The sequence below is a fragment of the Bradyrhizobium sp. Arg237L genome (assembly GCF_029990105.1).
Lineage (GTDB): Bacteria > Pseudomonadota > Alphaproteobacteria > Rhizobiales > Xanthobacteraceae > Bradyrhizobium.
This window is the reverse complement of the sequence record NZ_JAQMIL010000005.1, coordinates 1-57,313: the sequence shown is the minus strand read 5'-3', so window position 1 is coordinate 57,313 and position 57,313 is coordinate 1. Positions and strand designations below refer to the sequence as shown.

Sequence of the window (57,313 nt, the reverse complement as noted above, 5' to 3'; positions counted from 1 at the left end):
GGCGGGCATTATCTGATCATGTCGTTTGCGGCGCGATGGGTGGCGCAGGAACCCCACCTGAACGACGAGCATGACGATTTCAAATGGCTCGAGCCCGAGGCGATCGGCAATCTCAAGGTCACCGGCGGCCTGCAGGAGGTGCTTCAGGCCGCCCGGCGGCTGATTTAAAGCCGTATGGGGCGGCTTCCGGCGCCTTGCCTGCAGCACAATCCACGGGCATATGACGCTGCCATGTCGAAATATCTCCTGGCCGCCCTCGTCTTCGTCACGGCGTGCAATCTCTCGCCCGGCCGGGCGGAGGATGCCGCCGCTCCGTTTGACGGCGACCTGCAGCGGCTCGCCGAAATCCTCGGCACCCTGCACTATCTGCGCGGCATCTGCGGCAGCAACGAAGGCGCCAAATGGCGCAACGAGATGCAGGCGCTGATCGACGCCGAAACCCCCTCCGGCGACCGCCGCGCCCGCATGGTCGCGGGCTTCAACCGCGGGTATAACGGTTTCCAGCAGACCTACCGCACCTGCACGCCGGCGGCCGTCGTGGCGATCCGCCGCTACGTCGAGGAGGGCTCGAAGATCTCGCGCGACCTGACCGCGCGCTATGCTAACTGAGCATGATCCGGAAAAGTGGGCACCGGTTTTCCGAAGAGATCATGCTCCAATAGAAAGCGCGGCGAATAGACGATCGATTTACCTTAGGCGCCGCCATTAACCCTTCCTAAAGATGTGGCCTAGGCGTGCCCAATCTGCGTGCTACAGCTTTGTGCATGACGTGATTCGCCGTGAATCGCGCCGACATGCCTGTGAGTTTCATGCGCATTCCAGCGTTCTCGATTGCCCGCGATCCCCTGCCTGACCACGAGCAGAAGCAGGCCGCGCTCACCTATCTGAACGAGGCCTGGGCCGAAGCGCGCCATGACGGCATCGACGGCGACTGCCTCGCGCAGGCGAGCCTGTTCGCTGCGCTGGCTGAGCTGGTCGGCACCTATGGCGAGGAAGCGGTGGCGAAGTTCGTCGAAGGGCTGCCGGCGCGCGTGCGCAACGGTGAGTTCTCGCTGGCGCTGGCGCGGCAGTAATTGGCCGTCATCACCCGCCAACGGGTCGGCGCAACGCGCCGCCCCGTTGGCGGGTGACGACAGCGGCTACGCCCTCAACGTCTCCAGAAACCGCACCGGCTCGCCCAGCGACGGCGTCACCACTTCGCCCTGCCACATCACCCGCTTGCCGCGGATGAACGTGCCGACCGGCCAGCCGATGACGCGCATCCCGTCATAGGGCGTCCAGCCGGCGCGCGAGGCGATCCAGTCGTTGGTGATGGTCTCGCTTCGCTTGAGATCGACAATCGTGAAATCGGCGTCATAGCCGGCCGCGATACGGCCCTTGCAGGCGATGTTGAAGAGCCTCGCCGGGCCTGCGCTGGTGAGATCGACGAAGCGCGCCAACGATAGCCGGCCGGCGTTGACGTGATCGAGCATCAAGGGCACCAGCGTCTGCACGCCGGTCATGCCCGAGGGCGAGGCCGGATAGGTCTTCGCCTTCTCTTCCAGCGTGTGCGGGGCATGGTCGGAGCCGAGCACGTCGATGATGCCCTGCTCGATGCCGTACCAGATCCGCTCGCGATGATCGGCCGAGCGCACCGGCGGATTCATCTGCGCGTGGGTGCCGAGCCGCTCGTAGCATTCCGGCGCGGCCATGGTGAGGTGGTGCGGCGTCGCCTCGCAGGAAGCGACATCCTTGTGGTCACGCAGGAAATCGATCTCCTGCTTGGTCGAGATATGCAGCACGTGGATGCGCTTGCCCGTATCGCGCGCGAGCTTGACCAGCCGCTGCGTTGCCATCAGCGCGGCGACCTCGTCGCGCCAGACCGGATGCGAGCGCGGATCGCCCTCGACCCTGAGCGATTTGCGGTCATTGAGGCGATATTCGTCCTCGGCGTGGAAGGCGGCGCGGCGGCGGATCACCTTGAAGATGCGGCTCAGGCTCTCGTCGTCCTCGACCAGCAGCGTGCCGGTGGAGGAGCCGATGAACACCTTGACGCCGGCGCAGCCCGGCGCGCGTTCGAGTTCCGGCAGGTCCTGCACATTCTCCCGGGTACCGCCGATGAAGAAGGCGAAATCGCAATGCATGCGGTGATGGGCTCGCTTCACCTTGTCGGTGAAGGCCGCTTCCGTCACCGTCAGCGGATCGGTGTTCGGCATCTCGAACACGGCCGTGACGCCGCCCAGCACCGCGCTGCGCGATCCGGTCTCGAGGTCTTCCTTGTGGGTCGGGCCCGGCTCGCGGAAATGCACCTGGGTGTCCATCACCCCGGGCAGGACGTGCAGGCCCCTGCAGTCGATCACCTCGTCGGCCGAATCGCAGTTGAGGCCGCCGATCTCGGCGATGCGGCCACTCCTGATGCCGATGTCGCGGACGCCCTCGCCATCCTGATTGACCACGGTGCCGGATTTTAGAATGGTGTCAAAACGCTGATTCATCGCTCCTCGCGCCCGTGTTCAAGTCGCCGCCCGGGCCTTGTTCGGCGCAGTTTAGCGCCTTAACTTCGGAGGGGATATCCGCTAGCTCCGTTTCCCAAAGGAACCTTGGAAAAAGGCCGAACAAAGCCGCATGAAAGCAGCATTTCTACCCGATCGGGGCGTGGTCAAGGTGACGGGCGAGGACGCCCGCAACTTCCTCAACGGCCTCGTCACATCAGACCTGACCGACCTCAAGCCGGGTACGGGCCGGTTCGGCGCGCTGCTGACCCCGCAGGGCAAAATTATCGTCGATTTCCTGATCACGGAGGCGCCCGAAGGCCATGGCGGCGGTTTCCTGATCGACGTGCCGCGCGCGCTTGCGCAGGCGCTGACCGACAAGCTGCGTTTCTACAAGCTGCGCGCAAAGGTCGCGGTCGAGAACCTCTCCGACGGGGTCGGCGTGCTGGCGGCCTGGGACGGCGAGCCGGCGATGAAGCCCGAGCTCTGCTTCGCCGATCCCCGCAACGACGCGATGGGTTTCCGTCTCCTCGTGCCCGAGGATCTGAAAGCGAAGGTTGCTGATCTCATCGGCGCCGACCTCGTCGACAGCGCCGCCTATGAAGCGCACCGCATAGCGAGCGGCATCCCGCGCGGCGGGCTCGACTTCAGCTATGGCGATGCGTTCCCGCACGAGACCAACATGGACCGCCTCAACGGCGTCGATTTCGACAAGGGCTGCTACGTCGGGCAGGAAGTCGTGTCGCGGATGCAGCATCGCGGCACCGCGCGCACGCGCACCGTCAAGATCATCCTGGACGATCTCTCGCCCGAGCCGGGCGCCACGATCCTCGCCGGCGACAAGCAGGTTGGCACCATGGGCTCGGCCGCAGGCGAGATCGGCCTGGCGCTGGTCCGCACCGACCGCGTCGCTGATGCGCTCGATGCCGGGCTTTCGCTCTCCGCCGGCGGCCTCGGTCTGAGGCTGGCCGAGCCTGATGTCGTCCGCGCCGCACCGAAAAAGACCGTCGCATGAGCCGCACTGCACAACTGCATCCCGACGGCAAGACTCGCTGCCCGTGGCCGGGGGAAGACCCGTTTTACGTCGCCTATCACGACGAGGAATGGGGCGTGCCGGAATATGACGACCGCGCGCTTTACGAGAAGCTGATCCTCGACGGCTTCCAGGCCGGCCTCTCTTGGATCACGATCCTGCGCAAGCGCGAGAATTTCCGCAAAGCCTTCGACGACTTCCAGCCCGAGAAAATCGCGCGCTACAACGCCAAGAAAGTGCATGCGCTGATGAACGATGCCGGCATCGTGCGCAACCGCGCCAAGATCGAGGGCACGATCGAAAGCGCGAAGGGCTATCTGAAGATCATGGAAGAAGGCCCGGGCTTCTCGAAATTCCTGTGGAATTTTGTCGACGGCCGGCCCAAGGTCAACGAGTTCAAGACCACGGCGAGCGTGCCGGCCTCGACGCCGCTGTCGATCAAGGTCTCGAAGGAGCTGGCATCGCGCGGCTTCAAGTTCGTCGGCCCGACCATCGTCTACGCCTTCATGCAGGCGACCGGCATCGTCAACGACCATCTCGTCACCTGCTTCTGCCATGAGGCCTGCGGCGGCAAGCATCGCAGCCCGCGCTTCAAAGTGAAATGACCGGAAGATCACCGGCGCCGAAGCAGGACGCGCGGGCTTGGCAGCGCATGCTGTCCGGGCGGCGGCTCGACCTGCTCGACCCTTCGCCGCTTGACATCGAGATCGCCGACATCGCCCATGGGCTCGCCCGCGTCGCCCGCTGGAACGGCCAGACCAGCGGCGCGCATATCTTCTCGGTCGCGCAGCATACGCTCCTGGTCGAGGCGGTGATGCGCCAGCAGATGCCGCGCGCCGATGTCAGCGTGCGGCGCGCGGCGCTGCTGCACGATGCGCCGGAATATGTCATCGGCGACATGATCTCGCCGTTCAAGGCGGTGCTCGGCGGCGACTACAAGACGGTGGAGAAGCGCCTGCTCTCCGCGATCCACATCCGCTTCGGCCTGCCGCCGGTGCTGGCCGACGAGATCACCCAGCAGATCAAGGCCGCCGACCGCGGCGCCGCCTATCTCGAAGCAACCCGCCTTGCGGGATTCTCCGAAGCCGAAGCCAGACGCCTGTTCGGCCGCGATCCCGCACTGCCCGAGGCCACCGAGCGCGACTACCTGACGCCCTGGACCGCCGCCAAAGCCGAGAAACGGTTCCTCGAACGCTTCCAGGCGGTGGCGGCGTGATCTTGTAGGGTGGGCAAAGCGCAGCGTGCCGACCGTCGCGAGCGAGATCGTGGAGGTATGGTGGGCACGCTGCGCTTTGCCCACCCTACAGTAGCGGCTATAATTCGGGGCGAACTTGTACATCTAAGGACCATGATGCTTCACGTCTGCTCGCTCGCCCTGCTTCCCGAAACCGTAAGATTGACCGGCGCCAGCCACATCCTCACCGTCATGGCCAATGTCGCCCAGGTGCAGCGGCCGGCTTCCGTGCTCGAGGCCAACCATCTGCGCGTGCAGGTCGACGACATCACCGAAGTGATGGACGGTTTTATCGCACCCTCCGGACGGCACATCGAGCAAGTCCTGAACTTCGTGCGGAGTTGGGACCGCAGCGCGCCGATGGTGGTACACTGCTACGCCGGCATCAGCCGCTCGACCGCGAGCGCATTCGCCGCCGCCTGCGCGCTCAATCCGCATCGTGACGAAGCCGAGATCGCGCGCAAGATCCGCGCCGCCTCCCCGATCGCGTCGCCGAACCGGCTGATGGTGAGCCTCGCCGACAAGGCGCTCGGGCGGGAGGGCCGGATGATCCGCGCGCTCGACGAGATCGGGCCCGGCGCCATGAGCGTCGAAAACCAGCCGTTCCGGGTCGACCTCGAGTGAGTCGCGCGGAAATGCCGCTTTAGAGCATGATCCGGAAAAGTGGGAACCGGTTTTCCCCCGCGACAAACGCGAAGCGTTTGCGCGGAGATCATGCTCAAACAAAGAGATGAGATCATGATCCGATTCCATCTAATCGGATCATGATCTAGCGATTGAACTTTTTGCGGGGCAACCTCCACTCAATGGATTGCGACGACCGCGGACGTGATTGGCTACGCCCCTCGCGCGCCCGCCCGGAGGCCTGATGCTGGTGTTCATTGTTTTCGTCATTGCGGTCGTCGCATTTGCATTTGCGTTGAAGTCAATGAACGAGGTGGCCGCCCTGCGCACGCGGCTGGACGCCCTCGAAGGCGCGAATGCTGCGGCATTACGGCGGGTATCGCCACCACTCGCCCCCGAGCCTGAGCCGACGCGTGCGACCTCGCCGCCGGCTGCCGCCACGCCTCCGCCTTTACCGCCAGAGGCCATCCAGGCCGCACCTGCCATGGCCGAACAAGCGGCCGCGCCCGAGGCTCCGAGCGGCGCGCCGCCCGCGCCACCGCCGCTGCCGCCCCCCCAGCCCGGCTTCGAAGAAACCATCGGCACCCGCTGGGTGGTGTGGCTCGGCGGCCTGACGCTGGCGCTCGGCGGCTTCTTCATGGTGCGCTATTCGATCGAGGCCGGCCTGCTCGGACCCGGCGTGCGCACCATGCTCGGCGGCCTGTTCGCGCTGGCGCTGCTCGGTGCCGGCGAATGGACGCGGCGCAAGGAAAGCATTTCCACAATCGCGCCGCTGCCGATCGCCAATATCCCGGCGATCCTCACCGCCGCCGGAACGGCTGTGGCATTCGCGACGGTCTATGCGGCCTACGCGCTCTACGACTTCCTTGCGCCGGCGACCGCCTTCGTGCTGCTCGGACTGGTCGCGCTCGGCACGCTCGCCGCTGCGCTGCTGCACGGACCGGCGCTGGCCGGGCTCGGCGTCGTCGGCGCCTTCGCCACGCCGATCCTCGTCTCATCCGAAAAGCCGGATTTGTGGGCGCTCTACATCTATCTTGCGATCGTCACCGCGGCGTCGTTCGGCCTCGCCCGCATCCGGCTGTGGCGCTGGCTTGCCGTTACCACGGTCGTGTTCGCGCTGCTCTGGACCTTCCCCTGTCTGCAATGCGGGCCGTCGATGATCGGACCGCACGCCTTTCATGTCATCGCCGGATTCATCCTCGCGGTGCTATTGGTCGTCTGCGGCTTCATGTTCGGACCGGAAGCGGAGGGCGAAGAGGTCGAGCCGATCTCATCGGGCTCGCTGATCGCCTATCTGTTCGGCGCGCTGCTGATCGTGCTGAACAGCTTTCACGCCGATCCCGCGATGATCACCTTCGGCCTCCTGGTCGCCGGCAGCCTCCTCGTCGCCTGGCGGGCGCCGGCGGCCACTGCGGCGATTGGCGCCGCCGCGCTGTTCGTGTTCGTCGTCTTCGCCGAATGGGCGGTGCGCGGCAATCCGGACATGCTGGTGCTCCCAGGCGGTCCCCTGCCCGGCATCGGGCCGAGCGCCACAGATGGCTCGGTCTCGCTGCATCTGACCGCGGCGGCGATCTTCGCAGGCATGTTCGGCGTGACCGGCTTCCTCGCGCAACACCGCTTCACCTCGGCCGCGACCACCATGCAGTGGGCGGCGGCCGCCACCTTCACGCCGCTGGCGCTGCTGGTCGCGCTCTACGCCCGGATCGCGCAGCTCGACCGCTCGATTCCGTTCGCAATTCTCGCGGTATTGCTCGCCGCGGCCTTCGCCGCTGCAACCGAATACCTCAGCAGGCGCGAGGACCGGCCCGGGCACTCCGCCTCGATCGCGCTGTTTGCGACCGGCACGCTCGCCGCGCTGGCGCTCGCGCTCACATTCGCGCTGGAGAAGGGCTGGCTCACGATCGCGCTGGCGCTGGTGTCGCTCGGCACCGCCTGGATTTCGCTGCAGCGGCCGATCGCCTTCCTGCGCACGCTGGCCGCGATCCTCGCCGGCATCGTGGTGCTGCGCATCGGCTACGAGCCGCGGATCGTCGGCGATGCCGTCGGCACCACGCCGATCTTCAACTGGCTGTTGTGGGGCTACGGCATTCCCGCGGCCTCGTTCTGGGCAGCCAGCGTCTTCCTGCGCCGCAACGGCGACGATGCGCCGCTCCGCGCGGTGGAGTCGGCCGCGATCCTGTTCACGGTCCTGCTCGCCTTCATGGAGATCCGCCACGCCGTCAACGACGGCGACGTCTACCGCAACAGCGCCGGCCTCACCGAGGTCGCGCTGCAGGTCTGCACGGCGCTTGCAATGGCGATCGGGCTGGAGCGCCTGCGCATCCGCACGGCCAGCATCGTGCACAATATCGGCGCGGTGCTGCTGACGGTATTCGCGGGTCTTGCCGCCGTCTTCGGCCTGATGCTGCTGGAGACACCGATCCTGTGGCCGATCAATGTCGGCGGCAGCTTCATCAACCTGCTCCTGCTCGGCTATGCCCTGCCCGCGGTGCTGGCGCTGCTGTTGTCCTATGCGGTGGCGGGACGGCGCCCGGCCGCCTACGGCAACACGCTCGCGGCCGGCGCGCTGATCCTCGCGCTGACCTATGTCAGCTTTGAAATCCGCCGGCTCTACCACGGCCCGGTGCTGTCACATGGCCCGACCACGGGCGCGGAGCAATACACCTATTCGATCGCCTGGCTGGCGTTCGGCGTCGTGCTGCTCGGGATCGGCATCGTCGTTGGCTCGCAGCGCGCGCGGATGGCCTCGGCCGCCGTCATCGCGCTGACCATCGTGAAGGCGTTCGTGATCGACATGTCGCAGCTCACGGGCGTCTACCGCGCGCTGTCCTTCATGTGCCTCGGCGTGGTGCTGGTCGCGATCGGCTGGTTCTACCAGCGCATCCTGTTCCGGCGACAGGCGGCGCCGCCGCCGGTCGCTGGCGTAGGCTGAGCTTGGCGAAGCCTGCGCCAGCGCGTAGATAGGCGGCATGGCCAGACCGCGCAGTTTCGACCCCGACGAAGTGCTCGACCTCGCGCGCGACGTGTTCTGGCTGAAGGGTTTTCAGGGCACGTCGCTCGACGACATCACCGCAGCGACAGGCCTCACCAAGCCGAGCCTCTACGCCGCCTTCGGCGACAAGAACGCGCTGTTCCTGAAGGTGCTCGACCGCTACCACGCCTATATCGTCGGGAAAGCCGAGCGCATCATCAATGACGGCCCCTCCGCGCGCGAGGCCATCCGGCGCTGGCTGACCGGCTTCGTATCTCGTTGTTCCGGCGTGAAGGGCAGTCGCGGCTGCCTCTCCGTCAACACCTCCGTCGACGGCGTGACCGAGCAGGAGGTGCGGAAGAGTATCCAGGCCTTCAACCGCAAGCTCGAGCAGTTGCTGCGCGACCGCCTGCGCGCCGACCGCGCCCAGTTCGCCGACGACTTCGATCCCGATGCGGTCGCGCATACGATCATGGCGATCTATCAGGGGCTCATGGTGCTGGCAAAGGACGCTCCCGAAGCGGCGCGCGTCCGCGCCACGTTCGACCAGGCGATGAAGCTGCTTTCTTGACAGCGCCTCCTCGTTATATACTATACAGTATATAATTCGGAGGCAGTGCCATGAAGGCAATCCAGATCGAGGCGTTCGGCAACCCGGCCGAGGTCATGAAACTCGTCGACATTCCCGATGTCGGCGACCCCGGCGATGGTGAAGTCGTGATCGCGCTGGAGGCTTCGCCCATCAACATGAGCGACCTCCTGATGATCTCGGGCCGCTACGGCTACCAGCCGAAACTGCCGAGCATCGTGGGAACGGAGGGTGTCGGCCGCGTCGTGGCGGTCGGTCGTGGCGTCAGGCATATGAGGCAAGGCGACCGCACGCTCATCCCCTATCCCTCGCCGGCCTGGGCGGAGCGGGTCAAGGCGGATGCCAGCAAGTTGCGGGCGCTCCCCGACGGCGATCCGTTGCAATTGGCGATGCTCGGCATCAATCCCGCAACGGCTTACCTGCTGCTGACCGATTTCGTCACCTTGGCTCCCGGCGCCTGGGTGATCCAGAACGCGGCCAATTCCGGCGTCGGCCGTGCGGTGATCGGAATCGCGAAGTCGCTTGGATTGAAGACGGTCAATGTCGTCAGGCGCGAGGAAGTCGTGGCCGATCTCAAGGCGAGCGGTGGCGACGTTGTGCTGGTCGACGGACCCGATCTCAACAAGCGCGTAGCGGCCGAGACCGGCGGCGCGCCGATCGCGCTCGCCATCGATGGCGTCGCCGATACCGCCACGATGAACCTGATTACATGCCTGGCGCCGAAGGGCGTGCTGGTGTTCTACAGCGCGATCAGCGGCAAGCCCTTCGTCGGCCCGGCACAGCCCTTCATCTTCCGCGACATCGCGATGCGCGGCTTCTGGCTCGCCAACTGGTTCAACAGCGCCACCGCCGAGCACATCAGCGCGATGTATGAACACCTCGCGCCGCTGGTGGCCTCGGGGGTGATCAGCGCGCCGGTCGAAGGCACCTACCGTTTTTCGCAAATCCCGGAAGCGGTGGCGGTGGCGCAGAAGAATCGTGGCAAGGCGTTGTTCACGCCGGACTGAGCGACAGCCGGCCGGGACAAATCGGCAGGTTCTCATCACGCCCGGGCGCGCCTGCCCGCCTCGGGGCGCGCCTGACATCACGTCCCTGTGACGCGACCTTGGGCCCGACGAAGTATCGCGTCGGCTCACGCCATTGGCACTGGACCCGGGCAGACATTTTCTAGACATAGTGTGCGCTTCAAAGAGCTATATTGCGGCGACCAACTATTTTAACGAGGGGAGCGTTTTGCACCGAGACATTGCGGGAGTGCTCGCGCGGCTGGCGAGCTTGGTGATCATCTGCGCAACACTTGCGATCCAGCCTGCGGCAGCGCAGACGATGGCCGCGACATGTCCGTCGCAGGCGGGCGCGCGAGGAACGCAGATCCTGCTCTGCCGCGACGGCCTGATCATCGTCGCCGAGGACGGCGCGAGGTTCACGCTGCAAGGCCACGATGGCAGCGCCACGGCAGTCGATCTGCAGAGCAAGGCACTCCTGCTCGACGCACCCAAGCAGCCCGGCAAGAATCGTTTTCGCGTCAACACGCCACAAGCGATCGCCGCCGTGCGTGGGACCAAGTGGGCGGTCGATGTGCAGGAGGCGAGGACATCGGTGCTCGTGCTGCAGGGCCGGGTCGCGGTGCGCCGGCCACGCGGCGGAAACCAGGTGGTGCTTGGTCCGGGCGAAGGCGTCGACGTCGATCCGGGAAACGAGCCGCTGGCAGTCAAGCGCTGGGGTCAGGCGCGGGTCGATGCGCTGCTCGCGCGCCTCGGACAATGACCCTTGGTGAGCGGCCGGATCCCTCAAACACCAATCGCGCTTCTGCTCTCATTCGTCTGGGCGGCTGCGCTGGGAATAGGCTACTGGAACGGCGACGTTCAATTCCTCGATCGCGCCGAAGGCGCGCTGACCGACCTGCGCCTGCTGGCACGCGGTGAGCGCGCGGCACCCGATCTCGTCACGATCGTTGCCATCGACGATGACACGGTCGCCAAGCGCGGCGGCTATCCGCTGCCGCGCGCCGATCTTGCAGGGATCATCGAGAAGATTGCGAGTTACGAGCCGCGCGCGATCGCGGTCGACCTCTTGCTGCTCGACCAGGGCAAGGACGGCGCCGATGCCGCGCTCGCACAAGCGCTCGGAAAACGCCCCTCCGCCATTGCCGCTGCCGCCGTGTTTCCCGATGCGATCCAGATCCTGGAGGCGGACGACAAGAGCGCGCTCGCGCGCCTGCCGCGGGCGGAGAAATTCCTGCGCCCGCTTCCCATGTTCGCGGAACATGCTGTTGTCGGCGTGGTCAACCTGACCACCGACAAATCGGGCACGCCGCGCGGCATTCCTTTGCTGGTCCGCACCAGTGACAAAGTCGAGCTGGCGTTTCCGCTGCGCGTCGCGGCACTGGCCGCAGGCCAGGATCCGGTGATCGACGCGGACAGCGTCCGCCTTGCGGGCCGGAATATCCCGACCGACATCGATCATGTGCTCCCGCTCGCCTATTACGGCCCTCGCGGCACGGTACCGACGGTGAGTGCGGCATCGGTGCTCGACGGCGAGGTCGCGCGAGCGGCCATCCGCGACCGCATCGTCGTCATCGGTGTGACAGTGACGGGCGGCGGCGATGTGTTTCCGACGCCGTTCGATCCCGTGATGCCGGGTGTCGAGATCGTCGCGACCGCGATCGATCACCTGATGACCGGCGGCGGCATCCTGCGCGATCGTTCGACGCGCCTCGCTGACGCGATCCTTGCAGTGGCGCTGACGCTCGCAGTGGTCGGCCTGTTGGCGTGGCGGCGCAGCGCGGCCGGCCTGCTCTCGATCGCGGCGCTGATGGCGATCTGGGCTGTCGCCAATTACGTCGCATTCTCGCACGGCATCTGGCTCAGCGCGGCATTGCCGATTGCGGCCGCCGCACCGCCGGCGATCCTGTTCGGGTCGATCCAGCTCTGGCTCAATCGGCGGCAGGCGCAATATTTTGCGATGAAGAGCGACCTGTTGCAGCAATTCCAGGCGCCGGCGCTCAACAAATGGCTGACCGGCAATCCGGCGTTCCTGCTCAAGCCGCGGCACCAGGATGCGGCGATCATCTTCATCGACCTCTCGGGCTTCACGGCATTGAGCGAGACGCTCGATATCGACGCGGGGCTTGCGCTGCTGAAGGATTTTCACACCCTCGTCGATGACGAGGTCGAGGCGCACAGCGGGATCATCACGAGCTTCCTCGGCGACGGCGCCATGATCCTGTTCGGCCTGCCGGAAGCCACCGCAGACGATGCCCGCAAGGCCTCGCGCTGCGCAGTCACGCTCTGCAACCGCGTCGCGCAATGGATCAATTCGTTGCCGCCCCCGATCGCGACACGAACCGGCTTCAAGGTGGGCGCGCATTTCGGGCCGATCGTCGCCTCGCGGCTCGGCGGCAGCTATCAACACATCACCGCGACCGGCGACACCGTGAACGTGGCGAGCCGTCTGATGGAGGTTGCGGCCAAGCAACGCGCGGCGCTCGCGCTCAGCGATGACCTGCTGCAACGGGCCGGTCCAGCATCCGCCTTGTTCGAGAGCGGCACGCTCACCGGTCCCAGCGAGACACTCATCCGCGGACGCACCCGTCCGCTCACAGTCTGGCTATGGCGCAACGATTCGGGCGGCAGTTCTAATCCACCGACTCCGCGATCAAGCGGATTCTGAACACGGGCTTCTTGCTCTCGTCGATCAGCTCCATCTGCCATTCGGCGTCCTGCTTGAGGCTGCGTGCGATGCTGCCGAGAAGATTGCCGCTGACCTTGGTCATCTCGGCCCATGCGGCCTCACGGCTTTCGAATTCCGACCCCTGATCGGACGCGCCCGCGAAGCGACCATGGCTGATCCTGAAGAAATATTGCGGCATGTGGAACTCAGTTGTTGCGCCCACCCCCGGCCGTCCTGGTGGAGATTAAGAGATTAGACGCTACCAAGCCATGAATTCGCGAGCCCGTATCACTACGGGTCTTCGCCGCCACGTTGTCGCCTCGATCAAACGAAGTCGGTGGGACCTATGATTCCAGCTAATCGGTCGAACGGCGCAATTCCGCCGCGCCTTCCGGTTGCGCCGGTTCGGGCTTCACCGGCTCGAGCCTGGTGCGCTCGACAGGCGGCGTCTCGACGCGCGCGGACACTTCGGCGCGGGAGGCGTCGGCCGAGCGGGTCGTCTGGGAGGGGCGCAGCGAACGCGGCCGCGCCACCGCGCGCGCCAACAGCATCTGCTGCCCGCCCTGGTGGCGGAAGTCGCAATAGGCAAAGCCCATGCCCGACACTGAGCCGCGGAACGAGCGATCGTCGCGCTTGTCGAGGTTGAAGCAGGGCTCGAACGGAAGGCCTTTCAGCGAGGCACAGACGGCCTGACCGCGAACCTGCAGCGTATTGCCCGGCAACCTGACATGGCGAATCGGGCCGGAGCCGGAGAACTGGATCGAGCCGGCGGCGCCCATGTCGTCGAGGATGCGACCCGCGCCGCGGGTGCCGTCAAAGCAGGTGAAGGCGAATACCTTGCCGGCGACAAATCGCCTGGCCTCTTCGGCGCTCATCGATCCCGCCAACGCAGGCGCGGCCATCGCGCCGGCCACGACCGTCCCCAATACCAGACGCGCAAGCATGAGCCACTCCACTTACCCAGCGCGGGCACACCGCCTTTACCCGCTGCTTACCATACCAACCAAGGCAACATTGGAGCAGCTTGGTTGGTAAATTCTGAACGCCGTCAGACTATTTTTACCACGATCCGGCCGCGGACCTCGCCCGCAAGGATTTTCGGGCCGTACGAGATGGCCTCGTCCAGGCCGATTTCGTGAGTGATATCAGCTAGTTTTGCCTTATCCAAATCGCTGGCGAGGCGGCTCCAGGCCCGCTTGCGACGTTCGATCGGGCACATCACCGAATCGATGCCGATAAGGCACACTCCACGCAAAATGAACGGAGCGACCGAGGAAGGCAGGTCCATGCCGGCGGCAAGCCCGCACGCCGTGACGGCGCCGCCATACTTGGTCATCGAGAGCATGTTGGCGAGCGTGGTCGAGCCGACGCTGTCGACGCCGCCGGCCCAGCGCTCCTTCGCGAGCGGCTTGACCGGGCCGGTCAATTCGCTGCGGTCGATCACCTCGGCGGCGCCGAGGCCCTTGAGGTAGGCTGCCTCCGCTTGCCGCCCGGTGGAGGCGATTACGTGATAGCCGAGCTTGGACAGCACGGCTGTCGCGACCGAGCCGACCCCGCCAGCGGCCCCCGTCACCACGATCGGGCCGCTCTTGGGCGTCACCCCGTGGTCCTCCAGCGCCAGTACCGAGAGCATCGCGGTATAGCCGGCGGTACCGATCGCCATCGCATCGCGCGCCGAGATCCCGTCGGGCAGACGCACCAGCCAGTCGCCCTTGACGCGCGCCTTCTCGGCATAGGCGCCGAGATGGGTCTCGCCCATGCCCCAGCCGTTGCAGACGACCTTGTCGCCTGCCTTCCAGTCGGGATGCGAGGACTGCTCGACGGTGCCGGCGAAATCGATGCCGGCGATCATCGGGAAGCGCCGCACCACCGGCGCCTTGCCGGTCAGCGCCAGGCCGTCCTTGTAGTTCAGCGTCGACCATTCGACGCGGACGGTGACGTCGCCATCCATCAATTCCGCGTCGTCGAATTGCGTGAGCGCGGCGGTCGTACCCTTGTCCGCCTTGTCGATCCTGATCGCCTTGAACGTCGCCACGATGGATCCTCCCGTACTCGCGTTGATCTAGTCCCGCGTCATGGCCGGGCTTGACCCGGCCATCCACGTGCTTGGGTGTCGCTCGACTTTAAAGACGTGGATGCCCGGGACAAGCCCGGGCATGACGACGAATTTGTGCGGGATGCTGTTTATCGCATCAGGCCGGCTGCGCAACCGGGCGCGACACTGGGGCCTCCACGATCGGCAGGTTGATCAGCGCCGACAGCACGCCGAACAGGATCGAGAGCCACCAGATCGGCGTGTAGGAACCATACTGCTCGAACACGATGCCGCCGAGCCAGACGCCCAGGAACCCGCCGACCTGGTGGCTGACGAAGGCGAAGCCATAGAGCGTGGCGAACCAGCGCGTGCCGAACATCAGCGCCACCAGCGCCGAGGTCGGCGGCACCGTCGACAGCCAGGTCAAGCCAGAGACCGCGCCGAAGGCGACCGCGGAGAACGTCGTGATCGGGAACGAGATGAAGGCAACGGTCGCCAGCGCGCGGGTGAAGTAGATCACTGACAGGATGTAGCGCTTGGGGAAGAAGTTCTGCAGCCAGCCGACGCCGAGCGAGCCCATGATGTTGAAGAGGCCGATCGCCGCGATCACCCAGCCGCCGGTCGAGGTCGGAATGCCGCGATCAACGAGATAGGCCGGCAGGTGCACGGTGATGAAAGCGAGCTGGAAGCCGCAGGTGAAGAAGCCGAGCACCAGCAGCACATAGGAGCGATGGCCGAACGCTTCCGCCAGCGCCGTCTTGAACGACTGCTGGTCGGCGGCCGGCACGTTGGTCGTTTCCGCCCGCGGCGTCGCGATCGCAAGCGACAGCGGCACGATCAAGAGCATCAGCGCGGCGAACACGGTCAGCGCGGCCTGCCAGCCGAAATTATCGATCATCGCCACGCCGAAGGGCGCGAACAGGAACTGGCCGAACGAGCCCGCCGCGGTGCCGGCGCCGAGCGCGAGGCCGCGCTTTTCCGGCGGCAGCAATTTGCTGAAGGCCGACAGCACCAGATTGAACGAGGAGCCGGACAGGCCGAAACCGATCAGCACGCCGGCGCCGATGTCGAGCGACAGCGGCGTTGCCGAATAACGCATCATGTAAAGGCCGCCGGCATAGAGCAGCGCGCCCACGATCATTACGCGCACGATGCCGAAGCGGTCGGCGATCGCGCCGGCGATCGGCTGGCCCAGTCCCCACAATAGGTTCTGCAGCGCCAGCGCGAGACCGAAGACGTCGCGGCCCCAGGCGAATTCGCGGCTCATCGGCTGCACGAAGAAGCCGAGCGCCGAGCGTGGCCCAAAGCTGAGCAGCGCGATCGCGCAGCCGCAGATGATGATGATCAGCGGCGTGCGCCAGCTATCGAGACCGGAGGAAGGCCGAAGGTCGCCGGTGGTCACAGCCATCAATTCCCCCTGCATGCTACATCATGGGCGGTCCCACCCGCCGGACGAAAGGTTACAGGGAGTTAATGCATTTGCATGAAAACCCCAAGGGGGCCGGAGAGAAAAATTTCAACGCAGGGCAGCCCTGCAGAATGATGGGAACACTCTGCCGTCGTCCCGGCGAACGCCGGGACCCATAGCCACAGGGAGGTGTTGTGGCGCAAGCAAGTGGTTGCAGCGGAGCACACGGCCTGTGGTTATGGGTCCTCGCTTTCGCGAGGACGACGAGAGAGCTACCGCTTCGCGCTGGCCTGCTCGGCGGAGCTTTTTGCGGCCTCGGCGAGCTCCGCCGAGATCTCCGCGGTCTCGGCCGGGTTTCCCCAGCTCGGCGCGTCGCTGCCATTGCCCCAGGCGCGCGGGCGATAGAAGGTGTGGACGCCGAACTTGTACGTCTTCTTCATTTCGCTGACCCAGGACGGGCGCACCCAATAGGCGTGATAGTGCGTCGACTTGTCGACCTCGGGCAGCCAGAGCCGGCCATCCAGCATCGCCTTGGCGATCTTCCGCGCGCGGTCCCACATATCAGGCTCGCGGATCACGTCGCGGACGTTGTCGCAGGCGAAGGTGAACTGGCAGGCGAAGTGGCGATACTTGTTCTGGTAGACCACGCCACAGACGTTGGTCGGATATTTGCCGGAGAAAGCGCGGTTCAACACCACCTGCGCCACCGCGATCTGGCCACGCACCGCCTCGCCCCTCGCTTCGAAATAGACGGCTTCGGCAAGGCACTTTTCGGATTTGGCGCGCGACTTCTCGTCGAACAGGCCGAGCCGCTCGGCCGGCGTCTTGGCGTGCTGGTCGTCGGCATTGACCTCGCCCTTCGGCGCAATGCTCTCACCCATGTCGCCGGCGCGCACCGGGCCGTCGGCATCGACGGGCAGCGAGGCCATCGCCTTCATGTCCGGATCGGGCGAGGCATCGGGCGCGACGATCGTCGGCTCCTCGCCCGGCTGCCAGCGCTCCATGGTCTCGGGCGTTCCGAGCGACGAGCCGAAGAACAGGTTTGAGGTCTTGAACGCGAACGCATCGCGCGCCGGAGGCGCCGTCTCGGGAGCGGCCGTCGGTGACGCCGGCTGCGACGGCGCATATTGCGGCAATGGCGGCGCGTTCAGCGCGTCCTGCAATTCCGGATCGAGCGGCACATGTGCGGCGGGTGCGCGCGCAGCGGTCTTCATGCCTCTGACCGAAGAGTTCGAGGTCGAGGGATCTTCGCTTGCAGGCGCGGACTCGCTGGGCGCAGCTTCAGCCGGCGGCGCGACGGCGAGGCGATCGCCCTTCAGCGTGCGATCGACCGTGGGGAAATCGGAGGCGGCGTAGCGCGGCGGCTGCGCGACGATCGGGTTGCGGGTGATGGAACCGGTGAGGTCGCCGCCTTGGCTGTCGAGCCGCGCCAGCCGATAGGTGGCAACTTGCGGCGAGGACGTCCCGATCGGCCGGCCGAAGCTGTAGGCGGCGACGTGGATCGTCCCCATGGCGGAGAACATCCGCTTCTGCCAGCGCTCGGCAACGCCGGGCTGACGGGCAAGCAGTGACGCGATGTCCTGATATCCGATCTCGGTCGGCATCAATGCGAAGATGCTAAGACCGAGTCCGAAGAGCGCGAACCGTGCGCCCTTCGGATGGTTACGCAACACTAACATCGATACGCTCACGCAACGCTTACAACGACCGAACGCAGTCCATCCGTGCCATTCGACCAAATTTGTTGGTATCGAATTTAGGTTGCCGCGGGGTTAATCGGCGTGGCTTGTCCGCTACACACAAGAGATCGCACAGATTTTGCGCGACGCATCGAATGCATTGGTAAATGCCTCGCGGATGAAAGTGGTAAATATGAGGTCAACGAACGTGGTGAAGAAAGTCTTCACCGCGTGAAGATGCTCGGGACGTGTCAGCGGCTCTATCCGTTGTCATTGCGAGCGGAGCGAAGCAATCCATCTCTCGCCGAGTGGCGGCATGGATTGCTTCGCTCCGCTCGCAACGACGTGGGGTGGGCTCTGATTCAATTGTCCAGCAGCCTGATCGGATCACGCTCTAGTCTTCGTGCAGGAGCGCCTGCAGGCGCCGGGCAAGGTCCGCGACATGGAAGGGTTTCTCGATGATCGGAAACTCGTCCACGGCGTGGTGCCGTTCCAATGCATCTCCGGCATAACCGGAGGTGAGCAGGATCTTGATGTCCCTGCACAGCCGTCTCGCTTCGCGCGCCAGCTCGATGCCGTTCATGCCGCTCGGCATCACGATGTCGCTGAACAGGAGCGCGAAGTCCTCGTCGCCCCTCAACATCTTCAGGGCCTCAAGTCCGTTGCGGGCACAGACAACTTCGTAGCCGAACGAGCTCAACATCGCCGAGGTGACCTCGAGCAGATCCTCATTGTCGTCGACGACGAGGATCCGCTCCGAACCTCCCGGTATAGCTCGTGCCTTCCGTTCTTGCACCGGCGCCTCCGGCGCTTTGTCGGCCTTGGGCAGGTAGAGTGCGACCGTAGTCCCTGCTCCCGGCGTGCTTTCGACAGTGACGTGCCCGCCGGACTGTCGAACGAAGCCATAGACCATGCTGAGGCCAAGCCCGGTCCCCTTGCCGACTTCCTTGGTCGTGAAGAAGGGCTCGAAGATCCTGTCGCGCACTTCGGGCGGCATCCCGCAGCCGGAATCCTTGACGGCCAGCCACACATAAGGTCCTGCCTGACACTCGGCCACGGCCCCCTGCTCGAGTTCGACATTCCGCGTCTCGATCTCGAGCACGCCGCCGTCCGGCATCGCATCGCGCCCATTGAGCGCAAGGTTGAGAAGAGCGGTCTCCAGCGATGAAGGATCGACATGGCACAGCCACAATTGCTCGTCGGTCCGCAGCCTGACCTCGCAGCCTCCCCCGACCGCTTGCTGGATCAGACCCTGGAATTCGGCAATGAGCTGATTCGCGTTGACGAGTTTGGGATTGAGTATCTGCCGCCGCGAGAAGGCGAGAAGCTGCGACGTCAGCTTCTCCCCTCGCTGGGTGGCGCGACGCGCTGCCGCGGCGTACTGCCGGACCTTGCCAATGTCGGCAGCATCCTCGATGAGGTCGAGGCTGTTCGAGACCACCGTGAGCAGGTTATTGAAGTCGTGCGCAATCCCCCCGGTGAGCTGACCGACCGACTCCATCTTTTGGCTCTGGTGGAATTGCTCCTCGATCAGCCGGCGCGCCTCCACCGCATGCTTATGATCGGTGATGTCGCGAAGAAAGATCACGAGACCCTGGCTGGAGGGAAACGCATTGACCGCGTACCAGACCTGTCGACGCGTACAGAACACTTCGAGGAATGCCGGCCGCTGCGTTGATGTCACCTCCAGGATCTGGTTGGTGATATCGAGGTCATCGGCGTCTGGAAACGCCTCCGACAACGTCAGGCCCCTGACATCCTGCCCCTCCGCAAGGTCTGTCCAGGCGGGTCCGTTGAGATAGGTGAGGCGCCAGTCCTGATCGATGATCAGCACGCTGTCGGTGGTGCTCTCGAAGATCATCGTGATCCGGGCCGCGGCTTCCTCCGCTTTCTTCCTCGCATCGGACAATTCCTGCTCGCGGTGTTCCAGCGCATCGGCCATGGTGTTGAATGCATCGGCGACCCGCGCGATTTCGGAAGTGCCATGGATGTCGACCCGCCGGGTAAAATCGCCGAGCCGCCATCGGTTGGCGGCGTCGACCAATTGCCCAAGCGGGCGACGGATGAACCGCCGGGCGCCCAACGATGTCAGGATCAGCACAAGCGCGGTACTCAGGATGATCAGGAAGACGCCGCGCTGCGTGCCGTGCTGGATTGCGGTGAATGCCTGGTCCTTGTCCAGGCCGAAGCTGATGAGAAGGCCTCCGGAACTGTCCGGCAGGGCTGCATAGCCGACGATCCGCTCCACGCCGTCGAGCTCCGTGGTGTCGGCCGCACCGGATTTCTCAAGGTGTGGTTCATGCCCTTCGCTCAGGGTCCGCCCGACAAAGCGCGCGTTGTCGGGATAGCGGGCAAGGTACCTCCCATTGCGGTCCATGATTCCGAGCGCAGCTCCCGCCGGCGCGCCCTTTCGCGCAATGTAGTCGGCGAGCCAATCCAGGCTGAGGGTTGCGATGATGGCACCCCCCATCTGCCCGTCCTGCTCGTAGAAAGGCAATGCAAACTGAATGGCCTTTCGACCGGATGACAGGCCCAGCGAGAACTCGCCGACGGAGAATGCGCCGGTTTTCCGCAAGTTGGCGAAATAGGCCCGGCCCGAGACATCGACCGGCTTGCGATTATTGTCGGGGGTGCAGAACGTGATGCCGTTCAAATCGGTGACGACAACGGTGAGGAAAGCCGGGAATCGCTGCTTGATAGCGCCCATATATGCATTGCACGACTCGCCGTCCTTCGCCTTGATCGACGGAAGCTCCGACAGCGTGATCAGGACCTGATGAATTCCCTGAACGATCTGCCGTTGCTCCGCGGCGGCAAGTTCAGCCAGATTGAGCGCCTGGTTCTGCACCTCGATCTGACGCGCGCGACGCAGGTCGAATTCATTATACGCTTGGATCGCTATTGCCGGCAGCAGAGCAACAGCCACCAGCACAAGCAGCCGTGATAGAAGGGTCACTTCCCATCACGCCCCAATCCTGACGCTCGCCCGCCATCGCGCCGTCGCTGCGCTGATCTCAATTGAATACGCAAAAACAATCTGAAGCATCCCATACCAAACCTCACTCTACTGGCACAGGATTGTGAGCGCGGGTTACAGTTCGATTTCAGCACGCGGAAAGTTGGGTTACGCCTGTAACGCGTCTTTCCTTGCCCGCGCGCTCGCAGGACCATCCGGCGGACGTCGCGCACAAAAGAAAATGGCTGGGAAATCCCCAGCCATTCCTCAGTTAGCGCATGAAGAATATCGAATTGCATCCGCGATCAATGCTGCACTCCCTCCCCCGCAAGCGGGAGAGGTGAAGCGCGTCACGCCTGGCTCGCGATCGCCTTGCCGAGCGCGGCTTGGGCTGCGGCCAGCCGCGCGATCGGCACGCGGTAGGGCGAGCACGAGACATAGTCGAGCCCGACCTCGTGGCAGAACGCGACCGAGGCGGGATCGCCGCCATGCTCGCCGCAGATGCCGACCTTCAGGTTGGGCCGCGTCTTGCGGCCGCGCTCCACGCCGATCCTGACCAGCTCGCCGACGCCGTCGCGATCGACCGAGATGAAGGGATCGATCTCGAGGATACCCTTGGCGATGTAGGTGCCGAGGAAGCTCGCGGCGTCGTCGCGGCTGATGCCGTAGGTGGTCTGGGTCAGGTCGTTGGTGCCGAAGGAGAAGAACTCGGCGGTCTCGGCGACCTTGCCGGCCATCAGGCAGGCGCGCGGCAGCTCGATCATGGTGCCGACCTGGTAGGTCAGCTTGGCGCCGGTCTCCTTCGTCACCGCATGCGCGGTGGCGTCGATCCGCGCCTTCACCAGGTCGAACTCGGCCTTGGTGGCGATCAGCGGCACCATCACCTCGAGCCCGACAGCCTTGCCGGTGCGCTTGCCGGCTTCGACCGCCGCCTCGAAGATCGCGCGCGCCTGCATCTCGGCGATCTCAGGATAGGCGATCGCAAGACGGCAGCCACGGAAGCCGAGCATCGGGTTGAACTCGGCGAGTTCGCGGGCGCGATCGGCGAGCCGGCGCGGATCGGTGTTCATCGCGCGCGCGACTTCCTCGATCTCGGCCTGGGTGTGCGGCAGGAACTCGTGCAGCGGCGGATCGAGCAGGCGGATCGTGACGGGGAGGCCCTTCATGATCTCGAACAGCTCGACGAAGTCGGCGCGCTGCATCGGCAACAGCTTCGACAGCGCGGCGCGGCGCGATTGCTCGTCTTCCGACAGGATCATCTCGCGCACCGTGCGGATGCGCGTCTCCTCGAAGAACATGTGCTCGGTGCGGCAGAGGCCGATGCCCTCTGCACCGAACTTCACCGCGGTGCGCGCATCGTCGGGGGTATCGCCGTTGACGCGGACGCCCAGCCGGCGCACGCCGTCGGCCCAGCCCATCAGCGTGCCGAACTCGCCCGACAGCTCCGGCTCGATCATCGGCATGCGCCCGGCCAGCACCTGGCCGATGCCGCCATCGATGGTGATGACGTCGCCCGCCTTGAAGGTGCGCGAGCCGACGCTCATCGTGCCGCGGCCGTAATCGACGCGGATGGCGCCGCAGCCGGAGACGCAGGGCTTGCCCATGCCGCGCGCGACCACCGCGGCATGCGAGGTCATGCCGCCGCGGGTGGTCAGGATGCCCTCGGCCGCGTGCATGCCGTGGATGTCTTCCGGGCTGGTCTCGACACGGACGAGAATGACCTTGCGGCCGTCAGCCTGCAGCTTGGCCGCTTCGTCGGAGGAAAACACGATCTCGCCGGACGCAGCACCCGGCGAGGCCGGCAGGCCGGTGCAGATGATATCGCGCGTCGCCGCCGGATCGATGGTCGGGTGCAGCAATTGATCGAGCGAGGCCGGATCGATCCGCGTCACCGCATCTTCTTTCGAGATCAGGCCCTCATTGGCGAGCTCGACGGCGATGCGCAGCGCCGCCTTCGCGGTGCGCTTGCCGCCGCGGGTCTGCAGCATCCACAGCTTGCCCTGCTCGACCGTGAACTCCATGTCCTGCATGTCGCGGTAGTGCTTTTCGAGCAGCGTGTAGATCCGCGTCAGCTCCTTGAACGCGTCGGGCATCGCGGTTTCCATCGACGGCTTGTCGGAGCCGCTCTCCTGACGCGCGTACTCGGTGATGTCCTGCGGCGTGCGGATGCCGGCCACGACGTCCTCGCCCTGCGCGTTGATCAGGAATTCGCCGTAGAGCTTGCTCTCGCCGGTCGAGGGATTGCGGGTGAAGGCGACGCCGGTCGCCGACGTCTCGCCCATATTGCCGAACACCATCGCCTGCACGTTGACGGCAGTGCCCCAGGTCGCCGGAATGTCGTGCAGCTTGCGGTAGGTGACCGCGCGCGCGTTCATCCACGAGGAGAACACCGCGCCGATCGCGCCCCAGAGCTGATCGTGCGGATCCTGCGGGAACGGATGGCCAGTCTCGCGCTCGACCGCTTCCTTGTATTTGCCGACCAGCTCGACCCAGTCGTCACCGGTCAGGTCGGTGTCCAGCGAATAGCCCTGGCTGTCCTTGAAGGCGTCGAGGATGTCTTCGAAGTGATGGTGCTCAAAGCCGAGCACCACGTCCGAATACATCGTGATGAAGCGGCGGTAGCTGTCATAGGCAAAGCGGCGGTCGCCCGAGAGATCGGCCAGCGCCTCCACGGTCTGGTCGTTCAGCCCCAGGTTGAGCACGGTGTCCATCATGCCCGGCATCGAGGCGCGGGCGCCGGAGCGGACCGAGACCAGGAGCGGGTTCTTGGCGTCGCCGAAGATCTTGCCGGTCAGCTTGCCGACATAGTCGAGCGCCTTCTCAACCTGCGCCTTCAGCTCTTTTGGATAGGTCTTCTCGTGCTCGTAGAAATAAGTGCAGACCGAGGTCGGGATCGTGAAGCCGGGCGGCACCGGCAGGCCCAGATTGGCCATCTCGGCGAGGTTGGCGCCCTTGCCGCCGAGCAGATCGCGCATCTCGGCTTTGCCCTCGGCCTTGCCGTCGCCGAAGGTGAAGACCCATTTGTTGGGCTTGATCGCCGCCACGGCCGGCTTTGACGCCGGCGCTTTCGTCACGGACTTCGCCACCGGCTTGGCGGGGGCCTTAGCAGCAGCCTTGACAGGAGTCTTAACAGGAGCAGCCTTAACAGGAGTCTTGGCGGGAGCCTTGACCGGAGCCTTCGCCGCCACCTTTGGCGCGCTCTTCTTCAGCGCCTTTCGCGCCGCCGGAGCGGCCTTGCGGGCCGGGGCGGATGGCTTTGATTTCGCTGCGCTTTTCTCTGCTGCTTTCTTGGACTTGGCAACGGCTTTGGCCATGGCTTTCAACAATCCGGAGTGAGGGGCAAGAAGATGGGCGCCTTACACCACTTTGGTGTGTCGGGCGCAAGCTGCGAACGGGCTTTCGATCCTACAAATGCAGCCAGCGCAAAAGCCCCATGCCGACCAAGCCCACGAAGATCAGGTAGATCGCAACGATGAAGTTCAGCAGCCGCGGCATGACCAGGATCAGAATGCCTGCGATCAGGGCCACGATGGCAGGGACATGCGCAGCGGTGATGACCATTTGAGAAAGCTCCAGCAGATTTGTTCGGGAAGGAAATCGAATCGAGGCGGGTATTGTACTGGCATCGCGTTTTCGAGCGAAGTGTTACCGGTTTCGCATGAAGGAAACGCGTCAGACCGGGAATCGGCCCCGCCCGCCAGCACGGCCCAATATTTGAGACGTTCGACGGTTCAATCGGTTCCGCTATCCACGAAAATTGCTCAAAATTGCCGCGGATATGGCCGCGCTTTTTGCGGAACATCGGCGCGCGCGATGCATTGGCCCCACATTGTGCATCGGCAAAAAGCCGGCACTCGCGGCGTCTCAAAGGAGACCCCGCCTCAAAGCAAAATCGTCGCGAAGGAGTGAGCCATGCGAAACCGATTCCTTGCCGTTGCAGCGATGGCGTGCGCGATCAGTGCACCGGTCGCGGCGCAGGCGCAAGGCAGCGTCACCACCGGCGTTGTCGGCGGCAATACCGTTGTGGTCGAAGAAGGTGGCGGGATCACGGTCGATCAGCGGCCGGCGTTCCGCGAATATATCGTCCGCGAGCGCGTGCCGAACTACACGATTTCCGATCGCGTTGTGGTCGGCACCGTGCTGCCGGAAACCGGCGTGACCTATTACGACGTGCCGCAGCGCTTCGGCGGAACCCCGTTCCGCTACACCGTCGTGAACGGCGAGACCGTGCTGGTCGAGCCGCGCTCGCGTCGCATCGTTCAGGTGATCGACTAGTGACGAGCTAGCCTTGGACGTAAGCGAGTAGTCCGGGCGCCGCGCAAGCGGATGTGTGCGACAGCGACCGGACCCAAGAGCCCCGCCTGGCGCTCCCCTCCAGGCGGGGCTTTGCTTTGCACATCCGTATTCCCGTCATTCCGGGGCGGTCCGCAGGACCGAACCCGGAATCTCGGAGCAAGAGACGCCTACATCCTCAATTTACGATCGCAGCATCGAGAGCAGCGTCGAGGTCGATTTGTAGTTCTTGATCGCGGCATCCTGGAATTCGGGCGTCCAGTTCGCCGCCATCCGCTCTTCGGAGCTCATCGAGGAATAGGCTTTCAGGATGCCGAGGCTGAGCTGGCGCGGATCGCCGGTTGACTGGCTCTGCTTCAGCGCATCGAGCACGGAGGCGCGCGTCCGCGCACTCAATTCCTGCTTGGCGGCATAGATCTCCTCGCCGGAGAAGCGATTGTCCTTGTTCAGGGTGATCGCCGACAGCGAGCGATTGTCGAGCGAGGACAGATCAGCCAATTGTCCGGTCTTGCGCTTGGGGTCATAGACCAGTTCCTTGCCGTTGCTCGCCGCCTCGCTCTTCTGGCGGTCGAGAAACCCGCGCACGTCGCTGGCGATATCGCCGAAGTTGCGGCTCTGGCCCGTCGCGGGGCTGGCCGTGTCAGCGAGCGCGGCCGCGATCGGATCGCCGGCAATTCCCGTTGGCGCCACCGTCGGGTCGGTCTGCGTCGCCTGATAGCCCTTGAACACTGCGGCGCGCTGGGCCGCCCAGGTCGCCGTCGCCTTCTCTTCCGGGCTTGCGCCGTCGAGATAATCCAGCGCCGCCTTGTAGCTGACATTGTAGTCGCCGGTCAGGCGCGTGGTCGCCAGCGACGGCGCCAGCGCGGCATCGAAGCGCTGCTTCAACGCGCTGGCCGCCACCGCCTGTTCGTCGGGGCTGAACTTGCCGCCATTGTTGGTCGAAATCGCAAACAGCGAGCGGCGATCCAGGCTCGAGAGATCGATCGTGGTCTTGCCATCGACCAGCGGTCCCTTCACGCCGGCTGCCGTATAGAGCCGGTCGAGCGTCGCGCGCGCGTCGTTCGTGACCGTCGTGAAGTCGAGCGGCGATGCTTTTGCGAGCTGCGCGCGGGCCGCTTCCGACAGGGTGAGGTTGGTCGCGCTGTTGGACGCGAGTGGGTCATTGTTCGCGCTGTCATTGGACAGCGTCGATGCCAGCGACGGCGTCGCCGCCGCCCGCGCATAGGCCGAACCATATTGGGCGTAAGGATTGAGCGCCGTGCCGATGGAGGTCATCGGGAAATTCCTGCATTTGCGCGCGGGCGATTTCTTAAGAAACCGTTCACCCGTCACGACCTTCGCAGGACGTGGTTAATGAGGGGTAAATGTTGCGGAATATTTCTGGCGCCCCACGCCGTCATTCCGGGGCGTCCGAAGGACGAGCCCGGAATCCATCGGGCGGCAGGGTACGCGGCGAAATGGATTCCGGGCTCGCGCTTCGCGCGCCCCGGAATGACGGCGTCAAACTCAATCCTGGATCTTGGAGAAATCCGCCACCGCCCGCGTTGCCGCGCGAATTTCATTCAGCAGCTTCAGCCGGTTCTCGCGCACCTTCGGGTCGTCGTCATTGACCTTGACCTTGTCGAAGAACGCATCCACCGCCGGCCGCAGCGTCGCCATCACACTCATCGCGCCAGCGAAGTCCTCAGCCGCGACCGCAGCACTCGCCTCGCGCTTCACCTGATCGATCGCCTTCGCCAGCGCCTTCTCTTCGTCTTGCCGATAGAGCGACGGATCGGGCGCGCCGTCAAACGTGCGCTTGTCCCTCTTCTCCTCGATCGCAAGGATGTTGCCCGCGCGCTTGGTGCCCGCAAGCAGGTTCTTGCCGTCGTCGCTGTCGAGGAATTTGCCGAGCGCCTCGACGCGGCGGACCACGACCAGGAGATCGTCCTGCCCGCCGAGCGAGAACACGGCATCGACGAGATCGTGCCGCGCACCCTGGTCGCGAAGCTGGACTTTGAGACGGTCGGCGAAGAAGACCAATAGTGACGGCGCGATAGCAATCGGACTCTCAGCGGCCTTTACAGCGTCACTCTCAAGCAACGTGGCGACGAAGGTCGTGATCGTCTTGATTAGACTAGTACGAATATTGTTCTCGAGGATAAGCCGTATCACCCCCAGCGCCGCGCGCCTCAGCGCATACGGGTCCTTGCTCCCGGTCGGCTTCTCGTCGATCGCCCAGAATCCGACCAGCGTATCGATCTTGTCCGCCAGCGCGACCGCGACGCTCACCGGATCGGTCGGTACGCGATCCGCGGGCCCCTGCGGCTTGTAATGCTCCTCGCTCGCGGCAGCGACGGACGCATCCTCGCCCTGCGCCAGCGCGTAGTACTTGCCCATCAAGCCCTGCAGCTCGGGGAATTCGCCGACGACCTCCGTCAGCAAATCCGCCTTCGCCAGATGCGCGGCACGTTTCGTCTTCTCGACATCGGCGCCGACCAGCGGCGCGACCTCCGCGGCCAATCGCTCGATCCGCTTGATGCGCTCGCCCTGCTTGCCCAGCTTCTCGTGGAACACGATCTGGTCGAACTTCGGCAGCCGGTCCTCGAGCTTCGTCTTCAGGTCCGTCTCGTAGAAGAACTTCGCATCCGAGAGCCGCGCGCGGATCACGCGCTCGTTGCCGGCGACGATGGCATTGCCGCCGTCGGTGGCCTCGATATTGGCAGTCAGGATGAACTTGTTGGTGAGCTTTCCAGTCTTGGGATCGCTGACCACGAAGCATTTCTGGTTGTTGCGGATGGTGGCGCGGATCACCTCGTCCGGGATCGACAAAAATTCCTGATCGAACGAGCCCATCAGCGCGACCGGCCATTCGACCAGGCCCGCGACCTCATCCAGCAGCCCCTGGTCCTCGACCAGTTCAAAATTCTGCGCCTGCGCCAGCGTCTTTGCATCCGCCAGGATCATGTCCTTGCGCGCCTGCGGGTCGAGCACGACCTTGGCCGCTTTCAGCTTGGCCTCGTAGTCGTCAAAATGGCGCACGGAGATCGCTGCGGGCGCCATGAAGCGATGGCCGAACGTCGTCTGCCCCGCCTCGATGCTGTCGACCGAGAACGGCACGACATCCGGCTCTTCGGTCTCGGGGCCGAAGGTGGCCGTAATGGCGTGCAGCGGGCGCACCCAGGTCAGCGCGCCGGGCCTTGCCGAACGCTCGCCCCAGCGCATCGATTTCGGCCAGGGGAAAGTTCTGACGATGACAGGCAGGATCTCGGCGAGCACGTCGAGCGCGGGCCGGCCCGGCTTCTCGATCAACGCGATGTAGAAATCGCCCTTCTTGTCGCTCTGGATTTTTGCATCGTCGATCGAGGCAAGGCCCGTGGCTTTCAAGAATCCCTGGATCGCGGGCTCGGGGCCGCCGACGCGGGGGCCGCGGCGCTCTTCCTTCAGATCGGGCTGCCGCGCCGGAATGCCGTGCACGGTCAGCGCCAGCCGCCGCGGCGTCGCGAACGCCCGGGCGCCTTCGTAAACCAGCCCCTCGGCGACCAGCTTGTCGGTCACCATGCGGCGCAGATCGTCCGCCGCCTTCGCCTGCATGCGCGCGGGGATTTCCTCGGAAAACAGTTCGAGCAGGAGATCAGGCATCAGGCGGCCCTGCCGGCTTCGGTGTGCACCCAGGCTTCGCCGCAGGCTTTCGCCAATTCGCGCACCCGCAGGATGTAGCTCTGCCGCTCCGTCACCGAGATCACGCCGCGCGAGTCGAGCAGGTTGAACACGTGGCTGGCCTTGATGCACTGGTCATAGGCCGGCAGCGCCATCAGGTGCTCCCGCTGGTTGCCACCCTCGCGCCAACCGGCCGCGAGATATTTCTTGCAGGCTTCCTCGGCCATCCTGAACTGTTCGAACAGCATCGCGGTGTCGGCAATCTCGAAATTGTGCCGCGAATATTCCTGCTCGGCCTGCAGGAACACGTCGCCATAGGCGACCTTCTCGGCGCCCTCGCGGCCGTTGAAGTTGAGGTCGTAGACGCGGTCGACGCCCTGCACATACATCGCCAGCCGCTCGAGCCCGTAAGTGAGCTCGCCCGCCACCGGCGCACATTCGACGCCCGCGACCTGCTGGAAATAGGTGAACTGCGACACCTCCATGCCGTCGCACCAGCATTCCCAGCCCAGGCCCCAGGCCCCGAGCGTCGGGCTCTCCCAGTCGTCCTCGACAAAGCGGATGTCATGCAGCGCCGAATCGACGCCGATCGCGGCCAGCGATTTCAGATAGAGCTCCTGGATGTCGGATGGCGACGGCTTCAGGATCACCTGGAACTGGTAATAGTGCTGGAGACGGTTGGGGTTCTCGCCATAGCGGCCGTCCTTCGGCCGGCGCGAGGGCTGCACATAGGCAGCGTTCCAGCGCTTCGGCCCCAGCGCGCGCAAGGTCGTGGCGGGATGGAAGGTGCCGGCACCGACCTCCATGTCATAGGGCTGCAGGATCACGCAGCCGTAATCCGCCCAGTAGCGCTGCAGCGTCAGGATCAGTCCCTGGAACGAACGTTCCGGGCGCATATGGGCGGGCAGGGAATCCATCGTCGGCATCGGTCTCGCGATGAGGTGTTTGAAAGCGCGCGGACCGTATCGGCGGGAAGACGGGGAATCAAGGCGAACGCGCCTCCCCATTGCGCGAAAGACGCGTCCCACGTGCTCCGTCATGGCCGGGCTTGTCCCGGCCATCCACGTCTTTGGCATCAGCAGGAAGGAAGGGCGTGGATGCCCGGGACCGGGCTACGCCAAGGCTTCGCCGGGCACTCTAGTGTCAGTCCGGCGAAGCCATAGCGAAGACGGGCAAGCCCGGGCATGACGAGTATGTGAGTCCCTAGCCCGGGCGGTAGGCGCCGGTGACGGGGTCGCGGCGCAGGGTCGGAATCTCGCTGCGGCTGACGGCCTCGGCCATGTGGGCGCGACGCGCCTCTTCCAGTTCCTCGTTGATCCGCACGGCCGTGCGATAGGCCCAGCGGACCACGGCGAGCCCTCCCAAAACGCCCGCAAATGCGATCATGGCTGGCATCGGTCGATCCTTGTCGTTCACCTCTCAGGCCCCCAATAGCTGGTATTTTCGCTTAAGCTGGGGCGGTCCGCAATCAACCTTTTGGTAACGGATGCGGCAAACGGCAGCATCTTCAAAGCGTTTTCGAGCGAAGTGGACACCGGTTCGCGTGAAGAAAACGCGTCAAAACAAAAGAATCTAGAGCTTCGGTTCTGATTTCAATCAGAACCGAAGCTCTAGAACCCGAATTTGGCCCAGATCGCCCGCGTTTCCAGCGCCGAGATCAAATCATCCGGCAGTCCTCCGAGCGGGTCCAGCGCCGCCAGCGAGCCGGCCCCGGGCGACCGCCGCCCGAGAAGCCCCGACAACAGCCCGCTTGCGGGCGCAATCACCGGCGTCAGCACCTTCTCCCCGTAGCGGGCACGGAGCGTCGAGCGGAGGTCGCCGATCCCGTCCGCCAGGCCGAGCGCAATCGAGGATTCGCCGGCCCAATATTCGCCGGTGAAGAGCACATCGTCGGCGCCTTTCAGCCGCGCACCCCGGCTCTCCTTGACCAGCGCGATGAAGATCTCGTGGATCTCGCGCTGGATCGACTTCAGCCGCGCCACCTCCTCGGGCTTCTCGGGGAGGAACGGATCGAGCATCGCCTTGTGCTCGCCGGCAGTATAGAGCCGCCGCTCGACGCCGATCTTCCGGATCAGTTCCTGGAAACCGAAGCTGCCGCCGACCACCCCGATCGAACCGAGGATGGAGGACGGGTCGCAGAAGATCTCGTCGCCCGCGCAGGCGATCATGTAGCCGCCGGAGGCCGCGACGTCCTCGACGAACACCAACACCGGCAGCTTCTTTTCGGCGGCGAGCTGCCGGATCCGCAGATAGATCTGGCGCGACTGCACCGGCGAGCCGCCGGGCGAATTGATCACCAGCGCCACCGCCTTGGCGTTGCGGATCGCGAACGCGCGCTCGAGCGTCTTCGCGATGCCGGCGAGCGTCATGCCGGGCCGCAGCGGCGTCACCGCGCCGATCACGCCCGACAGTCGTACCACCGGCACCACGGCCATGCCACGCCGCAGCCGTGCCGGGAGCCAGCCCTCGAGCCTCTCGAAGAGGCCCGGCAGTCCGGGGCGATCAATTCTTTGTTCACTCATTCCCGTTACCTCGAATTAACCGTTTTTTATCCCACCACTGTCATCCACTGATGGAACGCCCCTTGCATCGCGGTGTTCTAGCTGCAATCGCGCAGCGGAGAGCAAGATGAAAATCTATCTGCTGATTTTGCTGATCGGTACCCTGCTCGCGGCGGTTCACTTTACCGCAGCACCCGAACGGCAGTCGGACACGCTCCCGCAATAGTAAAGGACAGGTCCGCGGTCCGGCATCTTCACCCGGCAAGCGGCAATATCCCCTTCCCCATCAAGCTCTCCTGTACCTCTTTATTAGGCACGCCAGACTCGTCATTGAGCACGAGAGCGGCATGGAGGCGCGTCGGCGCGCGCCCGCCTTTGACCGCGCGAACCAGGATGCGGCCCGCCACCGCGGTCACATCGGCGTGAACGGGCAGGATCTCGAGGCTGCCGAAGCCGCGATCGAGCGCGGCCAGCACCTCGGCAATGCCATCGGCGCGCCAGATCAGCGTCAATTCTCCTCCGGATTTCAGGATGCGCCGCGCGGCATGGATCCAGCTTTGCAAGGTTGTCGCCGACGCGATGTGCGCGACCTCGCGCGCCCGGTCCGGCGAAGCGCGGTGGCGCCGGGAATCATTGAACGGCGGATTCATCAGCACGACATCGACGCTGTCGGGCGGCAGGCCGGCGGCGGCAAAGGCCTCCGCTGATGATTCGACGTCGAGCACGATCACGTCGGCGGAAATCGCATTGGCGGCGGCGTTAGCCTCGGCAAGTGCAGCTAGCTGCGCGTCGATCTCGACCATCACCAGGCCGATGCCGGCAACACGTTTGGCCAGCGCAAGGCCGGCGGCGCCGACGCCCGCGCCCAGATCGGCCACGCGATCGCGGTGACGCGCGCGCGTCGCGGCGGCGAGCAACATGGCGTCATGTCCGGCGCGGTGACCCGACTTGAGCTGTCGCAGCAGCAATCGTCCGCCGAGAAAGGCGTCCTCGCTGACGTCTTCACTCATCGGCGCGCAATTCATGCGCGAAACCCGCATCGGCCAACAACTCACGCGCGGCGCGGTTGTCGTCCTCATGGACCAGGATACGCCGCGGCAGGATGCCGAGCGATCCCTCGATGACGCTCATGTTCTGGTCCAGCACCAGATGATGGATATTGGCGCTGTCGAGCAATGCGGTGATCGCAGACACCAGCACCATGTCATTGGTTCGGACCAATTCCCGCAAGTGTTCGTTCTCCATGTTTCGTGCCCAGCGCAGACCATGCGACAGATGTCAACAGCTTCGTACCCTTGCCGCCCCAGCGCGCAGTTTCTATTGTAGTCTTTAGGCGCAGTGATCGACTTGCCGGGTCACGCCCTAGGATAGTGTGATTTCGGCAAATTTGGAGACCAGCGTGGCGGTTATTGTCCCCTTTGAAAACCCGTCGAACGCTTCGATAGACCCGCTGGTCGCCCTGGTCGCCGCCGACATGGAACGCGTCAACGCGACCATCCTGGCGCGGACCGGCTCCGAGGTCACGATGATCCCGGAGGTCGCCAACCACCTGATCTCCTCCGGGGGAAAACGCCTGCGGCCGATGCTGACATTGGCGATGGCCCAGCTCTCCGGCTATTCCGGCGACGGCCATATCAAGCTCGCGGCGGCCGTCGAGTTCATGCATACCGCAACCCTGCTGCATGACGACGTGGTCGACGAAAGCGAGCTCAGGCGCGGCAAATTGTCGGCACGGATGCTCTGGGGCAACGAGGCCAGCGTCCTGGTCGGCGACTTCCTGCTCGGCCAGGCCTTCCGCATGATGGTCGAGGTCGGCTCGCTGCGCGCGCTCGACATCCTCTCCTCGGCCGCTGCCACCATCGCCGAGGGCGAGGTGATGCAGCTTGCCGCCGCCAAGAACACCGCGACCACCGAGGACGAATATCTCGCCGTTATCAGAGGCAAGACCGCGGAGCTGTTCGCCGCCGCCTGCGAGGTCGGCCCGGTCATCGCCAACCGGCCGAAGGCAGAGCAGACCGCGTGCCGCTCGGTCGGCATGAATCTCGGCATCGCCTTCCAGCTCGTCGACGACGTGCTCGACTATGGCGGCAAGTCCGCCAAGCTCGGCAAGAACGTCGGTGACGATTTCCGCGAGGGCAAGATCACATTGCCGGTGGTGCTGGCGTTCCGCCGCGGCAATGACAGCGAACGCGAGTTCTGGGTCCGCGCGCTGGAGCAAGGCGAAATCCGCGGCGGCGATCTCGACCACGCCATCGGGTTGATGACCAAGCACCGCGCGCTCGAGGACACACTGACCCGCGCCCACCACTACGGCGCCATGGCCGTTGACGCGCTGGCGCTGTTTCCGCCCTCCCCGATGAAGACCGCCCTGGAGCAGGTCGTGGCCTTCTGCCTGGCGCGCTCGCATTGAGTTTGTTCCGCCGTCATACCCCGCGAAGGCGGGGTATCCAGTAAGCGGCGGCTTCTCGATTCTGCTCTGACGTCTCTGGAATACTGGGTCACCCCCCTTCGCGGGTGACGACAGCCGCGTAGGATAGATAGAGCAGGTTGCGCTACTTCAGCTCAGCACGCCCGAATGCACCCACCAGATGGGGTGCTCGCGGCGGAGCTTCTCGGCCGCGCGCTGGGCGTCGGCGGTGTTCTCGTAGATCGCAAAACATGTGGCGCCCGAGCCGGACATTCGCGCGAGCCAGGCGCCATCGGTGGCGTTGAGCGCGGCGATCACCGCGCCGATCACGGGCTGGATGCGCACCGCCGGCGCTTCCAGATCGTTCGAGCTGGCGGCAAGGGCCTCGACCCACTCGTCGAGCGAGCCGCCCTGCTCCGGCCAGGACGGCGCCTGCAGCATCACGTCGGTGGCGCCGACCAGGAGGTCGCCGGGGCGCAAGCCAAGCTCCGCGAACACGTCCTTGGTGGCGACGGGGATCCGCGGATTGACCATGACGCACGGCAGCTTCGGCAGGTTCAACGGCATCAGCGTCTCGCCGACCCCGGTCATGTCGCAGGCATGCGAGGCGACGCAGACCGGCACGTCGGCGCCGGTTTTCAGCGCAACGTCGCGCAGACGCTCGTCGTCGAGGGCGAGATCATTCAGTCGCGCGAGCAGCCGCAGCGCCGCCGCCGCATCGGCCGAACCGCCGCCGATCCCGGCGGCCACCGGCAACACCTTCTCCAGCGCAAAGCTGCCGGCCTTCAGGCCGGGAACGCGCTCGCCGAGCAGGCGCGCGGCCTTCAGCACGAGATTATCAGCGGTCTCGCCGCAAGCCTCCGCCATCGGCCCTGAGGTCGTGAGCGTGAGTTCTTCGCCCGGCGTCAGCGTCAGGCGATCGGCGCAATCGGCGAACGCCACCACGCTTTCAAGGTCGTGATAGCCGTCGACGCGCCGCCCGATCACCCGCAGGGTCAGGTTGACCTTGGCACGTGCGTCCTCAATCAGCGCCGGCATCGACAAACCGCCCCATACTCTCTTTGGATCAGCCGCCCTTGCCGTCTTCTTTCTTCTTCTCGACGGCGGCGGCGTTATTAGAGGCGTCCTCCGGCAGGCCGTTCTCGATCTTGGCTTCGATCTTCGGCAGCTCGTCGGCCTCCGGCTTGAGGTCGCGCGCATGCGCCCACTGGAACTTGGCTTCCAGCGTGCGGCCGACCCGCCAATAGGCGTCGCCGAGATGGTCGTTGATGGTCGGATCTTCCGGCTTGAGGTCGATGGCGCGCTCGAGCTGCTTCACCGCCTCATCGTAATTGCCGATGCGGTAATAGGCCCAGCCGAGCGAATCCACGATGTAGCCGTCGTCGGGGCGCTGCTCGACGGCACGCTTGATCATCTTCATGCCTTCGTCGAGATTGATGCCCTGATCGATCCAGGAATAGCCGAGATAGTTCAGCACATGCGGCTGCTCGGGCTGCATCTCCAGCGCCTTGCGCATGTCGGCTTCAGCCTTGGTCCACTGCTTGGAGCGCTCCTCGCAGATGCCGCGGTAGTAGTAGGTGACCCAGGCGTTCTTGTCGCCGGCCGTCGGCATCGCATCGATCGCCTGCGTGTAGGTGCCGGCGCAATCGGCGAATTTCTTGCGGCCACGCTCGATATTGCCGAGCGCCATGATGGCCTCGATGTCCTTCGTCGAATCGGAGGTGAGCTCCTTCAGGATCTTGATCGCCTCGTCGCTGCGGTCGGCGGCGTCGAGATCGGTCGCAAGCTGGATCTGCGCGTTGCGCTTCAGCGGCGATGAGGCCGGCATCCGCTCATAGATCTTGATCGCCATCTGCGGTTTCTTGACGCTCTCATAGAGGTCCGCGAGCGAGAGCAGCGCCAGCGGATGGTTGGGCTGCAGGTACAGCGCAAGCTGCAGATAGACCAGCGCCAGATCCTCGCCGCCGCGGCGCGTCAGCGTCGCGCCGATGCCATAGAGCGCTTCGGCCGCGCCGGCCTGCGCCGAATCGACCAGCGGCGATAGCTTCTTGCCGGCCTTGGCCTCGCGGATGCCCTCCTGCACCAGCGGGTGGCGCGGCAACTTCTTGTCGAAGGCCTCATAGAGGGACGTCGCGGCAGCCGCATCCTTGTTGCGCGAAGACCAGCGCGCATATTCGTCCACGATCCGCAACATCGAATCATCGAGCTTGTAGGCGCGCTCGAAGCGGGTGCCCGCGTCCTTCTCCTTGCCGGAAAGCTCCAGGATCATGCCGGCGTGGAGATCCTTGAATAGCGGGTACCATTCCGGCCCGGTGAGCTTGTCGATGTTGGCGACCGCCACCTTGGCATCGCCCGCGCCATAGCTCGCCCAGGCTGCCAGCAGCGTCGCGACCAGGTCGGTGATCGGTCCGCGGATCGACTGGTTGACGTTGACCTGCGCGGCCGCGTACTTCTTTAGCTTCAGGTCGCGCACGCCGACGACGAGCCGCGCCACGCGGTTGGACTTGTCCTGCGCGAGGATGCGGTCCGCGAGCTTGACGGCCTCGTCGATGTCGCCTTCGGCCAGCGAGGAGATGAAGGCGCGGTCGAGCAGTTCGTTGTTCTTCGGGTCGGTACGGAGGGCCGAGCGGTAAAATGCCGCAGCGGACGCCGCGTCGCGCTCGACGCTGGCGTGGCGGGCGGCGAGATAGCTGCCGGCCGTGGTCAGCGATTTCAGGTCGTTCTTGCTCGGAAACTGCGCCGCGTTGTCGGCGGGATGATCCGGCGTCTGCGCATAGAGCGCGCCAGGTGCGGCGAGCACGGCCAGGCTGAGAGCAGCAATCGTCCAGCGGTTAAAGCGTGTAGAAAGCATCACGGTTCGCCTTGCTCCAAGGGATTAACGGCGGGATTAACGGCGGCGATCTCTCAGGATCAGTGTCGAATGCGGACCCAAGCGGCGGCATCCCGGCCAGCGACAATGCCGTTTTTGGCCTCCAATCGCAAGGACACGGGTGGCGAATCAATTAGCAGAATAGCCCTCAAAGCCGCCGATTTGACCGTTAATACCCGAAACGCCTTCAGTGTGGCGGTATCGTGACCGGTCTTGCCGGATTATCCGGGCCTCCACTCACACAATCGTGGTCGGGCCGGCCATTCCTATATCGCCGCGGTCACATCGCCTCGTAGTTGGGCCCGCCACCGCCCTCCGGCGGAACCCAGGTGATGTTACCGTTCGGGTCCTTCACGTCGCAGGTTTTGCAGTGGACGCAGTTCTGCGCGTTGATCTGGAAGCGCGGGCCCGAGGCTTCCTCGACCCATTCATAGACACCGGCCGGGCAATAGCGATTGGAGGGGCCGGCGTAGACGTCGTGCTCCGACGTCTTCTGCAGGTTCATGTCGGCGACCTTGAGATGAACCGGCTGGTCCTCCTCATGGTTGGTGTTGGAGAGGAACACCGAGGACAATTTGTCGAACGAGATCTTGCCGTCCGGCTTCGGATAGGCGATCGACGTGTGCTGTTTCGCCGGGTCCAGCGTCTTGCGATCGGGCTTTGCGTGCGATTGAGTTCCGAACAGCGAGAAGCCCAGCGTGTTGCACCACATGTCGAAGCCGCCGAGCGCGACGCCGATCACAGTGCCGAACTTCGACCATAGCGGCTTGACGTTGCGGACACGATGCAGGTCCTTGCCGATGGCGGAATCGCGCCAGGCGTTTTCATATTCCACGAGTTCGTCATTGGCGCGGCCGGCGCCGATCGCCGCCGCGACATGCTCGGCGGCGAGCATGCCGCTGCCCATCGCGTTGTGCACGCCCTTGATGCGCGGCACGTTGACGAAGCCGGCCGCGCAGCCGATCAGCGCGCCGCCCGGGAAGGTCAGCCGCGGTACCGATTGATAGCCGCCCTCGGTAATGGCACGTGCGCCATAGGCGAGCCGCTTGCCGCCTTCGAGCACGGCACGGACGGAAGGGTGCGTCTTGAAGCGCTGGAATTCGTCGAACGGCGACAGATACGGATCGTCGTAGTTGAGATGCACGACGAAGCCGACGGCGACGCGGTTGTCGTCGTAGTGATAGAGGAACGAGCCGCCGCCGGTGGAATTGTTGAGCGGCCAGCCGAAGGAATGCTGGATCAGGCCCTTCTGGTGCTTGGCGGGATCGATCTGCCATACCTCTTTCAATCCGATGCCGAATTTCGGCGGCTCGCTCTTCGCATCGAGCTGGTACTTCGCGATGAGCTGCTTCGACAGGCTGCCGCGCGCGCCTTCGGCGAACAGCGTGTATTTGCCGACGAGCTCCATGCCGCGGGTGTAGGAGTCCTTGTGCGAGCCGTCCTTGGCGATGCCCATGTCGCCGGTGGCGATGCCGCGCACATTGCCGTTGTCGTCATAGAGCACTTCGGCGGCAGCAAAGCCCGGATAGATCTCGACGCCGAGCGCTTCCGCCTTCGGCGCCAGCCAGCGGCAGACATTGCCGAGCGAGCCGATATAGCAGTGATGATTGTTCATCAACGGCGGCATCATGAAGGCCGGCAGCCGGATCGCACCGGCCGCCGTCATCCAGTAGAAGCGGTCGTCCTTCACCTGGGTCTTCAGCGGACAGTCGGCATCCTCGCGCCAGTCCGGAATCAATTTGTCGAGCGACACCGGATCGATCACCGCACCGGAGAGGATATGCGCGCCGACCTCGGAACCCTTCTCCACCACGACGATGTTGAGATCGGGATTGAGCTGTTTCAGCCGGATCGCAGCCGAGAGGCCCGACGGTCCGGCGCCGACGATCACGACGTCGAATTCCATGGATTCGCGGGGCGGTAGTTCTTCGGTGCTCATGGTCTCTTCTCAGCCCGGTTGAGAACGCTTCTAATTGGTTAGGCTGCGTTGTTTCCGATTTTTGTCGCGAGGACAACCATTGAAATGCATTTCGCGACGGCGCGATGCATCCTAAATTGCGGGCGGAGGACTTGTATCCCACCATGACGCCCGAGCCCGCCCCTACCTTAAAGCAATTGCTGGCCTTTTACCTCGAGGCCGGGGTCGATTGCGCGCTTGTTGACGAGCCGGTCAACCGGCTCGCGGAGGCGGAGCCTGTTCCCGCCGCCCCGCCGCGTGAGATGACGCCGCCGCGTCCGCAGCGGGAGGTGCCGCCTGCGGCGCCGGCAGTTCCGCGCGGCGAAATCACCATCGCGCCGGATGCGGCGGTTGCGTCCGCACGCGAGGCGGCACGGACCGCGCCGACGCTGGACGCGCTGCGGACACTGCTCGCGAATTTCGACGGCTGCGCGCTGAAGCATACCGCGACCAAGCTTGTGTTCGCCGACGGTAATCCGGCGGCGCGGGTGATGTTCGTGGGCGAAGCGCCCGGGCGAGACGAGGACATCGAGGGCCTGCCCTTTGTCGGCCGCTCCGGCAAGCTCCTGGACCGCATGATCGCGGCGATCGGGCTCGACCGCAGCAAGGCCTATATCGCCAACGTGATCCCGTGGCGGCCGCCGGGCAACCGCACGCCGACGCCGCAGGAGACGCAGGTGTGCCTGCCCTTCATCCAGCGCCAGATCGAGCTCGTGAATCCCGACGTGCTGGTCACGCTCGGCAATCCCTCGACGCAGGCGCTGATCGGCACGCGCGAGGGCATCATGCGCACCCGCGGGAAATGGTTCGACTACGACACCGGCACCCGGGTGATCCGCGCCATCGCCACCTTCCACCCCGCCTATCTCCTGCGCTCGCCCTCCTACAAGCGGATGTCATGGCAAGACCTCCGCGCCATCGCGAAGGTGTTGGGGCAGCAAGGCTCCCCCTCATCGTGAGAGGCCGTAAGGGTGGGCAAAGCGCAGCGTGCCCACCATTCCGAGCACGCCGTTAGATGGTGGGCACGCTGCGCTTTGCCTACCCTACCGCTTCTCACCTACCCCTTCGGCCGCACGATGGCCCAGCCGATCCTGAGCAGCGGCTGACGGCCGTTGACCAGCCATTCGAACGATCGCGGCACTTCCGGCACCAGTCCGGGGAAACGTTGCGCGATCTCGGGCGGCGGCATGCCCGATGTGTCGGACGCGCGCCAGACGATCAGCCCGCCGGTCTCGTTGAACTTCGCCGGCGAAAGCCAGGGCGTCCGCGGCTTTCCTTCCAGCAACAGATGCGGGCGCTGCGGGTCCATCGCGATCAGGCCCGCAAGCTCGGGATCGCCGGCCACCGCGCGCAGCCGCTGGTTGGTGCGCCGCTCAAAACTGTCGGCGAAGAAATGCCCGATCGAGGCGGCCGGCATCGAGGTCCGCACTTCGGCTGTGCCGGTCCAGGGCACGAACAGCGTCGCCGCGAGAACCGCCAAGGCCGGCGCGGCAATCGTCGCCGCCCAGGCCGAGCGTAGGAACCGCTGGCGGTAGAGGTGGATGAGATCGCCGGCGTTGACGATCACGGCCAATCCCGACAGCAGCAGCGCGACGCCGGCGCCGCCGACCACGTGGTCGAGACGGAACAGGCCGGCGAGCAGGCTACCAATCAGCGCCGGCGCGAAGGCGAAGAAATAGACGAACTGCCGTCCCAGGGGATCGAGCGGCGGCCGGTTGATGATCGGCGCCTCCTCCGGCTTGCGGGCGAACCAGGGAGAATTGACGGCGAGCAGCAGCGCGATGCCGGCCATCGACACCACCAGGCCGCCGAGCAGGACGCCGGAGCGCATCACCCGCGCGCGCAAATCCGCGACATCAGGCAGCGGCGGCAGCGTCACAACATCCGACCGCATCAGCCAGATCAAATAAGGCAGCGCCAGCACGATCACCACGAGCAGCGCGAACAGCGGATCAAGCGATGCCAGCGTGCGGCGTCCGCGCGCGGTCGCCAGCGCAAAGGCCGCGACCAACAGGATCATCCCGATCGCCACCGGCGTCGTCAGCAACAACAGGCCGCAATCGATCGACCAGGCAAACCAGGCGCTGCGCCGGTTCTGGCCGAACAATTGCCAGGAATGCAGCAGCAAGAGCGCCCACAACGGCCGTGCCAACACCAGCGGCCCGAACTCGAGGCCGGGCGAAGAAAAGGCGGCGACCGTCATCGTCAGCAGCACGGCCAGCACCGCCTGCTGCCCGCCGATGATGGCGCGGCCGAGGTGATAGAGGCTCACGAAGGTCGCGATCCCGCAAATCTGCGCCAGGAGATAGACGCCGAAAACGTGATTGCCGGCGGCGCGGAACGCGATGTCGGCGAGCCAGAACGCGAGCGGCGGGCCGAGATCGGTGCCGACCTGATATTCCCGGCCGAAGGCGAGCACGGTCGCGACGTCGCCGGGCGGGCTGCGATAGATCAAGAGCGGCACCAGCAGCCACAGCGCTGCCTGCGCCAGCACCACGATCCAGACCACGAGCCGGGGCCGGGCGCGGATCAGTTCGACGACCAGGGAGGTGAAACGCATGCGCCCAAAATGCCCAGAACCAGCCCTCAATCGACCCGCAAACTTGATAAAGGCCGCACGCGACGGAAGCAACCGGCGTGAGGACAGCTCGATTGCCAACGACGCACTCCGCCGTCATGCACCGCTTCAAGCGGGGCATCCAGTACACGGCGGCCTCTCGGTTCAAGCACTGCCGTCTCTGGAATACTGGATCGCCCGGCCAAGCCGGGCGATGACCGGCTGAGAGCTCCTCAGGTTCCGACGCGATCTAGATCGCGGCGGTCGCCTCGGCCGCGATTGTCGGGTCCACCGTCTCGACCGTCGGGTCCACCGCGAAAAGATCGGGCTCGACCGTTTCCGGGAAATGCTTCTGCCGGGCGGCGATCACGGGCGCAAAGAAGCTGCGGTGATGCGCGCTCGGCCCCAAGCGATCCAGCGCCTCCAGATGTTCCGGCACCGCATAGCCCTTGTGCTGCTCGAAGCCATAGCCGGGGCAATCCAGCGCCAGCGCGCACATCAGCCGGTCGCGCGTCACCTTGGCGATGATGGAGGCGGCCGCGATCGACATCACGATGCCGTCACCGCCGATTACGGCCTCGCAATCGCAGGTGACGGCGACCTTGTCGCGGCCGTCGACGAAAACATGCTTGGGCTGCTCGGGCAGCGCCTGCACCGCGCGCGCCAGCGCCCAGAGCGAGGCGCGCAGAATATTGTCGCGATCGATTCGCGCGGGCGATGCGAAGGCGACCGCGAAGGCTGACGTCGCGCAGATCTGCTCGAACAGCTCTTCCCGCCGTTCCGCCGTCAGCCGCTTCGAATCATCGATGCCTTTTGGAATGCGTTTCGGGTCGAGCACCACGGCCGCGGCCACGACGGGACCGGCCAGCGGGCCGCGCCCGGCCTCGTCGCAGCCGGCAATCGGCCACACGCCGCGCTTGATCAGCGCACGCTCGCGCCGAAAGCTCGGCGGCGTCACCGCGATCACGCCCTTCGCCGGTTTGACAGGCTTTTTCTTCTCGGACTTATCCCGAATCATGGGCGCGACTGTGCTGAAGCAGCCGCACCTGCGCAACCGGGAACCCGGCGCTCGTCCCCATTATTCAGCATTCCCCGGTCTTTGCGAGCGCAGCGAAGCAATCCACCTCTCCGCTTGCGGAGGCATGGATTGCTTCGTCGCGGAGCCTGTCATCGGGCCCGCCAGAGGCGGGACCCGTTGGCTCCTCGCAATGACGGAGAGGAACGCAATGACGCCTCTCAGAACAGGCTCAGTTGCTCGCCGCTTTGCTTCGGCCTGACGAAATGGTCGGTCGTCAGCTTCGAGCGACGCTTGTTCAGGCCGAGCTTCTCGCAGGCGATCTCGAACCTGCGGCCGATCATCCAGGCCATCGGCCCGGTGCCCTTCATCCGCGTCCCCCATTGCGAGTCGTAGTCGCGCCCACCGCGCATGTCGCGGATCAGGGTGAAGACATGGCGATAGCGGTCGGGATAATTCGCGAGCAGCCATTCCCGGAACAGGTCGCGCACTTCCAGCGGAAGCCGCAGCAGCACGTAGCTGGCTTCCTTGGCGCCGGCATGCGCCGCTGCATCGAGGATGCGCTCGATCTCGGAATCGTTCAGCGCGGGGATCACGGGTGCGACCATCACGGTGGTGGGGATGCCGGCATCCGAAAGCCGCTTGATCGTTTCCAGCCGCTTCGGTGGCGTCGAGGCGCGCGGCTCCATGGTGCGCGCCAATTTGGCATCGAGCGTCGTCACCGACAGTGCGACCTTGACCAGGTTGCGCTTTGCCATCCGCTGCAGGATGTCGATGTCACGCGCCACCAGTCCCGATTTGGTGACGATGCCGACCGGATGGCCGGCACGCTCCAGCACTTCGAGGATACCCCGCATGATCTTGTGTTCGCGCTCGATCGGCTGGTACGGATCGGTGTTGGTGCCGATCGCGATCATGCGCGGCTCATAGCCTGGCGTGGCCAGCTCCTTCTCGAGTAGCGCCGGCGCATCGGGTTTTGCCAAAAGCTTCGATTCGAAATCCAGTCCCGGCGACAGGCCCAGATAGGCGTGGGTCGGCCGCGCGAAGCAATAGACGCAGCCATGCTCGCAGCCTCGGTACGGATTGATCGAGCGGTCGAAGCCGATGTCGGGCGAGTCGTTGCGCGCGATGACCTTGCGCGAGGTGTCGAGCGAGACAGTGGTCTTGAACGGCGGCAGGTCTTCCAGGCTCTGCCAGCCGTCGTCGAACGTAACGCGCGCCTCGGCCTCGTAGCGGCCGCTCGCATTGGACTGCGCGCCTCGGCCGCGCCGCCGTTCGCGCTCGATCGCGACCGCGAGTTCGGGAAACGCGGAGGGCGCACCCGCCGGTGTGGAGGGCGCCGTCACCGGCGGGTGCTTGAGGGCATGAGAGGATGCTCGGCTCATGCTCTGAAGCTAGCATGTCGTGAGAACAAATCAAGAACACATTCGCGAAATTCCACAATGGCGCTGCCGCAAAAAACTGCACCCCTACGGCTGTTTTGATTGTGACAAGGTGATAACAATTTTCGAGCTTTCCACCCATTTCGAGCCAACGAAGCCGCTGTTGATGCTGAGCGTGATCATTCCAACCGAGGGCGACGAGCGGACCGCGGTGGCGACCCTTGCGGCGCTGGTTCCGGGTGCCGCGTCCGGAATCGTGAAAGAGGTGCTGCTGGTCGATCGCGCCAAGAACGGCGCCAAGTCCGACGTGATCGAACGCGTCGCCGATGTCGCCGGTTGCCGCTTCATGGCGTTCGACGGCACCCGCGCCGCAGCGCTGGCGGCCGGAGCCCGTCAGGCGCGCTCGCCCTGGCTGATGTTCCTGCATGCCGGCGCCGTGCTCGACAGCGGCTGGATCGAGGAGACCACCCAGTTCATCCAGGGGGTCGCGATGAGCGGCCGGCCGCGCGCCGGCATCTTCCGCTACGCCCGCTCGCCCTACGCCGACACCCGCCTGCGCGACAGCTTCAAGTTCGTGGCCCGCATGCTGACCGGCCCGACCGCCGAACAGGGCCTCCTGATTGCACGCGATCACTATGAGCAGCTCGGCGGCTACCGCCCGGATGCCCGCCGCTCCGAGGCGCGGCTATTGCGGCAGCTTGGCCGCTCCTCCCGCACCATGCTGCGCAGCCGGATCATCGTCGCGTAGGACGTTACGTTTCCCTCGTCATTCCGGGATGCGCCGAAGGCGCAGGCCCGGAATCCATCGGGCCGCACACCGTGCAGATGAATGGATTCTCTGATGTGCAATTGCACATCATAGCTCGCGCTTCGCGCGCCCCGGAATGACAGCGCCTTGATACTTGCCAAAGTCAAATAATTATTTGACAATAGCAACTATCGAGGTGCCCCCTATGTCAGAGCCGGATTCCGAAACCCAGGTCGCCGCGGTGCGGGCGTTCAACCGCTTCTACACCCGCAAGCTCGGCGTCCTCGACCAGCATCTGTTGAAAAGCCCGTTCTCGCTCAGCGAGGCGCGGGTGCTCTATGAGCTGGCCCATCGCGAGGAAATATCGGCGAAGGAGATCGGGACCGAGCTCGGGCTCGATCCCGGCTATCTCAGCCGCATCCTCCAGAAATTCGATGAGGACGGGCTTCTGACCCGAAGCCCCCTCGCCTCCGATCGCCGGCAATACCAGCTCGGCCTCACCGCAAAGGGGCGGCAGACCTTTGCCAGGATCAACCGCACCTCGCACGATGAGGTCGCATCGATGCTCGCGCGGTTTCCGCCGGACGATCGCGTCCGCCTGACAGGGGCGATGGGCACCATCGAGCGGCTGCTCGGCGAGGCCGCAGCCCCACGCGCGGTGCTGCGCGATCCGCGGCCGGGCGATATGGGCTGGGTGGCGCAGAGCCATGGCGCGCTCTATGCCAGCGAATACGGCTTCGATTCATCCTTCGAGGCATTGGTCGCCGAGATCGTCGCAAAATTCCTGACCTCGTTCGACGCCTCGCGCGAACGCTGCTGGATCGCCGATCTCGAGGGGATACCGGTCGGCTCGGTGTTCCTGGTCAGGCATTCCGACGACATCGCCAAGCTCAGGCTGCTCTTGATCGACCCGGCCGGGCGCGGCCAGGGGCTCGGCAAGCGGCTGGTTGGCGAATGCATCAGCTTCGCCAGGGCCTGCGGCTACCGCAAGATCACGCTGTGGACCCAGAGCATCCTGATCGCCGCGCGAAAAATCTATCAGGACGCAGGCTTCGTGCTGGTGAAAAGCGAGCCGCATCGCAGCTTCGGGCAGGACCTCGTCGGCGAGACCTGGGAGCGGGCGCTGTGAAGTTGACGCGTCGCGGTCCACCGCGGCGCGTCACCCCGGAACTTCTCGCCTTCCATATCGAGCGAGCGCATGCGCTCCGGGCTGAGGCTTATCGCGCGACGATGCGCGCGTTGTATGCTTGGCTGGTGAGGATCGTTCACAACCGGTGCTATCGCCGCCGCCGTCATTCCGGGGCGCGCGCAGCGCGAACCCGGAATGACGGTCGTGGTGAAAACTAGACCGTCGCGCCTTGCGCCTTCGGCCGGCGCAGGTGCTCATCCAGCCGCGGCATGATCTCGACGAAATTGCAGGGGCGCGTGCGGTAGTCGAGCTGCGCCGCCAGAATTCCGTCCCAGCCGTCGCGGCAGGCGCCGGGCGAGCCGGGCAGGCAGAAGATGTAGGTCGCGCCCGCGACGCCGGCGGTGGCGCGGCTCTGGATCGTCGAGACGCCGATCTTGGCGTGGCTCAGCATGTGGAAGGCGATCGAGAAACCGTCCATCCGCTTTTCGAACAGCGGCTCGATCGCTTCCGGCGTCACGTCGCGGCCGGTGAAGCCGGTACCGCCGGTGGTGATGATCGCATCGACGCCCTCGTCAGCGATCCAGCGCTTCACCACCGCACGGATCGCCTCGACGTCGTCAGTGACGATCTCGCGCGCCGCCAGCTTGTGGCCGGCCGCAATGATGCGATCCGCCAGCGTCGTTCCGGACTTGTCGTCGGCGAGCGTCCTTGTGTCGGAAATCGTCAGCACCGCGATGTTGAGCGGAATGAACGGTTTTGATTCGTCTGTGGAGGCCATGACAATCGCTATCCAAATCTCACAGCGCCCCTTGGCCAAAGGTGTTGCAGGCCGACACCGTACCTTGCTGGTAGCCGGTCATGAACCATTGCCGCCGTTGCTGCGCCGAGCCGTGGGTGAAGGAGTCCGGCACCACCCTGCCCGTCGCCTGCCGCTGCAGCGTATCGTCGCCGATCGCGGTGGCCGTCTTGAGCGCCGCGTCGATGTCGCCGGCCTCGAGGAAGCCCGGCCGCTTCTTCTCCTCGCGGTTGACCCAGACGCCGGAGAGGCAGTCGGCCTGCAGTTCGACCTTCACCTGCAGCGCGTTGGCCTCGGCCTTGCTGTCGGCCGCCTGTTGCAGCCGCGTCACGCGCGGGATGATGCCGAGCAGGTTCTGCACGTGATGGCCGGCCTCATGGGCGATGATATAGGCCGCGGTGAACTTGCAGGCGCTGCCCGAGCAGCCGCGGAACCGGGTCTCGACCTCGCGGAAGAAGCCGGTATCGAGATAGATGGTCTTGTCCGGCGGGCAGTAGAACGGACCCATCGCCGACTGCGCCATGCCGCAGCGGCCGCCATTGGTGGCGTTACGGAACAAGACGATCTTCGGACCGGCGAAGGTCTGCCCATTGGCCTGGAAGATCTCGGTCCAGCGATCGTCGATCTCGCCCAGGATGCCGGAGATCATGCTGCCCATTTCGTCGGTCGGCGCGCCGGTCTTGCCGGACGCCGTCCGGCGGTCGGTCTGGTAGGTCGGCGCCTGACCGCCGCCGGTCAGGATTTCGGCGCCGCCGATCAGGATGCGCGGGTCGATGCCGAAGGCATAGCCGAGCAGGCCGAGCACGATGATGGTGCCGATGCCGAGCCCGCCCCCGCCCATCGGGAGGCCGAAGCCTCCGCCGCCACCAGATCCGCCCTGGTCGCGACGATCCTCGATGTCGTCGCTGCGACGGAAATCATCGTAACGCATGGCGGCTTCCCCTTAAGTCCTATCCTGTGCAAACGCGGAACAGACGTAAAATTTCCGTTCCGTTAATCAATAGCCCGCCCGGCAATTATTGCCTAGTGCGACGCCGCCCTATCAGCGCATGGCTGATGCGGCCAACGTCCTCACGAATCGCGTGAGCTTGCCTGCAAACGAACCCGATTTTCGATTCTTCCGATTCCGCCGTCGCTGGCGCAATTCGCATAACGCATGCTGCAAGGCAGCGCTCGATTTCGAATCTGAAAACGCCGCGATCGAAATGCGCAGAACTTGTCGCGTGGCATTTTCGATTAAGTCGATTTTTACTTTGGCGGATCATGGTGGCGCCAGTCGGTTGTTTAGTCCCGCGTCGCCGACAGCGTCGCCTGAGTCAGAGTTATGAGTCATGGTTGAGTCGCGTCGCGGGGCGTCTGCAAGGGCGCCCCGCACTAAATTTGAATCCACGTCTTCGAGTCGAATCGTCATAGGCGATTGCGTCGCCGAGATGTCGAAGCTTGCAGCCGGTTCTGTCGACGTCGTGTTCGCAGACCCACCCTACAATCTGCAGCTCAAGGGCGACCTCAAACGTCCCGACGAATCCCATGTCGATGCCGTCAATGACGAATGGGACAAGTTTTCCTCCTTTGCCGCCTATGACGACTTCACGCGCGCCTGGCTGCTCGCCGCCCGTCGCGTCATGAAGCCGTCGGCGACGATCTGGGTGATCGGCTCCTATCACAATATCTTCCGCGTCGGCGCCATCATGCAGGACCTCGGCTTCTGGCTCCTGAACGATATCGTCTGGCGCAAGTCGAACCCGATGCCGAATTTCCGCGGCCGCCGCTTCACCAATGCGCACGAGACCATGATCTGGGCTGCGCGTGACGAGAAGGCCAAGGGCTACACCTTCAATTATGAAGTGCTGAAGGCAGCGAACGAGGACGTGCAGGCGCGTTCCGACTGGCTGATCCCGCTCTGCACCGGCGAAGAGCGCCTCAAGGGCAAGGACGGCAAGAAGGTCCACCCGACGCAGAAGCCCGAGCAGCTTCTCGCGCGCGTGCTGCTCTCCTCGTCGAAGCCCGGCGATCTCGTGCTCGATCCCTTCAACGGAACCGGCACCACCGGCGCCGTGGCGAAACGTCTCGGCCGCCGCTATCTCGGCATCGAGCGCGATGCGGCCTATGCCGCCGCCGCCGAAGCGCGCATCGCCGCCATCGAGCCACTGCCGCAGGAAACGCTCGCCCCGTTCATGACCGCGCGCGAGGCGCCGCGCGTCGCCTTCTCCGAACTGATCGAGCGCGGCATGATCATGCCGGGCGCGAAACTCGTCGACGCCAAGAAGCGGGTCGGCGCCCTCGTGCGCGCCGACGGCGCCATCATGCTCGGGGACAAGGTCGGCTCGATCCACCGCATCGGCGCCGTTGCGCAAGGATCAGGCGCCTGCAACGGCTGGACCTTCTGGCACGTCGAGACCAAGAACGGCCTCAGGCTGATCGACGAGCTGCGCGCCGAAATCCGCTCCGGGATGGCCGTGGGCTGAACTTCCTCGAAATCTCTCCGTCATTCCGGGGCTCGCGCAAGCGAGAACCCGGAATCCATTTCACCACCTGCGCCTGCGACGCAATGGATTCCGGGCCTGCGCCTGACGGCGCATCCCGGAATGACGGAACGGTAGGGTTGGCAAAGCGAAGCGTGCCCACCAATATCTGCGCGCCAAGATGACGCCGTGTTGAACGCTCTTGCCTTGATTCGGCCCGAACAAAGGGCCTAGACTCCCATTATCGGTCGCTGTTTCGATTGGATTGCCCGATGCGCAGACAATCCGAAACGTTCCTGCTTGTGCCGCTGTTGCCGATCTTCTTTGTCGGCATGTTCCCGATATTGCTTTTCGGTCTGCTCGGCTTTTTCGGCCTCGGCATCTTCGGCGTCCTTCTGGTCTCCGTCGGACTGACGAGCGCATTGGAGGCGCATGGCCAGTTCACCGAGGACATCATTACGCACGGCTATGGGCGCAGCGCCGAGCGTGCCGCTCACGCCACCGACCTGCAAACCGCGACGCGCTTCGCTGCGCTGCTGGACATGGCAGGGATTGCGCTGATCGTCGCCAGCGCGGTTGGCTTTGTGTACTTTGGCTGATCGCCAAGCCGCCCGAGGCGCTTTCACAAATTCGTCGCTTGCGCGTTCCGCCGAATGTGGCGCATGAGTGCGGCCCGCGGCCCAACGCGGCTCGCGTCCCGATTTGGTCGGCCACAAAACAAACGGAGCCTTTGAGATGCTCAAATTCTACTTCAACGGAGCACCGAACCCGAACAAGGTCGCACTGTTCCTGGAAGAATCCGGTCTCGCCTTCGAGGCAATACCGGTCGACACCCGCAAGGGCGAGCAGTTCAAGCCGGAATTTTTGAAGGTCAACCCGAACGCCAAGGTGCCGGCGATCGACGATGACGGCGTGTTCGTGTTCGACTCCAACGCGATCCTGCTCTACCTCGCCGAGAAGACCGGAAAATTCCTTCCCGCCAACACGCCGGCCAACCGCGCGCTGACGCTGTCCTGGCTGATGTTCATCGCCACTGGTCTCGGCCCCTATTCGGGTCAGGCGGTGCATTTCAAGACGGCGGCGCCAAAGGAACTGGAATACGCGCATAATCGCTACCAGTACGAAGCGCATCGTCACTACAAGATCCTTGACGACCATCTCGCCAAGAGCCGCTACATGGTCGGCGACAGCTACAGCATCGTCGACATGGCGTTCTGGGGCTGGGCGCGGCTAGGGTCGTTCGTGCTCGGCGAGGAGGGCTATGCGAAGTACCCGAACGTCAAGCGCCTGGTCGACGAGATCTCGGCGCGGCCGGCCGCCGCACGCGCGATCGCATTGAAGGACAAGTTCACCTTCAAGGCCGAGATGGACGACGAGGCGAGGAACTTCATGTTCGGTCACCTCAAGACCAAGGTGGCTTAAGCGCCCTTCCGGCGTGCCGGCACGCGCCTCGCGTGTGAATCGCGATGCAAATTGGGAAGGCGGGCAAAGGGCCACGCACCGTGCCCACCTTCCGATTGCGTCAGATCATCAGATCGTGCGACGCATGGGGGACGATAGCGTGCCCTGTAAGGTCGGGAACGACACCGAAACCGTCAGCCGAGTGCTGCTCGTGCAAAGCTAGCTCGATGGGCTGTGCGCCCTCTCGTCCGTGGCTTCCGGCAGCGTCTTCGTGATGGCTGCTCGATGCCGGGCCATGGTCGGCATTTCCGAGGTCGAAGCCGTCTGAACCTCCGGGACCTGAGTTCTTGTCCTTGAAGTGGAATGCGTCTCCAAGCACGCGCGTTCCAGCTGCCTCTGACCCAAACATCGCATCGGCAGTCGAGGATCGCTGGAAATCCGCCGCGCTGCCACCATGCTTGGCAGCAATGCCGTCTGTGCCTGCTTCGCCCGGGGTCGAATGACTGCCGCCGTCAGCAGACAGGGCACGCCATACGAAATCGTCGGGGTCTGCGTCACTGGCGCCTTTGATGGTGATCGTCACCATCTGCGCGGTGCCATCTATGGTCTTCACCGTGAAGGTGTCGGTCAGGTGGTCGCAGGCGTCGAGCGCCCGCACCGTGCAGTTGGTATTGTCGAGCGTGTAGGTCCACACGCCGGCCGCCGTCATCGTGAAGGTGCCATAACCGCCATCGCTCTTCGTCGGCGAGCAGACCGCGGTGAAGGTATTCGCCGGATTGTCAACGTCGGTATCGGTAAGCGCGCCGGTCGCGGTTGGCGTGCCGGATGTATCGCAGCCAGCTTCGGTCACCGTGCCGGTCGTCGTTCCCGAAACGACGGCCGCGTCGTTGGTGCCATGGATGGTAATCGTCACCACCTGTGCGGTGCCGTCGATGCTGGTCACCGTGAAGCTGTCGGTCAGGTGGTCGCAGGCGTTGAGCGCCTGCACCGCGCCGTTGGCGTTGTCGAGCGTGTAGGTCCACTCACCAGCCGCCGTCATCGTGAAGGTGCCGTAGCCGCCATGACTTGCCGTCGGCGAAGTGACCGCCGTGAAGGTGTTGGGCGCATTGTCGACGTCGCTATCGGTGAGCATGCCGGTCGCGGTCGGCACGCCCGGCTTGGCATTGGCGACGCCCCCAGCCTCGATCACGCAGCCCATGGTGGCGCCAGAAATGACGGCCGCGTCGTTGGTGCCGTTGATGGTGATCGTCACCACTTGTGCAGTGCCGTCCGCGGTGGTCACCGTGAAGGTGTCGGTCAGGTGGTCGCCGACATTGAGCGCCTGCACCGCGCTGTTGGCGTCGTTGAGCGTATAGCTCCACGCACCGGCCGCGGTCATCGTGAAAGTGCCGTAGCCGTCATGACTTGCCGTCGGCGAACTGACCGCCGTGAAGGTGTTGGGCGCATTGTCGACGTCGCTATCGGTGAGCGTGCCGGTCGTGGTCAGCTTGCCCGGCTCAGCGCCGCTCGCCTCGATCACTGAGCCGGTCGTCGCGCCGGAAATGACGGCCGCGTCATTGGTGCCGTTGATGGTGATCGTCACCACCTGAGGGGTGCCATCCACGGTGGTCACGATGAAGGTGTCGGTCAGATGGCCGCCGACATTGAGCGCCTGCACCGCGTGGTTACTCTCGTTGACCGTGTAGGTCCACACGCCGGCCGCCGTCACCGTGAAGGTGCCGTAGCCGCCGGCACTCGCCTTCGGCGAGGCGACCACGGTGAAAGTATTCGGCGGATTGTCGACGTCGACGTCGGTGAGCGTGCCGGTTGCGACAGGTATACCGTGCCCAGCACTCCCCGCCTCGATCACCGCGCCAGTCGTGGAGCCCGAAATGATGGCCGCGTCGTTGACGCCATCGATGGCGATCGTGAAGACCTGATTGGCCGAGCGTGTGCCGTCTGACACCGTGATAACGAAGCTCTCAGTCGTCGGCGAGGTCAGCGCATTGATCGCGCCGCTGTCCGGAACGAAGGTGTAGGCGCCGGTCGCGCTGTTGAGGTAGAGCCTGCCATAGGGACCGGCGCTCGATACATCGTATGTCACCCCTCCCAGCACCGTGCTGCCGGCGATTCCGCCACTGATGCCAAAGGTCAGTGCAGCGCCGCTGTTGGAGCTGCTGGCAGCGAAAGCTCCGCTCGTTGCAGCGAAGTGGTCAAACACCGATGTATCGATTTCCGTCGGCCCCGTCGCGACGGTGAACACCGGCGGCGAACGCAGGACAAACAGCTCAGGAACTACCGTCGACGACGGCAGCGGCGGGAGCAAATTATGGATCTGGAGAGTATCGGTCTGAATAAAATTGATCGGCTGCACCGGCAGCACATTGATCGTCGAGGGAGGCGTGCTCGACCCGGGCGCCACCTGTTCCTTCGCGAAATTGGCCAGCACGTCCTGCCGGGCGGCATGCAACTCCTCCATTCGAGTCGCACTATTCGCGGTTTGGTTGACGCTGACCGAGGACCCTCTCCTGCTCAGGATGGTCGTCTCTCCGGGATCCTCGACAATGATGTGTCGCGGGATCGGCTCTTTGGTCACGAGCTCGAATACGCCATGCTCGAGATCCTTGTATGCGATGCTGTCGTCATCGAGATATGTGACGTCCGGCTCTGCCGCATGGACTTCGTTCATAACGGCGAAGGCCAGTGCCGCGAGCGTCAACGTGCCGATCCCGCCGCCATGAGCGCGGCCCCGAATGCTTCCAACAGGCGTATCAACCGTGAGGCAACCAGTCGTTGCCACCCGTCCGGCAACGAAAGCGAAGGTGCCTCTGGTCACGCCAAACAGGGCCGAATGCGAGGTGCCGTTGGCGTCACAGATCAATTCGTTCAACACCAGACGGGTGCCGGGAGAGAGGTTGAACACAGTGCCGTCGATAAAGCGAATTCCGACCTGCGCGTCGTCCGCCGTCTCGATCACGTCTCCCTGATAAACGGGATCGCCAGCCGTGAGTTGAACGGCAACGCCGGTCGCACGGCTGAGGGTGCAGCAACCGATCGCGATCTGAACATGACCTATGATCTGGGGAAGCTGGGCGACAATGGCGTTGCGGTCGCCCCCGGACTCGACGCAAGACGCAACGAACATGGCTTCGACCTCGCCTGCTGAGTATTTTCAGGCCCAGCGTGGTGCCGCACTTTTCTTGCTCTGGCTTCGCCTACGCCACGAGGTCAAAACAATCTTGGCGTCGGCAACCCTAGGCTAGCCCGCCGCAACATCCTGATCCAAATTTAATCAAACATATCCGTAACATCCGATGCATTCAATGCCTGATTTAAATCGCCCGACGCAGGAATTAAATCACTTTTCCCTGGAGCGCGTCATTTCCCCTCTCTGGAGCGCCGCAATTATAGCCGCGTCAAGATGCAACGTTTTGGTAGCATTTGAACCGGCTCCGGGATTAATATGACAAAAATTTAAAATGAGGTGGCCACTCATGGCCGCCCTGACATTGCACGTACTGCATGAATTATAGCGCCGGCTGACCATTGAAGTCAGCGGGCTGTCACGCGGCAAAAAGGATCTTCTCAGGAAGGGGATCATGCGCACGCATACGATTATCGCGTCGGTGGCGAGTTTGGCTCTGGCATTGGCCAGCCTTTTGGTTGATGCAGCCGATGCGCAGACCAATCCTCCCGGGCCGGCTGTTCAGGATCTCGCATCAGCAAAACCCATCGGAACAGTTGTAACCACAACCGGCTCGGTGACGATCGAGCACGTGGGTGCGATGGTCATTCAGGCAAATGTCGCCGGCCAGATCGTCCAGACGAAGGTGGGTGATATCGTTTACCTCGGCGATGTGGTGCAGACCGGGGCCGATGGCCGGGTCGGGATCAACTTTGCCGATGGCAGTTCGTTCAAACTATCGAGCAACGCCCGTATGGCGTTGGACGAATTCGTGTACGACCCAAATGGGAAATCCAACTCGACCTTGTTCAAGGTAACCAACGGAACACTTACGTTTGTCGCCGGCAATATCGCGAAGACCGGCGACATGAAGGTCGATACCCCAGTCGCAACAATGGGTATTCGGGGCACGACTCCACATGTCGAAATTTCGGATGACGGGACAGTCAAGTTTTCAACCCTTATCGAAGAGGGCAAGAACAAGCTTACGAAAAAGCCCGGCCCATCGACAGCGCAGCAATCCGAACAGAAAGCCAATCGCAAGTCCAATCTGAATATCTGCCGAGGGTGCTAGGCCATTTGTTCGGAAGCCAGTCTCGGCGCAGGGCACCAGCAGGACGTGACGCCTTTCCGCGAAAAAGCGACGATCGCGGATTCCCCAATTTCCAAAGTCAGGAAGCCTGATATGGACGCGAGTACTAGGGGAGGCATCATTGACGGCGTCGCATGCATGCTCATCCTGCTGTTGCTCGGCTCACCTGCGGCGGCGCAGGAGGATGCAAAGAAGAGCAACTACCTGACTGACATTGCGTTGTGCAACGGCACGGATCACGCCTCGCTTGAAGCCAGGGTCAATGGCTGCACGGCGCTCATCGCTTCCGGTCACGGCAAGACGGCTGCCTTGGCAATCGCCTACAACAATCGTGGCAACGCCTATGCGGCAAAGGGAGACTACGACCGCGCCATCCAGGATTTCGATCAATCGATCCAGCTCAATCCAACTTACGTCAAGGCCTTCAACAATCGCGGCGTGGCTTATTTGAAGAAAGGCGAATACGACCTTGCCATCAAAGCTCTCGATGGCGCGATCCAGCTCAATCCCAGCTACGGCAGCGCTTTCGCCAACCGTGCCAGAGCCTACCTGAAAAAGCACGAGTATGATCGCGCGGCCCGGGACTATGACGAGGCAATTCGTCTTGAACCCAATTTGGAAGCCGTGTGGAGCGGACGCTGTTGGACGCAGGCGATCCTCGGCGCGTTGGAGGCGGCACTGGAGGACTGCAATAAGGCGCTTCAATTAGCGTCGAACAACGCCGCAACGTATGACTCGCGTGGGCTGATCTACCTCAAAATGGGCAAATTCGATGCGGCTATCGATGACTACAGTTCTGCGCTGCAGCTCGACCCGAAGCTGGCGAGCGCACTCTATGGGCGCGGGCTGGCCAGGCTGAAGACGGGCGACAAAGCGGGCAGCAACGCCGATATTGCATTGGCAAAGACGATCCAGGTCAAGATCGGCAACGACTTCACGCGCTATGGGGTGCGGTAGGTACCAGCGAGGGTTAGCATTGTAGGGTGGGCAAAGGCGCAGCGCGCCGTGCCCACCATCCCCGACCAATTGCTTTTGTCATTCCGGGGCTCGCGAAGCGAGAACTATGATGTGCAATTGCACATCAGAGAATTCATTTCGCCTCGGCACCGGCGCGATGGATTCCGGGCCTGCGCCTAGCGGCGCATCCCGGAATGACCCGGAGGAAACCTCAACGCGCCGCGCGAACCTGCGGCGCCGGAAACAGCCCCAGCGCCTTCTCCGTCAGCACCGAGTCGCAATATTCCCTGATCTCCTTGATCTTGCCGTCCTCGAGCCGGAACACCAGGCAATAGTCATTGTCGTAGCGAACGCCTTCCTTGGTGACGTTGTCGCCCTTGGCTTCGACCACGACATGGTCGCCGTCGGCGATGAAGCGGTGGGCGACGGTGCGCGCCCGTTCCGCCAATAGCGAACGGACGTGGCCGTGCAGATCGTTGAGAATCGACTGCTTGCCGCTGAAGGTGCGCGACCAGGAATACTGTCCGGTCACCGTCCATGTGGCATCCTCGGCAAGGCTCGCGGTGAACAGTGCGCGGTCGCGCACCGCGGGATCGGGATTTCCGGCGGCGGCAAAGATCTGCTGCATCAATTTGTTGTTGTCGGCTGCGCTCATGGCGGCTTCTCCAGTGGCTGACTGAATACGCCCCCTTGTGACGCGATAGAGATCATTCTTCAAATCGATAGCCAATATGATATCTATTCGTCAGATGAATTTGAATTCGCTTGACCTCAATCTCCTGACCGCGCTCGACGCACTGCTGCGGGAAGCCAGTGTCAGTCGCGCCGCGATGCGGCTTCGTCTGTCGCAGCCGGCCGCAAGCCACGCGCTGCAGCGCCTGCGCGATCTGATCGGCGATCCGCTCCTGGTGCGGAGCGGCGCGCGGATGGAGTTGACGCCGCGAGCACAGGCGTTGCGCACGCCGCTGACACAGGCGCTCGAGCAGGTGCGCGCGTTGTTCGTTCCCGACGCGTTCGATGCCATCAGCAGCGATCGGCATTTCCGGCTGATGATGCCGGACCTCGCGGTCGAACTCCTGATGCCGCCATTGATGGAGAAGATCACACGGATCGCGCCGCATGTGACGATCGACGTGGTGCCCTGGCGGGGGCCTGCGATCTTCACCGCCGAGTTCGCGCGCACCATCGATCTCGTGATCTCGATCGGCGACGCCTTCAAGGGCTTCCACCGCCAGCGCCTCTATGTCGACAGCGACGCGCTCGCGGTGCGCCGAGGCCATCCGGTCGGCGCGAGATTGAAGAAGCGCGAAGCGTTCCTGGCGGCAAGGCATGTCGCCGTCGTGATCCGCGGCCAGAACGAGGACCTGATCGATGGCTGGCTGCGCTCCAAGGGCATCGAACGGCGCATCGCGCTTGTCGTACCCGGCTATATCGAGGCGCTGCATGTCACAGCCCGCACCGACCTCGTCGCCTTCGTGCCGCGCCGCCTGATCGCAGCGCTCGCCAGGCAATTGTCATTGCTGACCGTGACACCGCCGCTCGATCCCGGCATCGACGAACAGTACATGTTCTATCCCACCCGCGCCCAGATGGACCCCGGCTCGATCTGGCTGCGCCAATTGATGCTGGAGACGGGACGGGAGTTGGACAGGCGGAAAATGTAGGGTGGGTACTTTCGTCATTGCGAGGAGCGTAGCGACGAAGCAATCCATGTCTCCGCGAGCGGCGCTAGCTCCTCCGCCACGTCTGCTTGATGGCTTTGCGCAAGCCTCTCGCTTCTAGTGCTTCGGCGAGCTTGGATAGACCAGTGACTGGTCCTCAAGTTCCTGGTCTGGGAGCTTACCTAAGTTGGCCGCGGCGTGGAGGTCTTGCAATGGCGGCATAGCGGCAGTTCCCGCGGATATCTTGGTTGATGGCGTATGCGACCAGAGTACGGTGGTTGCTGCGAGCAAGGCGATGGCTGCGATTGCAAAGATCATCGGATGCTTCATGTAAAACCTCCTGTTCGATTCCGATGGGTCAGCTTGCAGCAGCTTGATAGGTTGAAGGGCGGCCGCCGAACGTGAATTGCTTCACATCTCACGCGCTCGTGTCCTTCAAGTTGCAAGCGACGAAGCGGCTGCTTTGGGTGCGACAAAACAACCCGACGGGCAAATCAGTCCAAAGTCTGTCCAGACTATCAGCGAAAAATATTCCGCTTCCGCCGTCGGGCAAATCAGTGATTTAACTCCGCGCGTCTCACGGCGGATGAGGGGCGGCTCGCGATCGTCAC

General features: G+C 64.3%; 51 protein-coding genes (1 of these 51 cut by a window edge). 24 read left to right on the top strand and 27 right to left on the bottom strand.

Going from position 1 to position 57,313, the window contains the following annotated elements:
• The 3 genes from OZ411_RS04270 to OZ411_RS04260 form a co-directional block, all read left to right on the top strand.
• Positions 1-168, top strand: the final stretch of a protein-coding gene (locus OZ411_RS04270; protein WP_130583771.1) for an NUDIX hydrolase. It extends 252 nt beyond the left edge of the window; only the last 168 of its 420 coding nucleotides appear in the window; its start codon lies beyond the left edge, outside the window; it ends in the stop codon at positions 166-168.
• A 63-nt stretch (positions 169-231) separates the two neighbouring features.
• Positions 232-609, top strand: a complete 378-nt coding sequence (locus OZ411_RS04265) for a TIGR02301 family protein (protein ID WP_130583772.1) — start codon at positions 232-234, stop codon at positions 607-609.
• Positions 610-809: 200 nt separating this feature from the next.
• Complete coding sequence (locus OZ411_RS04260) at positions 810-1,073, top strand: hypothetical protein (protein ID WP_130583773.1); 264 nt, start codon at positions 810-812, stop codon at positions 1,071-1,073.
• 66 nt (positions 1,074-1,139) lie between these two features.
• Here OZ411_RS04260 and OZ411_RS04255 read toward each other — a convergent pair whose 3' ends face one another.
• Entirely contained in the window at positions 1,140-2,474 is a 1,335-nt protein-coding gene (locus OZ411_RS04255; protein WP_282526949.1) for a dihydroorotase, read from the bottom strand.
• Positions 2,475-2,604: 130 nt separating this feature from the next.
• On the opposite strand from OZ411_RS04255, the gene OZ411_RS04250 reads away from it, so the two are divergent.
• From OZ411_RS04250 to OZ411_RS04210, 9 genes are all read left to right on the top strand, one after another.
• Positions 2,605-3,486, top strand: coding sequence for a folate-binding protein (locus OZ411_RS04250; RefSeq protein WP_282526948.1), 882 nt, complete (start codon positions 2,605-2,607; stop codon positions 3,484-3,486).
• Positions 3,483-4,109, top strand: a complete 627-nt coding sequence (locus OZ411_RS04245) for a DNA-3-methyladenine glycosylase I (protein ID WP_130583776.1) — start codon at positions 3,483-3,485, stop codon at positions 4,107-4,109. Before OZ411_RS04250 ends, OZ411_RS04245 begins: the two co-directional genes overlap by 4 nt.
• Positions 4,106-4,720 (top strand): HD family hydrolase, encoded by a 615-nt coding sequence (locus tag OZ411_RS04240; protein WP_282526947.1) that lies wholly within the window; start codon positions 4,106-4,108, stop codon positions 4,718-4,720. Before OZ411_RS04245 ends, OZ411_RS04240 begins: the two co-directional genes overlap by 4 nt.
• Before the next feature lie 135 nt (positions 4,721-4,855).
• The gene (locus tag OZ411_RS04235) at positions 4,856-5,362 is read left to right on the top strand and encodes a protein-tyrosine phosphatase family protein (protein WP_282527037.1); all 507 of its coding nucleotides are present in this window, start codon (positions 4,856-4,858) and stop codon (positions 5,360-5,362) included.
• A gap of 244 nt (positions 5,363-5,606) precedes the next feature.
• Entirely contained in the window at positions 5,607-8,294 is a 2,688-nt protein-coding gene (locus OZ411_RS04230; RefSeq protein ID WP_282526946.1) for a DUF2339 domain-containing protein, read from the top strand.
• Between the two features lie 37 nt (positions 8,295-8,331).
• The gene (locus OZ411_RS04225; protein WP_282526945.1) at positions 8,332-8,904 is read left to right on the top strand and encodes a TetR/AcrR family transcriptional regulator; all 573 of its coding nucleotides are present in this window, start codon (positions 8,332-8,334) and stop codon (positions 8,902-8,904) included.
• Between the two features lie 50 nt (positions 8,905-8,954).
• Positions 8,955-9,929: a zinc-dependent alcohol dehydrogenase family protein gene (locus OZ411_RS04220; RefSeq protein WP_282526944.1), complete on the top strand. Its 975-nt coding sequence runs from the start codon at positions 8,955-8,957 to the stop codon at positions 9,927-9,929.
• Positions 9,930-10,248: 319 nt separating this feature from the next.
• Positions 10,249-10,689: a FecR family protein gene (locus tag OZ411_RS04215; RefSeq protein WP_130580424.1), complete on the top strand. Its 441-nt coding sequence runs from the start codon at positions 10,249-10,251 to the stop codon at positions 10,687-10,689.
• Positions 10,690-10,695: 6 nt separating this feature from the next.
• Positions 10,696-12,594, top strand: coding sequence for an adenylate/guanylate cyclase domain-containing protein (locus OZ411_RS04210; RefSeq protein WP_282526943.1), 1,899 nt, complete (start codon positions 10,696-10,698; stop codon positions 12,592-12,594).
• Here the strand turns inward: OZ411_RS04210 and OZ411_RS04205 are convergent.
• The 7 genes from OZ411_RS04205 to ppdK form a co-directional block, all read right to left on the bottom strand.
• Complete coding sequence (locus tag OZ411_RS04205; protein ID WP_225118947.1) at positions 12,560-12,793, bottom strand: hypothetical protein; 234 nt, start codon at positions 12,791-12,793, stop codon at positions 12,560-12,562. The two genes, OZ411_RS04210 and OZ411_RS04205, sit on opposite strands and share 35 nt — an antisense overlap.
• 157 nt (positions 12,794-12,950) lie before the next feature.
• Positions 12,951-13,538, bottom strand: a complete 588-nt coding sequence (locus OZ411_RS04200) for a hypothetical protein (protein ID WP_130580416.1) — start codon at positions 13,536-13,538, stop codon at positions 12,951-12,953.
• Positions 13,539-13,642: 104 nt separating this feature from the next.
• Positions 13,643-14,629, bottom strand: coding sequence for an MDR family oxidoreductase (locus tag OZ411_RS04195; protein ID WP_282526942.1), 987 nt, complete (start codon positions 14,627-14,629; stop codon positions 13,643-13,645).
• Between the two features lie 157 nt (positions 14,630-14,786).
• On the bottom strand, positions 14,787-16,037 hold the full coding sequence (locus tag OZ411_RS04190; RefSeq protein WP_282526941.1) for an MFS transporter: 1,251 nt from the start codon (positions 16,035-16,037) through the stop codon (positions 14,787-14,789).
• A gap of 272 nt (positions 16,038-16,309) precedes the next feature.
• On the bottom strand, positions 16,310-17,716 hold the full coding sequence (locus OZ411_RS04185; protein WP_282526940.1) for a cell wall hydrolase: 1,407 nt from the start codon (positions 17,714-17,716) through the stop codon (positions 16,310-16,312).
• A 394-nt stretch (positions 17,717-18,110) separates the two neighbouring features.
• A complete protein-coding gene (locus OZ411_RS04180; RefSeq protein ID WP_282526939.1) occupies positions 18,111-20,672 on the bottom strand; it encodes an ATP-binding protein in 2,562 nt (853 codons plus the stop codon).
• Positions 20,673-21,022: 350 nt separating this feature from the next.
• Positions 21,023-23,746, bottom strand: a complete 2,724-nt coding sequence (gene ppdK / locus OZ411_RS04175; RefSeq protein WP_282526938.1) for a pyruvate, phosphate dikinase — start codon at positions 23,744-23,746, stop codon at positions 21,023-21,025.
• Between the two features lie 91 nt (positions 23,747-23,837).
• On the opposite strand from ppdK, the gene OZ411_RS04170 reads away from it, so the two are divergent.
• Positions 23,838-24,008, top strand: coding sequence for a hypothetical protein (locus OZ411_RS04170; protein ID WP_245476405.1), 171 nt, complete (start codon positions 23,838-23,840; stop codon positions 24,006-24,008).
• A gap of 69 nt (positions 24,009-24,077) precedes the next feature.
• Here the strand turns inward: OZ411_RS04170 and OZ411_RS04165 are convergent, their stop codons facing one another.
• A complete protein-coding gene (locus OZ411_RS04165; protein WP_080663951.1) occupies positions 24,078-24,233 on the bottom strand; it encodes a DUF3096 domain-containing protein in 156 nt (51 codons plus the stop codon).
• A gap of 351 nt (positions 24,234-24,584) precedes the next feature.
• Between OZ411_RS04165 and OZ411_RS04160 the strand changes: the two genes are divergently transcribed.
• Positions 24,585-24,947: a DUF1236 domain-containing protein gene (locus OZ411_RS04160; RefSeq protein WP_130580422.1), complete on the top strand. Its 363-nt coding sequence runs from the start codon at positions 24,585-24,587 to the stop codon at positions 24,945-24,947.
• A 201-nt stretch (positions 24,948-25,148) separates the two neighbouring features.
• On the opposite strand, the gene OZ411_RS04155 is transcribed toward OZ411_RS04160, so the two are convergent.
• The 7 genes from OZ411_RS04155 to OZ411_RS04125 all read right to left on the bottom strand — a co-directional run bounded on the left by OZ411_RS04155 (position 25,149) and on the right by OZ411_RS04125 (position 32,335).
• Positions 25,149-26,240, bottom strand: a complete 1,092-nt coding sequence (locus OZ411_RS04155) for a hypothetical protein (RefSeq protein ID WP_282526937.1) — start codon at positions 26,238-26,240, stop codon at positions 25,149-25,151.
• Positions 26,241-26,471: 231 nt separating this feature from the next.
• Positions 26,472-28,586, bottom strand: a complete 2,115-nt coding sequence (gene glyS / locus OZ411_RS04150) for a glycine--tRNA ligase subunit beta (RefSeq protein WP_282526936.1) — start codon at positions 28,584-28,586, stop codon at positions 26,472-26,474.
• Positions 28,586-29,521, bottom strand: a complete 936-nt coding sequence (locus OZ411_RS04145) for a glycine--tRNA ligase subunit alpha (protein WP_130582923.1) — start codon at positions 29,519-29,521, stop codon at positions 28,586-28,588. Before OZ411_RS04145 ends, glyS begins: the two co-directional genes overlap by 1 nt.
• Positions 29,522-29,807: 286 nt before the next feature.
• Positions 29,808-29,999 (bottom strand): hypothetical protein, encoded by a 192-nt coding sequence (locus tag OZ411_RS04140; RefSeq protein ID WP_130582922.1) that lies wholly within the window; start codon positions 29,997-29,999, stop codon positions 29,808-29,810.
• Between the two features lie 215 nt (positions 30,000-30,214).
• Positions 30,215-31,126 (bottom strand): S49 family peptidase, encoded by a 912-nt coding sequence (locus OZ411_RS04135; RefSeq protein WP_130582921.1) that lies wholly within the window; start codon positions 31,124-31,126, stop codon positions 30,215-30,217.
• Positions 31,127-31,359: 233 nt separating this feature from the next.
• Positions 31,360-32,115, bottom strand: a complete 756-nt coding sequence (locus OZ411_RS04130; RefSeq protein WP_282526935.1) for a methyltransferase — start codon at positions 32,113-32,115, stop codon at positions 31,360-31,362.
• The gene (locus tag OZ411_RS04125; protein ID WP_028166900.1) at positions 32,108-32,335 is read right to left on the bottom strand and encodes a DUF2007 domain-containing protein; all 228 of its coding nucleotides are present in this window, start codon (positions 32,333-32,335) and stop codon (positions 32,108-32,110) included. The genes OZ411_RS04130 and OZ411_RS04125 overlap by 8 nt, the downstream gene beginning before the upstream one ends.
• A 169-nt stretch (positions 32,336-32,504) precedes the next feature.
• Between OZ411_RS04125 and OZ411_RS04120 the strand changes: the two genes are divergently transcribed.
• Positions 32,505-33,515, top strand: a complete 1,011-nt coding sequence (locus OZ411_RS04120) for a polyprenyl synthetase family protein (protein ID WP_130582920.1) — start codon at positions 32,505-32,507, stop codon at positions 33,513-33,515.
• Between the two features lie 147 nt (positions 33,516-33,662).
• Here OZ411_RS04120 and OZ411_RS04115 read toward each other — a convergent pair whose 3' ends face one another.
• The 3 genes from OZ411_RS04115 to OZ411_RS04105 all read right to left on the bottom strand — a co-directional run bounded on the left by OZ411_RS04115 (position 33,663) and on the right by OZ411_RS04105 (position 38,320).
• A complete protein-coding gene (locus OZ411_RS04115) occupies positions 33,663-34,550 on the bottom strand; it encodes a 4-(cytidine 5'-diphospho)-2-C-methyl-D-erythritol kinase (RefSeq protein ID WP_130582919.1) in 888 nt (295 codons plus the stop codon).
• Between the two features lie 28 nt (positions 34,551-34,578).
• On the bottom strand, positions 34,579-36,363 hold the full coding sequence (locus OZ411_RS04110) for a tetratricopeptide repeat protein (protein ID WP_130582918.1): 1,785 nt from the start codon (positions 36,361-36,363) through the stop codon (positions 34,579-34,581).
• Positions 36,364-36,661: 298 nt separating this feature from the next.
• Entirely contained in the window at positions 36,662-38,320 is a 1,659-nt protein-coding gene (locus OZ411_RS04105) for an electron transfer flavoprotein-ubiquinone oxidoreductase (protein WP_130582917.1), read from the bottom strand.
• 143 nt (positions 38,321-38,463) lie between these two features.
• Between OZ411_RS04105 and OZ411_RS04100 the strand changes: the two genes are divergently transcribed.
• Positions 38,464-39,297, top strand: coding sequence for a uracil-DNA glycosylase (locus OZ411_RS04100; RefSeq protein WP_282526934.1), 834 nt, complete (start codon positions 38,464-38,466; stop codon positions 39,295-39,297).
• Between the two features lie 98 nt (positions 39,298-39,395).
• On the opposite strand, the gene OZ411_RS04095 is transcribed toward OZ411_RS04100, so the two are convergent.
• From OZ411_RS04095 to OZ411_RS04085, 3 genes are all read right to left on the bottom strand, one after another.
• Entirely contained in the window at positions 39,396-40,898 is a 1,503-nt protein-coding gene (locus OZ411_RS04095; protein ID WP_282526933.1) for a glycosyltransferase family 39 protein, read from the bottom strand.
• Between the two features lie 247 nt (positions 40,899-41,145).
• Positions 41,146-41,913 carry a ribonuclease HII gene (locus OZ411_RS04090; RefSeq protein ID WP_282526932.1) on the bottom strand — a complete coding sequence of 256 codons (768 nt, stop codon included), beginning with the start codon at positions 41,911-41,913 and terminating at the stop codon, positions 41,146-41,148.
• Between the two features lie 218 nt (positions 41,914-42,131).
• Positions 42,132-43,295 (bottom strand): PA0069 family radical SAM protein, encoded by a 1,164-nt coding sequence (locus OZ411_RS04085; protein WP_130581444.1) that lies wholly within the window; start codon positions 43,293-43,295, stop codon positions 42,132-42,134.
• Between the two features lie 163 nt (positions 43,296-43,458).
• Between OZ411_RS04085 and OZ411_RS04080 the strand changes: the two genes are divergently transcribed.
• Both OZ411_RS04080 and OZ411_RS04075 read left to right on the top strand, forming a co-directional pair.
• Positions 43,459-44,040: a glycosyltransferase gene (locus OZ411_RS04080; protein ID WP_130581457.1), complete on the top strand. Its 582-nt coding sequence runs from the start codon at positions 43,459-43,461 to the stop codon at positions 44,038-44,040.
• Positions 44,041-44,245: 205 nt separating this feature from the next.
• Positions 44,246-45,169: a helix-turn-helix domain-containing GNAT family N-acetyltransferase gene (locus OZ411_RS04075; protein ID WP_282526931.1), complete on the top strand. Its 924-nt coding sequence runs from the start codon at positions 44,246-44,248 to the stop codon at positions 45,167-45,169.
• Between the two features lie 214 nt (positions 45,170-45,383).
• On the opposite strand, the gene moaB is transcribed toward OZ411_RS04075, so the two are convergent.
• A complete protein-coding gene (moaB, locus tag OZ411_RS04070) occupies positions 45,384-45,947 on the bottom strand; it encodes a molybdenum cofactor biosynthesis protein B (RefSeq protein WP_130581446.1) in 564 nt (187 codons plus the stop codon).
• A 19-nt stretch (positions 45,948-45,966) separates the two neighbouring features.
• Positions 45,967-46,896 (bottom strand): neutral zinc metallopeptidase, encoded by a 930-nt coding sequence (locus OZ411_RS04065; protein WP_282526930.1) that lies wholly within the window; start codon positions 46,894-46,896, stop codon positions 45,967-45,969.
• Positions 46,897-47,296: 400 nt separating this feature from the next.
• Between OZ411_RS04065 and OZ411_RS04060 the strand changes: the two genes are divergently transcribed.
• From OZ411_RS04060 to OZ411_RS04050, 3 genes are all read left to right on the top strand, one after another.
• Positions 47,297-48,430, top strand: coding sequence for a site-specific DNA-methyltransferase (locus tag OZ411_RS04060; RefSeq protein WP_282526929.1), 1,134 nt, complete (start codon positions 47,297-47,299; stop codon positions 48,428-48,430).
• Positions 48,431-48,699: 269 nt separating this feature from the next.
• Positions 48,700-49,026 carry a hypothetical protein gene (locus OZ411_RS04055; protein WP_282526928.1) on the top strand — a complete coding sequence of 109 codons (327 nt, stop codon included), beginning with the start codon at positions 48,700-48,702 and terminating at the stop codon, positions 49,024-49,026.
• A 136-nt stretch (positions 49,027-49,162) separates the two neighbouring features.
• Complete coding sequence (locus tag OZ411_RS04050; protein WP_282526927.1) at positions 49,163-49,849, top strand: glutathione S-transferase N-terminal domain-containing protein; 687 nt, start codon at positions 49,163-49,165, stop codon at positions 49,847-49,849.
• A gap of 100 nt (positions 49,850-49,949) precedes the next feature.
• Here OZ411_RS04050 and OZ411_RS04045 read toward each other — a convergent pair whose 3' ends face one another.
• The gene (locus tag OZ411_RS04045; protein ID WP_282526926.1) at positions 49,950-52,952 is read right to left on the bottom strand and encodes a VCBS domain-containing protein; all 3,003 of its coding nucleotides are present in this window, start codon (positions 52,950-52,952) and stop codon (positions 49,950-49,952) included.
• A 454-nt stretch (positions 52,953-53,406) separates the two neighbouring features.
• On the opposite strand from OZ411_RS04045, the gene OZ411_RS04040 reads away from it, so the two are divergent.
• The gene (locus OZ411_RS04040; RefSeq protein WP_282526925.1) at positions 53,407-54,066 is read left to right on the top strand and encodes a FecR family protein; all 660 of its coding nucleotides are present in this window, start codon (positions 53,407-53,409) and stop codon (positions 54,064-54,066) included.
• Between the two features lie 156 nt (positions 54,067-54,222).
• Positions 54,223-55,041, top strand: a complete 819-nt coding sequence (locus OZ411_RS04035; RefSeq protein WP_282526924.1) for a tetratricopeptide repeat protein — start codon at positions 54,223-54,225, stop codon at positions 55,039-55,041.
• A gap of 211 nt (positions 55,042-55,252) precedes the next feature.
• Here the strand turns inward: OZ411_RS04035 and OZ411_RS04030 are convergent, their stop codons facing one another.
• Complete coding sequence (locus tag OZ411_RS04030; protein ID WP_282526923.1) at positions 55,253-55,696, bottom strand: nuclear transport factor 2 family protein; 444 nt, start codon at positions 55,694-55,696, stop codon at positions 55,253-55,255.
• 94 nt (positions 55,697-55,790) lie between these two features.
• Here OZ411_RS04030 and OZ411_RS04025 point away from each other — a divergent pair, with 94 nt between their 5' ends.
• On the top strand, positions 55,791-56,705 hold the full coding sequence (locus tag OZ411_RS04025) for a LysR family transcriptional regulator (protein WP_282526922.1): 915 nt from the start codon (positions 55,791-55,793) through the stop codon (positions 56,703-56,705).
• A gap of 114 nt (positions 56,706-56,819) precedes the next feature.
• Here the strand turns inward: OZ411_RS04025 and OZ411_RS04020 are convergent, their stop codons facing one another.
• Positions 56,820-57,032 (bottom strand): hypothetical protein, encoded by a 213-nt coding sequence (locus tag OZ411_RS04020; protein WP_282526921.1) that lies wholly within the window; start codon positions 57,030-57,032, stop codon positions 56,820-56,822.
• Positions 57,033-57,313: the final 281 nt, after the last annotated feature.

Excerpts from the sequence above, each read along its gene's own strand:
- OZ411_RS04265 (WP_130583772.1), top strand. The coding sequence starts at position 232 with ATGTCGAAATATCTCCTGGCCGCCCTCGTCTTCGTCACGGCGTGCAAT.
- OZ411_RS04260 (WP_130583773.1), top strand. The coding sequence starts at position 810 with ATGCGCATTCCAGCGTTCTCGATTGCCCGCGATCCCCTGCCTGACCAC.
- OZ411_RS04255 (WP_282526949.1), bottom strand. The coding sequence starts at position 2,474 with ATGAATCAGCGTTTTGACACCATTCTAAAATCCGGCACCGTGGTCAAT.
- OZ411_RS04250 (WP_282526948.1), top strand. The coding sequence starts at position 2,605 with ATGAAAGCAGCATTTCTACCCGATCGGGGCGTGGTCAAGGTGACGGGC.
- OZ411_RS04245 (WP_130583776.1), top strand. The coding sequence starts at position 3,483 with ATGAGCCGCACTGCACAACTGCATCCCGACGGCAAGACTCGCTGCCCG.
- OZ411_RS04240 (WP_282526947.1), top strand. The coding sequence starts at position 4,106 with ATGACCGGAAGATCACCGGCGCCGAAGCAGGACGCGCGGGCTTGGCAG.
- OZ411_RS04235 (WP_282527037.1), top strand. The coding sequence starts at position 4,856 with ATGCTTCACGTCTGCTCGCTCGCCCTGCTTCCCGAAACCGTAAGATTG.
- OZ411_RS04230 (WP_282526946.1), top strand. The coding sequence starts at position 5,607 with ATGCTGGTGTTCATTGTTTTCGTCATTGCGGTCGTCGCATTTGCATTT.
- OZ411_RS04225 (WP_282526945.1), top strand. The coding sequence starts at position 8,332 with ATGGCCAGACCGCGCAGTTTCGACCCCGACGAAGTGCTCGACCTCGCG.
- OZ411_RS04220 (WP_282526944.1), top strand. The coding sequence starts at position 8,955 with ATGAAGGCAATCCAGATCGAGGCGTTCGGCAACCCGGCCGAGGTCATG.
- OZ411_RS04215 (WP_130580424.1), top strand. The coding sequence starts at position 10,249 with ATGGCCGCGACATGTCCGTCGCAGGCGGGCGCGCGAGGAACGCAGATC.
- OZ411_RS04205 (WP_225118947.1), bottom strand. The coding sequence starts at position 12,793 with ATGCCGCAATATTTCTTCAGGATCAGCCATGGTCGCTTCGCGGGCGCG.
- OZ411_RS04200 (WP_130580416.1), bottom strand. The coding sequence starts at position 13,538 with ATGCTTGCGCGTCTGGTATTGGGGACGGTCGTGGCCGGCGCGATGGCC.
- OZ411_RS04190 (WP_282526941.1), bottom strand. The coding sequence starts at position 16,037 with ATGGCTGTGACCACCGGCGACCTTCGGCCTTCCTCCGGTCTCGATAGC.
- OZ411_RS04185 (WP_282526940.1), bottom strand. The coding sequence starts at position 17,716 with ATGTTAGTGTTGCGTAACCATCCGAAGGGCGCACGGTTCGCGCTCTTC.
- OZ411_RS04165 (WP_080663951.1), bottom strand. The coding sequence starts at position 24,233 with ATGGTCATCACCGCTGCGCATGTCCCTGCCATCGTGGCCCTGATCGCA.
- OZ411_RS04160 (WP_130580422.1), top strand. The coding sequence starts at position 24,585 with ATGCGAAACCGATTCCTTGCCGTTGCAGCGATGGCGTGCGCGATCAGT.
- OZ411_RS04155 (WP_282526937.1), bottom strand. The coding sequence starts at position 26,240 with ATGACCTCCATCGGCACGGCGCTCAATCCTTACGCCCAATATGGTTCG.
- glyS (WP_282526936.1), bottom strand. The coding sequence starts at position 28,586 with ATGCCTGATCTCCTGCTCGAACTGTTTTCCGAGGAAATCCCCGCGCGC.
- OZ411_RS04145 (WP_130582923.1), bottom strand. The coding sequence starts at position 29,521 with ATGGATTCCCTGCCCGCCCATATGCGCCCGGAACGTTCGTTCCAGGGA.
- OZ411_RS04140 (WP_130582922.1), bottom strand. The coding sequence starts at position 29,999 with ATGCCAGCCATGATCGCATTTGCGGGCGTTTTGGGAGGGCTCGCCGTG.
- OZ411_RS04135 (WP_130582921.1), bottom strand. The coding sequence starts at position 31,126 with ATGAGTGAACAAAGAATTGATCGCCCCGGACTGCCGGGCCTCTTCGAG.
- OZ411_RS04130 (WP_282526935.1), bottom strand. The coding sequence starts at position 32,115 with ATGAGTGAAGACGTCAGCGAGGACGCCTTTCTCGGCGGACGATTGCTG.
- OZ411_RS04115 (WP_130582919.1), bottom strand. The coding sequence starts at position 34,550 with ATGCCGGCGCTGATTGAGGACGCACGTGCCAAGGTCAACCTGACCCTG.
- OZ411_RS04110 (WP_130582918.1), bottom strand. The coding sequence starts at position 36,363 with ATGCTTTCTACACGCTTTAACCGCTGGACGATTGCTGCTCTCAGCCTG.
- OZ411_RS04105 (WP_130582917.1), bottom strand. The coding sequence starts at position 38,320 with ATGAGCACCGAAGAACTACCGCCCCGCGAATCCATGGAATTCGACGTC.
- OZ411_RS04100 (WP_282526934.1), top strand. The coding sequence starts at position 38,464 with ATGACGCCCGAGCCCGCCCCTACCTTAAAGCAATTGCTGGCCTTTTAC.
- OZ411_RS04095 (WP_282526933.1), bottom strand. The coding sequence starts at position 40,898 with ATGCGTTTCACCTCCCTGGTCGTCGAACTGATCCGCGCCCGGCCCCGG.
- OZ411_RS04090 (WP_282526932.1), bottom strand. The coding sequence starts at position 41,913 with ATGATTCGGGATAAGTCCGAGAAGAAAAAGCCTGTCAAACCGGCGAAG.
- OZ411_RS04085 (WP_130581444.1), bottom strand. The coding sequence starts at position 43,295 with ATGAGCCGAGCATCCTCTCATGCCCTCAAGCACCCGCCGGTGACGGCG.
- OZ411_RS04080 (WP_130581457.1), top strand. The coding sequence starts at position 43,459 with ATGCTGAGCGTGATCATTCCAACCGAGGGCGACGAGCGGACCGCGGTG.
- OZ411_RS04075 (WP_282526931.1), top strand. The coding sequence starts at position 44,246 with ATGTCAGAGCCGGATTCCGAAACCCAGGTCGCCGCGGTGCGGGCGTTC.
- moaB (WP_130581446.1), bottom strand. The coding sequence starts at position 45,947 with ATGGCCTCCACAGACGAATCAAAACCGTTCATTCCGCTCAACATCGCG.
- OZ411_RS04065 (WP_282526930.1), bottom strand. The coding sequence starts at position 46,896 with ATGCGTTACGATGATTTCCGTCGCAGCGACGACATCGAGGATCGTCGC.
- OZ411_RS04060 (WP_282526929.1), top strand. The coding sequence starts at position 47,297 with ATGGTTGAGTCGCGTCGCGGGGCGTCTGCAAGGGCGCCCCGCACTAAA.
- OZ411_RS04055 (WP_282526928.1), top strand. The coding sequence starts at position 48,700 with ATGCGCAGACAATCCGAAACGTTCCTGCTTGTGCCGCTGTTGCCGATC.
- OZ411_RS04050 (WP_282526927.1), top strand. The coding sequence starts at position 49,163 with ATGCTCAAATTCTACTTCAACGGAGCACCGAACCCGAACAAGGTCGCA.
- OZ411_RS04045 (WP_282526926.1), bottom strand. The coding sequence starts at position 52,952 with ATGTTCGTTGCGTCTTGCGTCGAGTCCGGGGGCGACCGCAACGCCATT.
- OZ411_RS04040 (WP_282526925.1), top strand. The coding sequence starts at position 53,407 with ATGCGCACGCATACGATTATCGCGTCGGTGGCGAGTTTGGCTCTGGCA.
- OZ411_RS04035 (WP_282526924.1), top strand. The coding sequence starts at position 54,223 with ATGCTCATCCTGCTGTTGCTCGGCTCACCTGCGGCGGCGCAGGAGGAT.
- OZ411_RS04030 (WP_282526923.1), bottom strand. The coding sequence starts at position 55,696 with ATGAGCGCAGCCGACAACAACAAATTGATGCAGCAGATCTTTGCCGCC.
- OZ411_RS04025 (WP_282526922.1), top strand. The coding sequence starts at position 55,791 with ATGAATTTGAATTCGCTTGACCTCAATCTCCTGACCGCGCTCGACGCA.
- OZ411_RS04020 (WP_282526921.1), bottom strand. The coding sequence starts at position 57,032 with ATGAAGCATCCGATGATCTTTGCAATCGCAGCCATCGCCTTGCTCGCA.